41 protein-coding genes and 1 pseudogene (1 of these 42 only partly in view) are annotated in these 48172 nt (G+C 71.6%); 24 read left to right on the forward strand and 18 right to left on the reverse strand.

The genetic code is table 11. From position 1 onward, the window contains the following. The 3 genes in view from ACFYNU_RS20405 to ACFYNU_RS20415 are tightly spaced (at most 10 nt apart) and all read right to left on the reverse strand, a layout consistent with a single transcriptional unit that may run on beyond the window. Window positions 1-86, reverse strand: the 5' end (the start) of a protein-coding gene (locus tag ACFYNU_RS20405; protein ID WP_356592505.1) for a carbohydrate ABC transporter permease. It extends 793 nt beyond the left edge of the window; 86 of the gene's 879 nt are visible here — the first part of the coding sequence; it begins with the start codon at window positions 84-86; the stop codon falls past the left edge of the window. Beyond that, window positions 76-1086 (reverse strand): sugar ABC transporter permease, encoded by a 1011-nt coding sequence (locus ACFYNU_RS20410; RefSeq protein WP_356592502.1) that lies wholly within the window; start codon window positions 1084-1086, stop codon window positions 76-78. The genes ACFYNU_RS20405 and ACFYNU_RS20410 overlap by 11 nt, the downstream gene beginning before the upstream one ends. A 10-nt stretch (window positions 1087-1096) precedes the next feature. Next, window positions 1097-2413 (reverse strand): sugar ABC transporter substrate-binding protein, encoded by a 1317-nt coding sequence (locus tag ACFYNU_RS20415; protein WP_356592500.1) that lies wholly within the window; start codon window positions 2411-2413, stop codon window positions 1097-1099. A gap of 139 nt (window positions 2414-2552) precedes the next feature. Between ACFYNU_RS20415 and ACFYNU_RS20420 the strand changes: the two genes are divergently transcribed. Then, a complete protein-coding gene (locus ACFYNU_RS20420) occupies window positions 2553-3857 on the forward strand; it encodes an ROK family transcriptional regulator (RefSeq protein WP_356592498.1) in 1305 nt (434 codons plus the stop codon). A 96-nt stretch (window positions 3858-3953) separates the two neighbouring features. On the opposite strand, the gene ACFYNU_RS20425 is transcribed toward ACFYNU_RS20420, so the two are convergent. Beyond that, window positions 3954-5090 (reverse strand): LacI family DNA-binding transcriptional regulator, encoded by a 1137-nt coding sequence (locus ACFYNU_RS20425; RefSeq protein WP_356592496.1) that lies wholly within the window; start codon window positions 5088-5090, stop codon window positions 3954-3956. A gap of 8 nt (window positions 5091-5098) precedes the next feature. Continuing rightward, a complete protein-coding gene (locus tag ACFYNU_RS20430) occupies window positions 5099-7654 on the reverse strand; it encodes a glycoside hydrolase family 3 C-terminal domain-containing protein (protein ID WP_356592494.1) in 2556 nt (851 codons plus the stop codon). Between the two features lie 243 nt (window positions 7655-7897). Here ACFYNU_RS20430 and ACFYNU_RS20435 point away from each other — a divergent pair, with 243 nt between their 5' ends. After that, window positions 7898-9169: a peptidoglycan DD-metalloendopeptidase family protein gene (locus tag ACFYNU_RS20435; RefSeq protein ID WP_356592492.1), complete on the forward strand. Its 1272-nt coding sequence runs from the start codon at window positions 7898-7900 to the stop codon at window positions 9167-9169. Here the strand turns inward: ACFYNU_RS20435 and ACFYNU_RS20440 are convergent. After that, on the reverse strand, window positions 9050-10180 hold the full coding sequence (locus ACFYNU_RS20440; protein WP_356592490.1) for a DMT family transporter: 1131 nt from the start codon (window positions 10178-10180) through the stop codon (window positions 9050-9052). The two genes, ACFYNU_RS20435 and ACFYNU_RS20440, sit on opposite strands and share 120 nt — an antisense overlap. A gap of 295 nt (window positions 10181-10475) precedes the next feature. Here ACFYNU_RS20440 and ACFYNU_RS20445 point away from each other — a divergent pair, with 295 nt between their 5' ends. The 3 genes from ACFYNU_RS20445 to glgC all read left to right on the forward strand — a co-directional run bounded on the left by ACFYNU_RS20445 (window position 10476) and on the right by glgC (window position 13775). After that, window positions 10476-11246 carry a (2Fe-2S)-binding protein gene (locus ACFYNU_RS20445; protein ID WP_356592488.1) on the forward strand — a complete coding sequence of 257 codons (771 nt, stop codon included), beginning with the start codon at window positions 10476-10478 and terminating at the stop codon, window positions 11244-11246. A gap of 41 nt (window positions 11247-11287) precedes the next feature. Then, window positions 11288-12469: a glycogen synthase gene (glgA, locus tag ACFYNU_RS20450; RefSeq protein ID WP_356592527.1), complete on the forward strand. Its 1182-nt coding sequence runs from the start codon at window positions 11288-11290 to the stop codon at window positions 12467-12469. 88 nt (window positions 12470-12557) lie between these two features. Further along, window positions 12558-13775, forward strand: coding sequence for a glucose-1-phosphate adenylyltransferase (glgC, locus tag ACFYNU_RS20455; RefSeq protein ID WP_356592486.1), 1218 nt, complete (start codon window positions 12558-12560; stop codon window positions 13773-13775). 133 nt (window positions 13776-13908) lie between these two features. Here glgC and ACFYNU_RS20460 read toward each other — a convergent pair whose 3' ends face one another. The 5 genes from ACFYNU_RS20460 to ACFYNU_RS20480 all read right to left on the reverse strand — a co-directional run bounded on the left by ACFYNU_RS20460 (window position 13909) and on the right by ACFYNU_RS20480 (window position 19871). After that, window positions 13909-14970 (reverse strand): ABC transporter permease, encoded by a 1062-nt coding sequence (locus tag ACFYNU_RS20460; RefSeq protein WP_356592484.1) that lies wholly within the window; start codon window positions 14968-14970, stop codon window positions 13909-13911. Beyond that, a complete protein-coding gene (locus ACFYNU_RS20465) occupies window positions 14967-15929 on the reverse strand; it encodes an ABC transporter permease (RefSeq protein ID WP_135068310.1) in 963 nt (320 codons plus the stop codon). Before ACFYNU_RS20465 ends, ACFYNU_RS20460 begins: the two co-directional genes overlap by 4 nt. Then, window positions 15922-17568 carry a sugar ABC transporter ATP-binding protein gene (locus tag ACFYNU_RS20470; protein WP_356592482.1) on the reverse strand — a complete coding sequence of 549 codons (1647 nt, stop codon included), beginning with the start codon at window positions 17566-17568 and terminating at the stop codon, window positions 15922-15924. Before ACFYNU_RS20470 ends, ACFYNU_RS20465 begins: the two co-directional genes overlap by 8 nt. Before the next feature lies 1 nt (window position 17569). Beyond that, window positions 17570-18658 (reverse strand): ABC transporter substrate-binding protein, encoded by a 1089-nt coding sequence (locus ACFYNU_RS20475; RefSeq protein WP_356592480.1) that lies wholly within the window; start codon window positions 18656-18658, stop codon window positions 17570-17572. Between the two features lie 178 nt (window positions 18659-18836). Further along, a complete protein-coding gene (locus ACFYNU_RS20480) occupies window positions 18837-19871 on the reverse strand; it encodes a LacI family DNA-binding transcriptional regulator (protein WP_356592479.1) in 1035 nt (344 codons plus the stop codon). Window positions 19872-20248: 377 nt separating this feature from the next. On the opposite strand from ACFYNU_RS20480, the gene ACFYNU_RS20485 reads away from it, so the two are divergent. The 3 genes from ACFYNU_RS20485 to ACFYNU_RS20495 all read left to right on the forward strand — a co-directional run bounded on the left by ACFYNU_RS20485 (window position 20249) and on the right by ACFYNU_RS20495 (window position 24723). Then, window positions 20249-22825 carry a PA14 domain-containing protein gene (locus ACFYNU_RS20485; RefSeq protein WP_356592477.1) on the forward strand — a complete coding sequence of 859 codons (2577 nt, stop codon included), beginning with the start codon at window positions 20249-20251 and terminating at the stop codon, window positions 22823-22825. Window positions 22826-23059: 234 nt separating this feature from the next. Further along, on the forward strand, window positions 23060-23980 hold the full coding sequence (locus ACFYNU_RS20490) for an NADP-dependent oxidoreductase (protein WP_356592475.1): 921 nt from the start codon (window positions 23060-23062) through the stop codon (window positions 23978-23980). After that, the gene (locus tag ACFYNU_RS20495; protein WP_356592473.1) at window positions 23977-24723 is read left to right on the forward strand and encodes a GNAT family N-acetyltransferase; all 747 of its coding nucleotides are present in this window, start codon (window positions 23977-23979) and stop codon (window positions 24721-24723) included. Before ACFYNU_RS20490 ends, ACFYNU_RS20495 begins: the two co-directional genes overlap by 4 nt. An 89-nt stretch (window positions 24724-24812) precedes the next feature. Here the strand turns inward: ACFYNU_RS20495 and ACFYNU_RS20500 are convergent, their stop codons facing one another. Next, entirely contained in the window at window positions 24813-25337 is a 525-nt protein-coding gene (locus tag ACFYNU_RS20500) for an SPW repeat protein (RefSeq protein WP_356592471.1), read from the reverse strand. A gap of 242 nt (window positions 25338-25579) precedes the next feature. Here ACFYNU_RS20500 and ACFYNU_RS20505 point away from each other — a divergent pair, with 242 nt between their 5' ends. From ACFYNU_RS20505 to ACFYNU_RS20540, 8 genes and pseudogenes are all read left to right on the forward strand, one after another. Next, a complete protein-coding gene (locus ACFYNU_RS20505; RefSeq protein WP_356592469.1) occupies window positions 25580-27061 on the forward strand; it encodes an SDR family NAD(P)-dependent oxidoreductase in 1482 nt (493 codons plus the stop codon). 313 nt (window positions 27062-27374) lie between these two features. Beyond that, window positions 27375-27548, forward strand: coding sequence for a hypothetical protein (locus ACFYNU_RS20510; RefSeq protein ID WP_356592467.1), 174 nt, complete (start codon window positions 27375-27377; stop codon window positions 27546-27548). Between the two features lie 192 nt (window positions 27549-27740). Then, window positions 27741-28940, forward strand: a complete 1200-nt coding sequence (locus tag ACFYNU_RS20515) for a DUF6777 domain-containing protein (RefSeq protein WP_356592465.1) — start codon at window positions 27741-27743, stop codon at window positions 28938-28940. Window positions 28941-29019: 79 nt separating this feature from the next. Further along, complete coding sequence (locus ACFYNU_RS20520) at window positions 29020-31101, forward strand: SpoIIE family protein phosphatase (protein ID WP_356592463.1); 2082 nt, start codon at window positions 29020-29022, stop codon at window positions 31099-31101. 204 nt (window positions 31102-31305) lie between these two features. Further along, window positions 31306-32685 (forward strand): annotated as a pseudogene (locus ACFYNU_RS20525) (wax ester/triacylglycerol synthase family O-acyltransferase); the annotation flags it as partial. 913 nt (window positions 32686-33598) lie between these two features. Beyond that, window positions 33599-34573, forward strand: coding sequence for an aldo/keto reductase (locus ACFYNU_RS20530; protein WP_356592461.1), 975 nt, complete (start codon window positions 33599-33601; stop codon window positions 34571-34573). Continuing rightward, on the forward strand, window positions 34570-35448 hold the full coding sequence (locus tag ACFYNU_RS20535) for an amidohydrolase family protein (RefSeq protein WP_356592459.1): 879 nt from the start codon (window positions 34570-34572) through the stop codon (window positions 35446-35448). The genes ACFYNU_RS20530 and ACFYNU_RS20535 overlap by 4 nt, the downstream gene beginning before the upstream one ends. Window positions 35449-35502: 54 nt before the next feature. Further along, window positions 35503-36369, forward strand: a complete 867-nt coding sequence (locus ACFYNU_RS20540) for a DNA-formamidopyrimidine glycosylase family protein (RefSeq protein ID WP_356592457.1) — start codon at window positions 35503-35505, stop codon at window positions 36367-36369. Between the two features lie 49 nt (window positions 36370-36418). On the opposite strand, the gene ACFYNU_RS20545 is transcribed toward ACFYNU_RS20540, so the two are convergent. Further along, on the reverse strand, window positions 36419-37075 hold the full coding sequence (locus ACFYNU_RS20545) for a zf-HC2 domain-containing protein (protein ID WP_356592455.1): 657 nt from the start codon (window positions 37073-37075) through the stop codon (window positions 36419-36421). 125 nt (window positions 37076-37200) lie between these two features. Between ACFYNU_RS20545 and ACFYNU_RS20550 the strand changes: the two genes are divergently transcribed. The 4 genes from ACFYNU_RS20550 to ACFYNU_RS20565 all read left to right on the forward strand — a co-directional run bounded on the left by ACFYNU_RS20550 (window position 37201) and on the right by ACFYNU_RS20565 (window position 41141). After that, the gene (locus ACFYNU_RS20550) at window positions 37201-37950 is read left to right on the forward strand and encodes a LytTR family DNA-binding domain-containing protein (protein ID WP_329074422.1); all 750 of its coding nucleotides are present in this window, start codon (window positions 37201-37203) and stop codon (window positions 37948-37950) included. A gap of 140 nt (window positions 37951-38090) precedes the next feature. Beyond that, the gene (locus ACFYNU_RS20555) at window positions 38091-38453 is read left to right on the forward strand and encodes a hypothetical protein (RefSeq protein WP_356592453.1); all 363 of its coding nucleotides are present in this window, start codon (window positions 38091-38093) and stop codon (window positions 38451-38453) included. A 7-nt stretch (window positions 38454-38460) separates the two neighbouring features. After that, the gene (locus tag ACFYNU_RS20560; RefSeq protein WP_356592451.1) at window positions 38461-39948 is read left to right on the forward strand and encodes a cation acetate symporter; all 1488 of its coding nucleotides are present in this window, start codon (window positions 38461-38463) and stop codon (window positions 39946-39948) included. Then, window positions 39945-41141: a histidine kinase gene (locus tag ACFYNU_RS20565; RefSeq protein WP_356592449.1), complete on the forward strand. Its 1197-nt coding sequence runs from the start codon at window positions 39945-39947 to the stop codon at window positions 41139-41141. Before ACFYNU_RS20560 ends, ACFYNU_RS20565 begins: the two co-directional genes overlap by 4 nt. A gap of 34 nt (window positions 41142-41175) precedes the next feature. Here ACFYNU_RS20565 and ACFYNU_RS20570 read toward each other — a convergent pair whose 3' ends face one another. Continuing rightward, complete coding sequence (locus tag ACFYNU_RS20570) at window positions 41176-41721, reverse strand: hypothetical protein (RefSeq protein WP_356592447.1); 546 nt, start codon at window positions 41719-41721, stop codon at window positions 41176-41178. A gap of 70 nt (window positions 41722-41791) precedes the next feature. Here ACFYNU_RS20570 and ACFYNU_RS20575 point away from each other — a divergent pair, with 70 nt between their 5' ends. After that, a complete protein-coding gene (locus tag ACFYNU_RS20575; protein WP_388766931.1) occupies window positions 41792-42025 on the forward strand; it encodes a zf-HC2 domain-containing protein in 234 nt (77 codons plus the stop codon). Here ACFYNU_RS20575 and ACFYNU_RS20580 read toward each other — a convergent pair. Beyond that, on the reverse strand, window positions 41965-42543 hold the full coding sequence (locus tag ACFYNU_RS20580; RefSeq protein WP_356592443.1) for a sigma-70 family RNA polymerase sigma factor: 579 nt from the start codon (window positions 42541-42543) through the stop codon (window positions 41965-41967). The two genes, ACFYNU_RS20575 and ACFYNU_RS20580, sit on opposite strands and share 61 nt — an antisense overlap. A gap of 269 nt (window positions 42544-42812) precedes the next feature. Here ACFYNU_RS20580 and ACFYNU_RS20585 point away from each other — a divergent pair, with 269 nt between their 5' ends. Then, window positions 42813-44015, forward strand: coding sequence for a CapA family protein (locus tag ACFYNU_RS20585; RefSeq protein ID WP_356592441.1), 1203 nt, complete (start codon window positions 42813-42815; stop codon window positions 44013-44015). 24 nt (window positions 44016-44039) lie between these two features. Here ACFYNU_RS20585 and ACFYNU_RS20590 read toward each other — a convergent pair whose 3' ends face one another. Further along, entirely contained in the window at window positions 44040-44501 is a 462-nt protein-coding gene (locus tag ACFYNU_RS20590) for a universal stress protein (RefSeq protein ID WP_023537051.1), read from the reverse strand. 280 nt (window positions 44502-44781) lie between these two features. Here ACFYNU_RS20590 and ACFYNU_RS20595 point away from each other — a divergent pair, with 280 nt between their 5' ends. Continuing rightward, window positions 44782-45639, forward strand: coding sequence for a polysaccharide deacetylase family protein (locus ACFYNU_RS20595; RefSeq protein WP_356592439.1), 858 nt, complete (start codon window positions 44782-44784; stop codon window positions 45637-45639). Between the two features lie 76 nt (window positions 45640-45715). Here the strand turns inward: ACFYNU_RS20595 and ACFYNU_RS20600 are convergent, their stop codons facing one another. Further along, complete coding sequence (locus ACFYNU_RS20600; protein ID WP_356592437.1) at window positions 45716-46375, reverse strand: class F sortase; 660 nt, start codon at window positions 46373-46375, stop codon at window positions 45716-45718. A gap of 320 nt (window positions 46376-46695) precedes the next feature. Here ACFYNU_RS20600 and ACFYNU_RS20605 point away from each other — a divergent pair, with 320 nt between their 5' ends. After that, on the forward strand, window positions 46696-47181 hold the full coding sequence (locus ACFYNU_RS20605) for a hypothetical protein (RefSeq protein WP_356592435.1): 486 nt from the start codon (window positions 46696-46698) through the stop codon (window positions 47179-47181). A gap of 106 nt (window positions 47182-47287) precedes the next feature. Here the strand turns inward: ACFYNU_RS20605 and ACFYNU_RS20610 are convergent, their stop codons facing one another. Beyond that, window positions 47288-47878, reverse strand: coding sequence for a hypothetical protein (locus tag ACFYNU_RS20610; protein ID WP_356592433.1), 591 nt, complete (start codon window positions 47876-47878; stop codon window positions 47288-47290). Window positions 47879-48172: the final 294 nt, after the last annotated feature.

A 48172-nucleotide genomic window follows, 5' to 3' on the forward strand; every position in this document is an offset into this window, starting at 1 on the left:
GCCAGGACGATCCGGCGGGTCCAGCGGAAGGACGCCGGAGGAGCGAGGGGAGATCTGGCCTTGCCGGCCAGGGCCTTAGACGGCACCGGAGCCCTTCCTTCCGCGTGAGGTGGCCACCAGATAGACCGCCGTCACCAGCAGCAGGAAGAGCAGCAGCAGGACGGACATCGCCGAGCCCGTACCGAAGTTCCAGGTGACGAACGACGACTGGTAGATATGGATCGAGATGAGGTCGGCCGCCTCCGGCGCCGAGTCGCCGAACAGGACGAACGGCGTGTTGAAGTCGTTGAACGTCCACAGGAACAGCACAAGCACCAGCACCTGGTTGACGGGGCGCAGCGACGGCAGCGTGATCTTGCGGATCTGCTGCCAGATGCCCGCGCCGTCGATGGACGCCGCCTCGTACAGCTCGCGCGGGATGTTCTGGAGCCCCGCCATCAGCATCAGGAAGGCGAACGGCCAGGACTTCCAGACCGCCACGACGACGAGCGCGATGAAACTGTTGTCACCGATCAGCCAGAAGGACGGCTCGTCGGTGAGACCGAGCTGGTCGTGCAGGACATGGTTGATCATGCCGTTGTCGCGCTGGAACATGAACGCCCAGGTGATGACCGCGGCGTACACGGGCAGTGCGTACGGGGTGAGGAAGATGCCGCGCAGCAGGCCCCGGCCCCGGAAGTTCTCCTGGAGCAGGACGGCGGCGGCCATGCCGAACAGCCAGGACAGGCCGACCGTGATGAGCGTGAAGACACAGGTGACGTAGAACGAGTGGAGGAGCGACTCACCGAGGGGGGCGTCGAAGTCGACGACGAGCTTGTAGTTGTCGAACGCCCGCCACGGCGCCTTGCCCCAGTTGTTGATGTAGAACTGCGTCAGTTCGCGGAAGCTCATGACGATCCCGATCACCATCGGGACGATGTGCACGAGCAGTTCGAGCAGGACGGCCGGGAGCAGCAGCAGATAGGGCAGACCGCCCTGGCGGATCCGGTCGGGGATGCGCGGCAGTCGTCTGCGCCGCGCACCCCCGTCGCCCTGGTCCGCACCGCTGCCCGATTTGCTTACGGGGGGAGTCACGGTGGACGTCATGGGCGGTGCCTCACTGCTGCATCTGCTGCTGGGCCTTGTCCAGCCGCTTCTTGACGGACTCGGTGGTCACGGGCGTGCCTGAGGCGGCGTCCGCCCACAGGTCCTTGACGGCGGTACCGACGGCCGTCTCGAACTGCGACTCCTCGGGCACCTGGGGGAGCGGCGCCGTGCTGTTGGCCAGGGTGTCGCGCAGGACCTTCAGATCGGGCGCGGCGAAGGCCGGGTCGGTCTGGGCGGTGGCGACGGGCGGGATGGAGCCGTAGGTCTTGTTGAGGAGCTTCTGCTCGGCGTCGCTCGTCATGAACTTGACGAACTTCTTGGCGCCGTCGAGGTTCTTGGTGTTCTTGAAGACGGCGATGTTGATACCGGCGACCATCGAGTTGACCTGCTTGCCGGTGCCGGGGGCGCCGGACGGTACGGGTACGGGGGCGGCGCCCCAGTCCTCGGGCTTCATGCCCTGCGAGGCGAACGTCGAGGCGGCGGCCTGCCAGAGCACCATCGCCGTCCTGCCCTTGGCGAAGTCGGTGAGCGACTGGTTCTGCGCGTACTCCGCGTTGCCCGGAGCGATGATCTTGTCCTTGGCCATGAAGTCGACGTACTGCTTGACGGCGGCCACATTGCCGTCGGTGGTGAACGTCGGCTTGCCGGACGCGTCGAAGAAGTTGTCGCCGTGCTGCTGGCCGAGCGCGAAGACCTGGTGGATGTTGTTGGACAGATTGCCGCCCTCGGCACCCAGCGCCCACTTGCCGTCCTTGGACAGCTTCTTGCCGTCGGCGACCAGCTCGTCCCAGGTGGCGGGCGGTCCGTCGATGCCGGCGTCCGCGAACATCTGCTTGTTGTAGTAGAGCGCGTACGCGAGCGAGTACAGCGGCACGGCGGCAGGCGGCTGGCCGTCTGCGCCGGCCGAGGCGACGGCCGAGTCGACGAAGCGGTCCCGGCCGCCGATCGCCTCGAAGTTCTTGTCGTCCCACGGCAGCAGCGCGCCGGTCGCCTGGAGCGAGGCCGACCAGGTGTTGCCGATGTTCAGGACGTCGGGGCCCTGCCCGGAGGTGGTGGCGGCCAGGATCCGGGTCAGCAGGTCGGACCAGGGGACCACTTCGAGCTTGACCTTGATCCCCGTCTCCTTCTCGAACTTCTTCAGCTCGGGAGTGAGGATCTTCTTGTCCGCCTCGATGTTGGGGCCCTGGTTGGACGCCCAGTAGGTGAGGGTCTTCGGCGAGTCGTTGCCGCCGCTCCCGTCGGTGGACGTACCGCCCCCGCAGGCGGTGACGCCGGCGGCGAGCGCGGTGGCGAGGGTGACAACTGCTGCGGCTCTGATTCTGCGCATGGATGGCCCCTTTCCGGGGTGGCTGTGTTCGAGAGTCGAACGCGGCCTCACGGTTTAATTTATGTCGTGATTTAAGAGGTGAGAGAAGGTCGCGTCAAGGTCTGGGACCGGGGTATGTTGCCTGCTGGGAAGGAGCACCATGGCCGAACGGGACAGAAGAACAGTGCGTGACCTGCGCCGGGGCAACCGGGCGAGGGTGTTGCAACGGTTGTATTTCGACGGGCCCTTGAGCCGTCAGGAGCTCGCCCCCGCGACCGGCCTGAGTTCAGGTTCCATCAGCAACGTCGTCACCGAACTCGCCGCCGAACGCCTCCTGGAGGAGGCCGGAGTGGTCGATTCCGACGGCGGCAGGCCGCGCACCCTGCTGCGCGTCGCCCCCGGCGGGGCGCTCCTCATCGGCATCGACATCGGGGAGACCCGGGTCCGCGTCGAACTCTTCGACCTGTCCCTGACCGAACTCGCCCGTACCGAAAGGCTGCTGGCCCAGCACGGCCACGACGTCGAACGCATCGTCGCGCACGTGCGCACCGGAGTCGCCCATGTCCTGCGGGACGCCGGGGCCGACCCCCGCGAACTCCTCGGCATCGGCATCGGCGTTCCCGGCATCATCGAACGCGACGGCCCCGAGGGCGCGGTCGTGCACGGACAGACCCTGGGCTGGGCCGCGGTGCCCTTCGAGAAACTGCTGCGCGCCGCCGTCGACGTACCCGCCGAGGTCCCCCTCTTCATCGACAACGGCGCCAAGACGCTCGGCCAGGCCGAGATGTGGTTCGGCGGCGGCCGGGGCGCCGGCACCGCCGCCATCGCCCTCATCGGCTCCGGAGTCGGCGCCAGCGTGATTCACGGCGGCGAAGGCGGCATGCTCGACGAGGACCGGCGTGGCAGCGCCCTCGAATGGGGCCACACCATCGTGCAGATGCGGGGCCGCCGCTGCCGGTGCGGCTCCATCGGCTGTCTGGAGGCGTACGCGGGCGCCGAGGCGATGCGCGAACGCTGGCAGGAGGCGGGCGGCCCGCTGCCCGCCGACACGGACGACGAGACGGCCCTCGCCGCCCTCCTGACAGCCGTCTTCCCGCCGCCCGGCGGACCCGCGCCCGACCCGGTCGCCGTGTCACTGCTCGACGAGACGGCGGAATGCCTCGGCGCCGCCGTCGCCGACCTGATCAACCTGTTCCTGCCCGAACGGGTACTGCTCGGCGGCTGGGCCGGCCTCCAGATCGGCCCGCACCTGCTGCCCGACATCCGCCGCTACGCCCGCGAGTACGCCCTGAAGCACACGGCGGCACGGGCGACGGTCGAGATGGGCCGCCTGGGCCCCGACGCGGTCACGGTAGGCGCGGCGACGCTGCCGCTCTCGGACTTCCTGGCGCGTGGCGGCACACGTCCCCTGCCGCCGCCGGCCCAGAGCCGGGTCCCACCACGCTGGGCGCCCACCCCGACGTAAGACCTACCGGGACGGCCGGGGGCGGGCGGTGTCCTCAAGCGTCGGACGGGCCGAGTGCCGGGGGCGTGCTCGGTTCGGCGCGCGCCCGCCGACGCGTCACGCCGACTCCCGGGCGACCAGCGTGGGTTCGAAGATCACCGACGTCACCGGTCGGTCCGGGCGGGACAGCCGGTCCAGCAGCAGCCGCGCCATCTCCGCCGCCATGTCCTCCACCGGCTGCCGCACCGTCGTCAGCGGCGGACGGCAGGACGCCGCCGCGCGGCTGTCGTCGAAGCCGATCACCGCGACATCGTCGGGCACCCGTCGCCCGCGCTCGCGCAGCACCCGGCACGCGCCCACGGCCATCAGGTCGTTCGCCGCGAACACCCCGTCCAGATCCGGCTGTTCGGCGAGCAGCGACTCCATCGCCGCCGCGCCGCTCTCCTCGGTGAACTCGCCCCCGGCGACGGGGATGTACGGGTGCCCGTGCCGGGCCATCGTGTCCCGGAAGCCCGTCAGCCGGTCCTGTCCCGCCGGTACGTCCAGCGGCCCCGCGATCGTCGCGATCCGGCGGCAGCCCCGGGCCAGCAGATGCTCGGCGGCCAGCCGGGCGCCGTCCTGGTGGGCGAGGTCGACATAGCTGATCCGCACCGGACGGGCGGGGCGCGCGTACAGCACGGCGGGCAGACCGGCGTCCGTGATCAGCGCCGGCAGCGGGTCCTCGGCGTGCGTCGAGACGACCAGCGCGCCGTCGGCGCTGCCCTGACGGAGATACGACACCACCTCGTTCCGCGCGCGCGAGGTCTCGGCGAACATCAGCACCGGGTGAATCCCGCGCGGGCGCAGGAAGTTGACGACACCGGTCACCACCCGGCCGAAGAACGGGTCGGCGAAGACGTCGGTCATGAAGGAGCCGACACCGCCGTCGAACCCGGCGCTGCGCCCGTCACCGTCGTGGCTCCCGGACGTGGCGGCCCCGGCGGACCCCGCCGTCGCGGCGACCGGCGGCGGATCGTCCCCGGCCCCCGACACCACCAGGGCGATCGAGTCGGCCTTGCGGGTGACCAGTGAACGGGCCGCGCGGTTCGGCGTATAGCCCGTGACGGCCACCGCGTCCCGTACGGCCGCCTGGATCACCGGATCCACGTTGCGTACGCCGTTGATGACGCGGGAGACGGTGGCGCGCGAGACTCCGGCCGCCTTGGCGACGTCCTCCAGCGTGGGCGCCCCGGCCGCTCGTGCATCCTCCGTCATGAGCGCATTTATAGCATCAGCGGAGAGCGCTCTCCATCGACCCACCCGCCCTGAGCGGCCCCGTCGCCGCGCACCGTGAGCGTCGCGCGCAGCGGCAGCTCTCCCACGGAGGAGCCCGTCAGGAGGGTGAACTCACCCGGTTCCGTCTCCCAGCGTCCGTGCGCGGTCGACCAGTGCGACAGCGCCCGCGCCGCGAGCCGTACGGTCACCACCGCCTCCTCGCCGGGACCGGCCTCCACCGCCGCGTAACCCGCGAGCGCCCGCACCGGCCGGTCGACCGCCGTGTCCGGCCGGGCGAGATAGACCTGGACCACCTCACGGCCCCTGCGCGGACCGGTGTTGCGCAGCCGTACGCGTACGTCGACGCCCGCCTCGCACCCGGCCGCCTCGTACCGGCCCGTCACGGTGGCGGGCGCCTCCATCTCCTCGTACGTCCACGTCGTGTAGCCGAGCCCGTGCCCGAACCAGTACGCGGGCTCCGTCCCGGCGCGCAGCCACGCGCGGTGGCCGATGTGGATGCCCTCCTCATAAGGAAGCAGGCCGTCGCGCGGGCGGGTGTCGATGACCGGGACATCCTCCTGGGCCACCGGCCAGGTCGTCGGCAGCCGCCCACCGGGCTCGGCGCGGCCGAACAGCACGTCGGCCAGGCCGTGTCCGGCCTCCTGGCCGGGGAACCAGGCGAGCAGCAGCGCGGACACCTCTTGGTGCCACGGCAGCGCGACGGGGCCGCCCGAGTTCACCAGCACCACCGTGCGCGGATTGGCGCGGGCCACCGCCCGTACGAGCGCGTCCTGCCCGTCGGGCAGCGCCAGCGACTCGCGGTCGCGGCCCTCGGACTCGCTCTCCTCCGTCGTGCCCACCACGACGACGGCGACATCGGCGGCCCGCGCGGCGGCCACGGCGGCGGCGAGGGCCGCCCGCGCGTCCCCCGGCGGCGGGGCGGCGGCCAGCAGTGTCGCGATACCCGTTCCGGGATCCAGCCGCCGCCGTGCGACCACCTCCGACTCCACGCCCTCGGTCAACTCAGCCGCCACGCAGCGGTAGGGCGGCGAGACATGGACGCGGGTCGGATCGTCGCTGTCGAGCGGGAACTCGTCGGACAGCAGCGTCCGGCCGTCCACGGTCAGCGAGATGAGCCCCCAGCCGCCCACCCCCAGCGTCCAACTCCCGCTCTCCGTCGGACGGACGAGAGCACGGATCTCTACGGTGACGGCGCCCGCCACCCGGGCCGGCTCCACGATGCGGCCCGACAGCCGGTGCTCGGCGTGCAGTTCGGTGCCGTCGGCGGCCAGCAGCCGTACGAGCACGCCCGGTCGACCGTCGCGCGGATCGCGGGTCCAGGCCGGGTCGAGCGGGCGCGGCCGGGTGTACGGCGGCAGGCCGGGCGTGTACGTCACCTCGACGCGCGCCTCGGGCCCGTCACCGGCGTCGGCCGCCGCTTCCGCCAGCGCCGCCTCGATCCCCGCCAGCGGCGTCACCACGGACGACGGGAACACCTCGGCGCTGCCGCCTCCCTGGATCCGCACGGCCGTGGCGTGCGGGCCGATGACGGCGACACGGCGCAGTCCGGCCGGATCCAGCGGCAGCGCACCGCCGTCGTTGCGCAGCAGGACCGTGCCCGCGGCGACGGCCCGCCGCAGCAGCGCCGCGCTCCGGGCCGGCGGGGTCAACGGCCGCCGGACCGGGCCCTGTTCGCCGAGCGCGCCGACCCGCCTGGCGAGCCGCAGCAGGCGCCGTACCTTGTCGTCGATCCGCGCCTCGTCGACGAGACCGGCGGCCACGGCGTCGAGCAGCCCGGCGGCCCACGGACCCTCCGGGCCCGGCATCGCCAGGTCCTGGCCCGAGCGCGCCGTGTCGAGCAGCGAGCGGACCGCGCCCCAGTCGGAGACGACCAGCCCGTCGAAGTCCCAGCCCCCGCCGGACTCCTGCTCCTTCAGAGGCCGGTCCAGCAGCGGACTCGCCGACATCGTCACACCGTTGACCTTGTTGTACGCGGACATCACCGCCCAGACACCGGCGTCCACCGCCGCCTCGAACGGGGCCAGATACAGCTCGCGCAGGGTCCGTTCGTCCACGGCGACGTCGACGCGCAGCCGGTCGGTCTCGGCGTCGTTGGCCACGAAGTGCTTGGCCGTGGCCGCCACATGGCCCTCCTGGACGCCCGTCACGAAGGCGACGCCCGTCCGCGCGGTCAGCAGCGGGTCCTCCGAGAAGCACTCGAAGTGCCGCCCGCCGAGCGGCGACCGGTGCAGATTCAGGGTGGGGGCGAGCAGCACCTGGACGCCTTTGCGGCGCGCCTCGTCGGCCAGCAGTCCGCCCAGCTCCCGGACCAACTCCTCGTCCCAGGAGGCCGCGAGCGCCGTCGGGGAGGGCAGGACGGACGAGGTCCGCCGCTCGTCCCACGCCTCGCCGCGCACCCCGGCCGGTCCGTCGGACATCGTGAGAGGACGCAACCCGACGGCCGGTTCGCCGTACGTACGCCAGTTGCTGGCACCCGTCAGCAGACGGACCTTCTGCCCGATGTCGAGCTTCTCCAGCAGTCGCTCGGTCTCGTCCTCGGCCATACTGCCCCTTCAATCCTGTTGGAGAGCGCTCTCCCGATAACTCGACCCAGACTCGCCGGACCGTGCCGGACCTGTCAATGCCGGCCTGTGGGCTGCGACGACGCGAAGGGGAGGCACAACGGGCGCATAAGTGCCGCGCGGGCCCCGGAAGTGAGCCCTTGTCATTGCACATGCGACTGCCCTAAGTTGACCGATTGCGACGTGTCCCAGACGTCCTTACCTGCCAGTGGGGGAGCCGAGATCATGGCCGCAACCGGTCGCCACCGCAGATACCAGCCCAGCCGCATCAACCGCGCCTCGCTCACCGTCACGGCGGGCGGCGCGGGCATCGCGCTGCCACTCATCGGAGCGGGCACCGCGAACGCGGCCCCCGTGAGCACGTGGGAGAAGGTCGCCGCCTGCGAGTCCACGAGCAACTGGCAGATCAACACGGCCAACGGCTACTACGGCGGGCTTCAGTTCAGCCAGTCCACGTGGGAGGCGTTCGGCGGCGGACAGTACGCGGCGCGCGCCGACCTCGCCACCAAGGACCAGCAGATCGCCATCGCCGAGAAGGTCCTCAAGGGCCAGGGCCCCCAGGCGTGGCCGAACTGCTCGGTCAAGGCGGGCCTCACACGCGGCGGGGACGCCCCCGACGTGTCACCGGCACGGCAGGCGAGCGACACCGCGAAGGGCACCAAGACCGAGCGGAGCGCCCCCCGGAGCGATCCGAAGAAGGCCGCCTCGCCCACGTCGGTGCCGACCGAGCGCGAGGGCTACACCGTCGCGGGAGGCGACTCGCTCTCCGGCATCGCCGCCTCCCAGGAGGTTCGGGGCGGCTGGCAGCGGCTGTACGAGGAGAACCGCCAGGTCGTCGGCAGCGACCCCGACCTGATCTTCCCCGGGCAGAAGCTCGTCCTGCACGTGTCGGCCCCGGCGAAGGACAAGCCGGCCGCCGAGGCGCCCGCCCCTCCCAAGAAGGAGACGGCGAAGAAGCCCGCCGCGAAGCAGCAGCCGCCCAAGCAGACGGCGAAGCCCAAGCCGAAGCCGCAGGCGGAGAAGCCGAAGGAAGCGCCCAAGGAGCAGCCCAAGCAGGTCTCGAAGCCGAAGACGGCCGAGAAGCCGAAGCAGTCGTCCGGCTTCAGTGCCCCGGTCAGCGCGGGCACCGGCACCCCGTACCGCAAGGCCGGTTCCTGGGCCAGCGGCTACCACACCGGCGTCGACTTCCCCGTCCCCACGGGCACGTCCGTGAAGGCGGTGGCGGGCGGCACGGTCGTGTCGGCGGGCTGGGAGGGCAGCTACGGCTACCAGGTCGTCATCCGGCACGGGGACGGCAAGTACAGCCAGTACGCGCACCTGTCCGCGCTCAACGTGCGTGACGGTCAGAAGGTGAACGCGGGCCAGCGCATCGCCCGGTCAGGATCGACCGGAAACAGCACGGGACCGCACCTCCACTTCGAGATGCGAACGGGGCCCGGCTACGGCTCCGACATCGACCCCGTCTCCTACCTCAGAGCGGGCGGAGTCCGCATCTGAGCGGACGGTCCGGCGCAGGATGTGGCGCCTGTGCTCCGTCCTGTGCGACGCCCTGCACGCGGTCAGATGCCAGGCCGGCCGAGTCGGCGGTGCCTGTCGGCGGGCGATCGTGGAGCCGGGCGTCCCGGGGGTGGGCGCGGGGGCCGTCGCCTGCGCGGCGGGCCCCCGGACGGCGCCCTTGGTCTGCGCGGCCAGCCGCTCCGTCGTCAGGAGGACCAGACCGCCCGCGGTCACCACACCGAAGCCCAGGGCGAGCAGTCCGCCCGTCAGGCCGTACCGGAATCCCTCACCGAAGAGGGTGAGGCCGACCGCGGCGGCGACCACCGGATTCACGACCGTGACCGTGGCCAGCGGGGCGGCGAGCCCCGCGCCTCGGTAGGAGGCCTGCGACAGCAGCAGACCGGACACGGCCAGGACGGCTATGACCAGCAGGCTCGGCACCTGGCCGCCGAACGTGCCCGCGGTCCAGTCGACGGCGACGGTCTTGGTGAACACCGAGGCGATACCGAAGGCGACACCGGCGGAAGCGGCCAGCAGCACACTGCGCACGGCCGGCCTGCGCACGGCCTGCGCGATCAGGAACAGCAGGCCCACCACACCGGCGGTGGCGCCGGCCACGACCATGCGCTCGCCCGAGCCGAGCGAGTGGGAGCCCGCGGAGCCGGTCAGCGCGAGCAGTCCGGCGAGTCCCAGCGTCGCCAGGAGCGCGCCGCGCCAGGCGGTGGCCCCCGCCTTGCGGCGGACGAAGACGGCCGCCATCGGCAGCGCGAAGACGATCGTCAGCGCGCCGAGAGGCTGCACGAGGCTCAGCGGCCCGTACGCCAGCGCGACGACATGCAGCAGCGCGCCGACCCCGTTCAACGCCACAGCGGCCCACCACACGCCGTGGTGCAGGGGCGCGTAGGGGCGGGCGGGCGTGTCTGCCGCGACGTGCTCCTGAAGGATCGCCCCGGCCGCGTAGGCGACCGCGGAGACCAGTGACAGCAGCACGGACAGCGCGAGTGCACTCATATATCCACGATCTCTCGCCTGGTGCGATTAGTCGTCGTCCTGAAGACGGCATTACGACGTACTGCTGTAGTAGTACATCCGGAGGGCCCGAGTCATTCCCCTGGTGGTAGCCCCCGCCCACGGGTGGAGGTGGCCGGTGGAAGTCGTCCGCCGGTCCGGGCACCTGTCGTGACCACCGCACGTTACGGAAAGTGACGTTGGGTGCCGGTCGGGGAATCCGGAGAGTCGGAGACCCGGGGGGAGTTCGGAAAGCCGGGGAGTTCGGAGAGCCGGGGAGTTCGGAGAGGGAGGGCGGATGGATCTCGCGGAGGTCGGATCCGTGGGCGGTTTCTTCGCCCTGCGGACACAGGCGCCCGACAGGCCTGTGGACCGGGGGGCGCACGGCAGCGCGTACAGCCCGTTCGCGGCGATCTACGCGGGCGACATCGCGCCGCTGTCGGCGCGCGTCGACGCGGTCGCCGAAAAGCTGGGCGCCCCCGAGCGCCGGGTCGCCGCGTCCATCGCGCAACTGGGTCTCGCCGCCCGGCTCTGGTCGGTCGCCCTGGGCTCGGCCGCGCTGCACGGCGAGGTCCCGGACCTGGACCCCGCCCGGCTGTACTGGAATCCGCACCGCACCTCCCCGGACGATCTCCTGCTGCCCGGCCCACGCGCCTTCCCCGTCACCGGCGCCGCCGCGCGCCCAACTGTCACCGCCCTCGCCGAGGCGGTCCGCGAGGTGGTCCAGTTCGGCCACCTCGTACCCCTGGGGGCGGCCCTGCGCGCCGACGGCGCCATCGCGCCACGCCTGCTGTGGGGCAACGCCGGCTCCGCGCTCGCCGGGGCCCTGTCCGAACTCCGCGTCTGGAGCCACCGCGCCGGACGGCCCGAGGCGGGCGAGCGGGCCGCGGCCATCGGTGCCGCGCTCTTCACCCACCCCGACCTGCGCGCCACCGGCCGCCGGGAGGACGGCACCTTCCGGCGCCGCAGCTGCTGCCTCTACTACCGTTGCCCCTCGGGCGGCCTCTGCGGGGACTGCGTATTCGACCGGCCACCGCCACGCTCTTCCGTGGGAGAGGTTTCCGGGTGACCATGACATGGCTGAGATCACCGGGCGACGGGGGGTATGGCGTGAAGGTCGGGCTGCTGACCAGGGAGTATCCGCCACATGTGTACGGAGGTGCGGGCGTCCATGTGGAGTTTCTGGCGCGCGAGTTGCGTGAGCTGACCGATCTGCGCGTGCACTGCTGGGGCGAGGACGGCAGCGGCGCCGACGAGCACGTCCCCGGAGTCGTACGGCACCGGGCCGCCGCCGGACTCGAAGGCGCCAACGACGCGCTGCGCACCTTCTCCGTCGATCTCGCGATGGCCGCCGCCGTGGAAGGCTGCGACCTGGTCCACTCGCACACCTGGTACGCGGCGCTCGCCGGCCATGTCGCCAAGATGCTCCACGGCGTCCCGCACGTGATGACCGCCCACTCGCTGGAGCCGCTGCGGCCCTGGAAGGCCGAGCAGCTCGGCGGGGGGTACGAGCTGTCCGGCTGGGCCGAGCGCTCCGCGATGGAGGCCGCCGACGCCGTCGTCGCCGTCTCGCGCGGCATGCGCGCCGACATCCTCGACTGCTACCCCTCGCTCGACCCGGACCGGGTGCGGGTCATCCACAACGGCATCGACACCCGCCTCTACCGCCCGGACCACGGCACCGACGTGCTGGAGCGGATCGGCATCGACGTGAACCGCCCGTTCGTGCTGTTCGTCGGCCGTATCACCCGGCAGAAGGGCGTTCCGCATCTGCTGCGCGCGGCCCGCGCCCTCGATCCCGAGGCACAGCTCGTGCTCTGCGCGGGCGCGCCCGACACCCCCGAGATCGGCGCCGAGTTCCGTGAGTTGGTGGACGAGCTGAGCGGCAGCCGCGACGGGGTGTTCTGGATCCCGGAGATGCTGCCGCGCCCCGAGGTGGTCCAGCTGCTCAGCCACGCGGCCGTGTTCGCCTGCCCCTCGGTGTACGAGCCGCTGGGCATCGTGAATCTGGAGGCGATGGCCTGCGGCACGGCGGTCGTCGCCTCGGCGGTCGGCGGTATCCCGGAGGTCGTCGACGACGGCGCCACGGGTCTGCTGGTGCCCTACGACGAGCGGCACCCGGAGGACTTCGAGACGGCCCTCACCGAGACGCTCAACCGGGTCCTGGACGATCCGGAGTCGGCGGCGGCGATGGGGGCGGCGGGCCGGGACCGGGCGGTGCGCGAGTTCGGCTGGGACCGGGTGGCGCGGCGTACGTACGAGGTGTACGAGGAGCTGCTCAAGTCACGGTAGCCGGTGGCGGGCAGGTGGATCCGGACGATCCGTACCGGGTAGATGGACCGGGACGGCCGGTACAGAGGTCGCGAACAAAGGAGCGGCGATGCGTGGTGGACCTTCGGTGCTCGGGATCGTGCTGGCGGGCGGGGAAGGCAAGCGGCTGATGCCGCTGACGGCCGACCGCGCCAAGCCGGCGGTGACCTTCGGCGGTACGTACCGCCTGGTCGACTTCGTCCTGTCCAATCTCGTCAACGGCGACATCATGCGCAACTGCGTGCTGACGCAGTACAAGTCGCATTCGCTGGACCGCCATGTGAGCACCACCTGGCGGATGTCCAGCCTCCTCGGGAACTACGTCACGCCGGTGCCCGCCCAGCAGCGGCTCGGACCGCGCTGGTATCTCGGCAGCGCGGACGCGATCCTCCAGTCCCTCAATCTCGTCCACGACGAACAGCCCGACTACATCGCGGTGTTCGGCGCCGACCACGTCTACCGCATGGATCCCAGGCAGATGCTGCGACGGCACATCGAGAACGGCGCCGGGGTCACGGTCGCCGGCATCAGGGTGCCGCGCGCCGAGGCGTCGTCGTTCGGGATCATCACACCGGGCTCGGACGGCACCCGGGTGGACCGCTTCCAGGAGAAGCCGGCCGATGTGCCGGGGCTGCCGGACGACCCGGAGCGGGTCTTCGCGTCGATGGGCAACTATCTCTTCACCACGAAGATCCTGGTGGACGCCCTGCACCGGGACGCCGAGGACGAGTCCTCGGTCCATGACATGGGCGGCTCGATCCTGCCGATGCTCACCGAGCAGGGCCTGGCGCAGGTCTACGACTTCGACGACAACCATGTGCCGGGCGAGACCCCGCGCGAACACGGCTACTGGCGCGACGTGGGCACGCTCGACTCGTACTACGACGCGCACATGGATCTGATCTCGCACCAGCCGGAGTTCAACCTCGACAACAGACGCTGGCCCATCTACACCCACGCCGGCCAGCTGCCGCCCGCGCGGTTCGTGGCGGGCGGTATCGCGAGCGAGTCGATCGTGGGCCCCGGCTGTGTCATCCGGGGCCAGGTGACGCGCAGCGTCCTGTCGCCCGGTGTGGTGGTCGAGGAGGGCGCGGTGGTGCAGGGCTCGGTGCTGCACGACAACGTACGGGTGGGCCGGGGCGCGGTCGTCCGCGGCTCGATCCTCGACAAGAACGTGGACGTCCCGCCCGGCGCGACGATCGGCGTCAACCCGGGGCGGGACGAGGAGCTGTACACGGTCTCGAAGAACGGGGTGATCGCACTCGGGAAGGGCCAGCGCGTCGTCTGAGCCCTGCCCGGGACCGGCCCCGCCCGGCACCGGCCTGCAAGGCACCGACCTTCCCGGCACCGGCATCCCCGAGCGCCGGACGGGCCCCCACGGTCCGTCCGGCGCCCGGGATCACCCGGGGCCGCCCCGCCCCTCACATCATCCGGCGCCGTCTGCCCAGCCAGGTCTGGGCGATCACCACGACCGCCAGGAACGCGCCGCTGACGACCTGTTGGTACGCCGAGTCCAGCGAGCCGATCTGGTTGATGACGTTCTGGATGACCTTCAGCAGCAGCACGCCCACGAGCGAACCGCTGATGAAGCCGAAGCCGCCGGTCAGCAGGGTGCCGCCGATGACGACGGCCGAGATCGCCTCCAGCTCCATGCCGGTGCCCAGGATCGTGACGCCCGAGACCAGCCAGGCCGCGTTCAGTGCCCCGGCCAGCCCGGCGCACAGGCCGGACAGCGTGTAGACGGCGATCTTCGTACGGGCCACGGGCGCGCCCATCAGCGCCGCCGCGTCCTCGTTGCCGCCGACCGCGTACACGTACTGGCCGAACCGGCTGCGCCGCAGCATCACCGCGCCCACGACGAACAGCGCCACGGTGATCCACACCGGCACCCCGATGCCCAGCAGCTTCTCCTGGCCGAGGCTCGCGAAGAAGGTCTTCTCGTCCACCAGATAGGTGTTGGAGCCCTCGTCGGTGATGGCCAGCAGGATGCCGCGGGCGGCGAGCAGCGCCGCGAGGGTGACGATGAACGGCGCGAGTCGCGCCTTCGCGATCAACAGGCCGTTGACCAGCCCGATCAGCCCGCAGACAGCGAGCGGCAGGAGCAGCGCGACGAGTGTGCCGTACTGCGAACCCCACGCGCCGAGCACCCCGCCGAGCGCGAAGAGCGAGCCGACGGACAGGTCGATCCCGCCGGTGATGATCACGAAGGTCATACCGAGGGCGACGATCGCCAGGAACGCGGAGGAGACCGCCATGTTCTCCAGGTTGTCGCCGGTCAGGAACGTGTCGAAGCCGATCGACGCGCCGACGGCGACGAGCAGCAGCGTCACGAGCGCGCCGTGCTGCTGCGCGAGCGCGCTCAGCCGCTCGGCCCGGCTCGCGCCGAGCGGCGTCTCGTCGGTGTCCTTGCCGCCGGCCCCCTTGCCGGGGGAGGGGCCGCTGCCCGTGGCGCGGGCCGGACGCTCCGTGTCGGTGTGGGTCATCGCTTTCCCCGTTCGCGTGCCGCGTAGACCGCCAGGACGATCACCACGGCCTGGGCGATCTGCGTCCAGGAGGGCGGCAGATCGTGCTTGATGAGCGTCGCCGTCAGCAGCTGGATCAGTACGGCACCGGCCACCGTGCCGCCGATGCGGATCCGGCCGCCGCTGAGCGGGGTGCCGCCGACGACCACCGCCGTGATCGCCGACAGCTCCATCAGCGTGCCGAGCGAGGTCGGGTCGCTGGCCTGGAGCCGCGCGGTGGCGAGCACACCCGCGATGGCGGCGAGCACACCGGCGATGACATAGACGAGGATCAGCACGCGCCGTACCGGCAGCCCGGCGAGCTGCGCGGCGGGCCGGCTGTCGCCGATCGCGAGGAGCTGCCGGCCGAACGTGGTCCGCTTGACGGTGAATCCGACGGCCAGCGCCAGGGCGGCGGCGATCAGTACGAGATACGGGATGCCGAACAGGTCGCCCGAGCCGAGCGAGGACATGCCCGGGTCGCGTACGTCCTTGAGCTGCGGCAGCAGGACGAGGGCGATACCGCGTCCCGCGACCATCAACGCCAGTGTGGCGACGATGGGTTGGACGCCGATGAAGGCGATGAGCGAGCCGTTGGCGAGCCCGATGACGGCGCCGCCCAGCATCGCGACGATCAGCGCCACCCAGGGCCCGTAGCCGAGATACAGCGACAGCAGGGACGTCGACAGGGCCATCACGGAGCCGACCGACAGGTCGACGCCCTCGCTGCCGATCGCGAGTGCCATGCCCAGCGCGACGATGAGTACGGGCGCCACCTGCACGGCCTGGGTACGGAAGTTCTCCGTCGACAGGAAGTGCGGGGTGAGCGCGATGTTGACCAGCAGCAGGACGGCGACGCCCGCGTACACCCCGTAGTCCTGGAGCAGGCGCAGCAGCCGCGCGCGGTCGACGGGGGCGCCCTTCAGGGCGAGTTCAGTCATGGTTCCTCTCCCCTCCTGAGGAGGTCGTGTCGACCGGGACGGGGGCGGAGTCCGCTGCGGACCCGGGCGCGGTGACCGGCGTGTCCGGCGCCACGATCGCCGCCGCGTCCGGTGCGACCGTCTTCAGCTCCGCGTCCGACTCCGGCGCCGCCGCGATCGCGTGCATCAGCCGGTCCTCCGTGACGTCGTCCCCGGTCAACTCCGCGATCACGGCGCCGTCCTTGAGGACCACCACCCGATCCGACCCCTCGATCAGCTCCTCCATGTCGGAGGAGATCAGCAGCACCCCGAGCCCCTCCTCGGCGAGTTCGTCGATCAGGCCCTGCACCTCGGCCTTGGCGCCGACATCGATGCCACGGGTCGGCTCGTCGAGCAGCAGCACCTTCGGCTGCATGGCCAGCCAGCGGGCCAGCAGCACCTTCTGCTGATTGCCGCCGGACAGTTCGCCGACCTTCTGGTACGGCCCCGACGCCTTGATCCGCAGCCGCTTCATGAAGGTGTCCACGATTCTGTCGACCTTGGCGTCGTCCACCAGCCCGAATCGCGAGAGACCCGGCAGCGCGGCCAGCGCGATGTTCTCCCGGACCGAGAGACCGGGGACGATGCCCTCGGCCTTGCGGTCCTCGGGCAGCAGGCTGATGCCGGCCCGGATGGCGGCGGGCGTGGAGCCCGTACGTACGGCGGAACCCGCGACCACCACCTTCCCGGAGTCCGGCGGCAGCGCGCCCGCGATGGCCTTCGCCGTCTCGCTGCGCCCCGACCCGAGCAGCCCGCCGAGGCCCACGACCTCACCGGGCCGCACCTCGACCGAGACCTGATGCAATGTGTGACGCACCGTCAAGTCCTGTGCGCTGAGGACCGGTTCACGGCCCGCGTGATGGTCCCCGGTGAACTTGGTGACCCCCTCGCTGCGCACCTCGCCCATCTCACGGCCGAGCATCAGCGACACCAGCCGCAGCCGGTCGAGCTCCGCGATCGGCCCGGTGTGCACGAGCCTGCCGTCGCGCAGCACCGTGACCTTGTCGCAGACCTCGTACAACTCGTCCAGCCGGTGGCTCACGTACACCACCGCGATGTCGCGCTCCTTGAGCATCCGGATCACGCCGAACAGCGTGCGCACCTCGCGCGGCTCCAGCGACGACGTCGGCTCGTCCATGATGACGACCCGCGCGTCGACGGAGACCGCCCTGGCGAGCGCCACCATCTGCTGCGCGCCGACGCCCAGCGTCCGCAGCGGACGCTTGACGTCGACCCGCAGCCCCAGTGAGCGCAGCGCCTCGTCGGCCTCGCCGTGCATCCGGCGGAAGTCGATGAGACCGAGCCTGTTCCGGGGTTCGCGCCCCAGGAACAGATTGCGCGCCACGCTCATCAGCGGGACGAGGTTGACCTCCTGATAGATCGTGGAGATCCCGGCGTGCTGCGCCTCCAGCGGAGTCTGGAAGCGCACCGGACGCCCGTCGTGGACGATCTCGCCCGCGTCGGGCTGGTACACACCGGTGAGCACCTTGATGAGGGTGGACTTCCCGGCGCCGTTCTCGCCGATGAGCGCGTGCACCTCGCCCGGATTCGCGGCGAAGTCCACGCCGTCGAGCGCGCGTGCGCCCGGGAACGTCTTGGTCAGACCGGTGACCGACAGCACGTCAGAAAGCCTTGCCCAGATCGGCCTTGGCGTTCTCCGGGGTGTAGGCGCCGTCCTGGATGACGATGTCCTGCGCGACCTTCTCGCCCTTGGTGAAGGCGTCGAGGGTCTGGAACGCCAGCGGCCCGAAGCGCGGGTTGGACTCCACGACCCCGGAGATCCAGCCGTCGACGATGCCCTGCACGGCGTTACGCGTGCCGTCCACCGTCACGATCTTGACGTCGCCGGCCTTCTTGCCCGCGCTCTTCAGGGCGTTGACGGCGCCGAGGCCCATCTCGTCGTTCTCGGCGTAGATCCCCTTGATGTCGGGCTTCGACTGGATGAGCTGCTCGGTGACCTGCTGGCCCTTCTCCCGGGCGAACTCACCGGTCTGCGAGAACACCACCTTCAGACCGGGTGCCTTGGCCGCGATCTGGTCCTCGAAGCCCTTGGTGCGCTCGGTGGTGACGTTGTTGCCGGCCGCGCCGAGCAGGATCGCGATCTCACCCTTGCCGCCGGTCGCCTCGATCATCTGGTCGGCCGCGCGCTTGCCCTGCTCGATGAAGTCCGAGCCGATGAAGGACACATAGTCCTTGCAGGCGGTGGCGTTGATCTTGCGGTCGATGGTGACGATCGGGATCTTCTTCTGCGCGGCGGTGCGCAGCACCGGGCCCCAGCCGTCGGAGTTGAGGGGCGCGATCACCAGCAGGTCGGCGCCCTTGGCCATCAGGTCCTGCACATCGCTGATCTGCTTGGAGAACTGTGTCTGGGCGTTGGCGGACAGGAGCTTGATCCCGCGCTCCTCCGCCTCGGCCTTGATGGACGCGGTCTCGGCGATCCGGAAGGGGTTGGCCTCCTTCTCGGACTGCGAGAAGCCGACCGTGGCGGTCTTCAGGTCGATCTTCTCGCCGCCGAACTGCGTGATGTCACAGGTCTTGTCGTCCGCGCCGGGCGTGGCGACGACCTGGCCGCTGTCCTTCTCGCCGGCCGAGGAGCTCTTGTCGGAGTTGTCGTCCTCGGACTTGGCGCAGCCGCTGAGCGCGAGGGCGCCGACGAGACTCGCGGCGAGGACGGTAGTGGTGGTGGTACGGCGGACGGCGGAAAGCTTCATGGGGATCCCCATCTCGGCGCGGCCCCGGCGACCGGGACGCTCGCGGGAGGTCGGCTCGTACGGAACGGACTGCTGGAGTGTTGGTGGTGAGTCGTTCGGAACGGTTTTTACATCGTTGTACGGAGGCTGTAAAGCCTTCGCGCGATAACGGCTGTACGGGCGGGGGCCGGTGGCCCTCTCAGCGGCCGTCCCGGCGGCGGCCGAGTGTGCTCTCCCGCTCCACCAGCCGGAAATCGGCGCGGAGTTCACGTGAGCCGTTGCCCACGGGGTCTCCGGTGCCCAACAGGCGGTTGACGACGGAGCGCACGGCGAGCCGGGCGATGGTCTGTTTGTCCGGCGAGATCGTGGTGAGGGTCACAGCTCCGTAGCGGCCCTCGGTGATGTCGTCGAAACCGACGACGGCGACGTCCTCGGGGACCCGCAGCCCCCGCTCGGACAGCACCCGCATCGCGCCGATCGCGATCAGGTCGTTGTACGCGAAGACCGCGTCGGGCGTCACGCCCGAGTCCAGCAACTGGTTCATCGCGTCCGCCCCGTTGGCGTGGTCCCAGCCGCCCGTCGGGGCGATCAGGGAGTCCGGCGCCGGCAGCCCCGCCGCCTTCAGCTCGGCACGCCAGCCGCGCAGTCGCAGATGTGACGGCTCGTTGACCCTGTCGGTCCTGGCGCCCAGGAACGCGATCGTCGACCGGCCCAGATCGAGCAGATGCCGTACCGCCGTCCGGGCGGCGGCCACGTTGTCGATGGCGATGTGGTCGTACGGCAGGTCGTACTCCCGCTCGCCGAGCAGCACCAGCGGCGCGTCCTGGTCGCGGCCGAGCAGATCCTCCGTCTCCAGCTCGATCGGACTCAGGATCAGCCCGTCGATCACCCGCGCCCGGAAGCCCTGGCTGACCAGGACTTCCTGCTCACGGCGGCCACCGGTGTGGTCGAGCAGCACCGTGTACTCGTGCTCGGCCGCCACGTCGATGACCGAGCCGGCCAGCTCGGCGAAGTACGGGTTGCCCAGCTCCGGCACGGCCAGCGCGATGATCCCGGTGCGCCCCTTGCGCAGATGCCGGGCCGTGAGATTCGGCCGGTAGCCGAGCTCGTCGATGGCCAGCTGGACCCTGGCCCGCATCGCCGGGGTGACATGCCGGTAGTTGTTCACCACGTTCGAGACGGTCTTGATGGAGACGCCCGCGCGCTCCGCGACGTCCTTGAGGCTGACGGTCACCGTTTTTCCCCTCCGAGGCCGGCCCGAAGGTCGCCCCTGCCCAATCTGTACAACGTTATATACGTTGCGGGACCGGGCTTTGTCATGGCCCTGGACAGCAAGTGGAGACGCATGTTGTCATGCCAACTGCCGTTCCTTCCAACGTTGTACAGACTGTCGCAACGAGCCGCCACCCTCGGGCCTTGTCGGATGACCTCTGATCGGGCGTCCACGCCCTGGCACGCACGCTTCCCACGTTGCCGAAACGCCGAAGCAGCTCCGCTGCGACGGCATCCCGGCGCCTTGGCATCGCACGCGCCAGAACGCGTCCGCTCTCCGATCGCAGGTCACCCGACAGGGTCCAGCAGCAAGGAGGATTTGTGCGCATCCGAAGTAATTTGGCCCTTTTACTCGCCGCGGCCCTGGGCGTCGCCGGACTCACGGCGGTCCCGGCCGCCTCGGCCGCGGACGACCCGGTCGTGCCCCATGGACTCAAGGGCGAGTACTACTCCTCGTCCGCGCCCGGCGCCTTCGACTTCCACGAGCTGAAGGCCACCGGATTCGACCCGCAGATCGACTTCGGCAACCTCGACTCCCGGCTCGCCACGGCCACCGGCAGCGCCGATCACGCCAGTGTCCGCTGGACCGGGAAGATCGTCCCGGAACAGAGCGGCCCCCACACCTTCTCGATGATCGGCGACAACGGATTCCGCCTCTGGGTCGACGGCGAGATCGCCATCGACCACTGGGTCAACGACTGGGAGAAGGAACAGGTCTCCGAGCCGGTCGAGCTGACCGGCGGCCAGGAGTACGACATCAAGGTCGAGTACTTCGAGGACGTCGGCGGCTCGAACCTGCATCTGCGGTGGACCGAGCCCGGTGGCGCGAAAGAGCCGGTGCCCACGTCGGCGTTCCGGCTGCCCGACGGTTACGCGTACGACGGTGCCATCGCCACCACCGTGCTCGCCGACGGCCGTACCCTGCGGATGGAGTTCGCCCAGCGCCTCGGCGCCGTCCCGGCCGGTCTCGCAAGCCATCTCGACGCGATCATCGGCGGCGCCGAGTGGCCGATGACCTCCGTCAAGAAGGACCCCAAGGACTCCCGCAGCCTGCTCGTCGGACTGAAGGAGCCCGTCGTCGGCAAGGGCGGCTCCGCCGACATCCGCTACGACGGCGAGGGCGGCCTCGCCTCCCAGGACGCCGACCCCGTCGGGGAGTTCTGGAGCAGCGGACCGAACAAGTCCGAGTACCAGCTCTCCACGCCGTGGGCCAAGGACGTCGGCCCCGACAACGCGCTGCCCGAGTACCCGCGTCCGCAGATGACCCGCGACGCGTGGCGCAATCTCAACGGTGAGTGGCAGTTCGCCGCCGCCGAGGAGGGCGAGCGCCCGCCGGTGGGCAAGAAGCTGCGGGAGAAGATCCTCGTCCCGTACCCCGTCGAGTCACAGCTCTCCGGACTCGAACGGCACGAGGACCGGATGTGGTACCGCCGTACCTTCACCGTCCCCAAGAGCTGGGACATCAGTGAGGGCAAGCGCCTCAAGCTGAACTTCGACGCCGTCGACTGGCAGTCCACCGTCTACGTCAACGGCAAGAAGGTCACCGAACACAAGGGCGGCTACGACCGGTTCGGCGTCGACATCACCGACGCCCTCAAGCCCGGCCGTACACAGGAACTGATCGTCGGCGTGTACGACCCGACCGACGCCGCCGACGGCGAGAACCCGCCCATGGGCAAGCAGCGCCTCGACCCGAGCGGCATCTTCTACACCTCCTCGTCCGGCATCTGGCAGACCGTCTGGATGGAGCCGGTCGCCGCCGACCACGCCGACTCGCTGAAGCTCACCCCGGACGTCACGGGTGAGAAGCTGGCGGTCGAGGTGCGCGGCGTACGGGACGGGGTGCCGGTGACGGCCACCGCGTACGAGGGCAAGCGCAAGGTCGGCACGGTCAAGGGCCGTACGGGAGCGCCGCTCAGCGTGCCGGTGCCCGACCCGCGCCTGTGGTCACCGGAGGACCCGTATCTGTACAAGCTCGACGTGCGCGTCGGCGGCGAGCGCTCCGGCGACCGGGTCGGCAGCTACTTCGGTATGCGCTCCATCGCCGTCGAGAAGGTCGACGGAGTTCCGCGCACCGTGCTCAACGGCAAGCCGGTCTTCCTGATGGCCACGCTCGACCAGGGCTTCTGGCCGGACGGGCTGCACACCGCGCCGACCGACGAAGCGCTCGCGTTCGACCTCAAGAAGCACAAGGACCTCGGCTACAACTCCGTGCGCAAGCACATCAAGGTGGAGCCGGACCGGTGGTTCTACTGGGCGGACAGGCTCGGGCTCCTCGTCTGGCAGGACATGCCGTCGATGCCCAAGTCCCCGGCGGCGCCCGCCGCCGCCCAGTTCGAACACGAGATGAAGGAGATGATCGACCAGCACGCCAGCAGCCCCTCGGTGATCATGTGGGTCCCGTTCAACGAGGGCTGGGGCCAGTACGACCAGGCTCGGATCGCGGACCAGGCCAAGGGCTGGGACCCGACCCGGCTGGTCAACAACATGAGCGGCGTCAACTGCTGCGGCGCCGTCGACGGCAAGAACGGCGACATCGCCGACGCCCACGGCTATCCCACCCCGCTGCTGCCCGCGCCGGACGGCAAACGGGCGCTGGTCAGCGGCGAGTACGGCGGCCTCGGACTCGCCGTACCGGGTCACGCCTGGCCGGTCCAGCACACCTATGTGGGCGTCGACCAGGAGAAATACACGGACGAGTATCTGGGGCAGCTCGACAACGTGCGCGACCTCGCCTGCCGGGGGAGCAACGGAGCGGTCTACACCCAGATCACCGATGTGGAAGGCGAACTCAACGGGCTGCTCACCTATGACCGCAAGGTCATGAAGCCCGACGTGCAACGGCTCAAGGCGGCACACGAGGCCCTGATCCGCGACGCGTCCGACCCGGCGTCGATGGAGTGCGGGAACTCCTGAGACCGCCGCGTCCCCGGACGGGACCGTCGCGTCCTTGGGCGGGACTGTCGCGTCCTCGGACGAGTTTGTGGCCGCCTCGGGCGCCGGGCTTCTGCCCGGCGCCCGGGGCGGCACCTGTGAACAGTGCGTGAACGCCGGGAATAAGCAGGTCGGAGACCGTGCTTGAATCTGCTGCCGTCCCAGGACAGGCCCCTGGTCCGGCCAACGACGTCAGCAGTCAGAGCGAGGGATCACATGCCCAAGGCGTACGTCTACACCCGGTTCGGCGGCCCGGAGGGCGAAGCCTTCGTCGACCTGCCCAAGCCGGTCCCCGGCCCCGGGGAACTGCTCATCGCCGTCCGGGCGGCGGGCGTCAACCCCGTCGACTGGAAGCTGCGCACCGGCTACACCCGGCCGGGCTCGACCCCGAAGCCGCTGCCCACCGTGTTCGGCAGCGAGGCGTCCGGAGTGGTCGAGCAGGTCGGCGAGGGCGTGCGTGGATTCGCCGTGGGGGACGCCGTCTTCGGCTCCACCCTCACCGGCGGATACGCCGAGTACACCCTGCTCCCCGCGGCGGTCACCGCCCACAAGCCGGCCGCGGTGTCGTTCACCGACGCGGCGGCCCTGCCGGTCGCCGGAGCGACCGCGTACGACGGCATCCAGCAACTCGCCCTGCCCGCCGGCTCCACGCTGCTGATCACCGGCGCCGGAGGCGGTGTGGGCGTGGCCGCGACACAGATCGCCGCGAGCCTCGGTATCCGTGTGATCGGTACGGCGAGCGCGGGCAAGAAGGACTTCGTGGAATCGCTGGGCGCGGTGCACATCCCGCCGGGCCCCGGAATCCAGGAGCGGGTGCGCGGCGCCGCGCCCGAGGGCGTCGACGCGGTCTTCGACCTGGTCGGCGGCACGGACCTGGAGGCCGTCGCCGGGCTCGTGCCCGACCTGACGAAGCTGATCAGCGCCGGGGACAAGCCGCGCGTGGTGGACCTGGGCGGCGCGGCGGTCGTACGGCTGCGCACGGCCGCCGTCCTCGACCAGGTGGCCGCACTGGTGGTGTCCGGCACGCTGCGGCCGTATGTGACGCGTACCTTCCCGCTGGCCGAGGCGGAGCGGGCGCTGCGCGCCGTCGAGGACGGGCACGCGCTGGGCAAGGTCGTGATCGAGGTCGGCGCGTGAGCGCCGGCACCCCGGCCGCCGGGTCCGCCGTCTCGTCCTACCACCCGCTGGACAATCCGGTGCTGGCCGCGCTGACCGGCCCGCACGCCCGGTTCGCCGAGCGGCGCGGCCGGGTGCTCGGCTACCAGGCCGAGGTGTCGACCTGGCTGGCCCTGCCCGAAGAACCGGACGCCCGCGACTGGACGGACGCCGCCGCGCTGGTCGGCGGCGACGGGACCGCGACGCTCTGCGGGACGGACGCGCTGCCGCCGGACGGCTGGGAGGTCGTCTTCGAGGTCGACGGTGTCCAACTCGTCGACGAGTCCCTGGCCGCCGTCCCCGACGAGGAGGCGGTGGTGCTCGGCGTCGCCGACGTACCCGAGATGCTGGACTTGGTGGAGCGCACCAGGCCGGGGCCCTTCCGGCCGCGCACCGTCGAGTTGGGCACGTATCTCGGCATCCGGCGCGACGGCGAGTTGGTCGCGATGGCGGGGGAGCGGATGCGCCCGCACGGTTGGGCGGAGATCAGCGCGGTCTGTACGGCGCCGGAGTTCCGCGGCCAGGGGATGGGCGCCCGGCTCGTCCTGGCGGTGGCGGCGGGAATCAAGGACCGGGGCGAGAGCGTGTTCATCCAGGCCGCTGCGGACAACATCAACGCCGTCCGGCTCTACGAGGCGCTGGGCTTCCGGCTCCGCCGCCGTATCCCCTTCAGGGGGATCCGCGTCCCCGAGCGGTCGCGCGTACCGGCGACGGCGGGCGGCTGACCGGGATCTGACGGACGCACACAGCGACGGGGCGGGTGGACGGGCCTTCGAAGGCCATCCACCCGCCCCACCCACGTGGGGTGCCACGGCTACGTCCGGACCGGCTCATTCATCTGGCTGGAGCGAACGGCTCGGCCGCGCATCCGGCTCGCCCGCATCGCCGCGCCGGCGCAGACCAGACCGAGCAGAGCGGTCAGAGCCCCTGGGATGACGAGGCTGAGGAACACGCCGCGGTCCGGGCTCGAACCGACGACCCAGGGCGCCGCGCACATCCAGGCACCCATCAGAACAAGGGCCCAGCTGAAGCCGTACGTCCGGGTCGGGGTGGCGGAGAAGGCGAGGGCCAGACCGGCGATCGCGATTCCCATGATCACGCTGTGGATCACGAGACCCGGCTGGCTGGCCGTGTAGTGAAGGATCCAGGGTGAGAGCGCGATGAACAGGCCGGCGAGAAAGATCGGGCCGTCCAGCAGCGCCACATCACGTCCACCGAGCACGCGGGCGTACCTGGCCCGCATCTCTGGTACGTCAGGGTGAGCACCTATGTCTCCCCTGGTGTCGGAAACACCTGGGTGAGCACCTGTGGCTCCCCTGGTGTGTGAAACATCGGCCATGATTCTCGACTCCTTCGGTCTGAGAGGTGCGACCGTGCTGCACCGGATCAAGCGGTACATGACCATTCTGCCCCCTTATTCACCTTTATGTGTAGTTGAGCGTGAATAAATCGCCCGGTACCTCATGGCAAACTGTTCGAGGCCGCTCGGCCGGACGGCCGTATGCGCGCGTGGCTCGGCGGACCCGGGACGGATGAGCGTCCGAACGGGTGAGTGACGAGTGATAGGGAACGGCACCGGCGATGACGTTGACTGATGACGGGACCGCGATCGGCGAGAGCGGACCGGACACCGCGTACGGCCCCGGAATCGACCCCGAGCGCATGGCCGTCTGTCTCTCCGTGCTCGACGAGCTGGACAAGCTGGACGTCGACCACCCCGACGCCGTCGCCGTACGCCGCGCCACCGCCGGTATCTACCGCACCGTCAAGCAGCGCCGCCGCCAGGAGCGCCGCGCGGCGAAGACCGCCAACGACAAGGCGGTCACCGAGGCGACGGCCACCGGATCCGCCGAGCGCATCGACGACGAGACGCAAGGGCTGCTGCCCTCGTCCTCGGTCGCCGGTGAGATCGCCGGAATCCTCCAGCGGCCACGCTCCTGCTACATCTGCAAGACCCGTTACGTCGAGGTCGACGCCTTCTACCACCAGCTCTGCCAGGCGTGCGCGGCCGAGAACCGGGCCCGCCGGGACGCCCGTACCGATCTCACCGGCAAGCGCGCTCTGCTGACCGGCGGACGCGCCAAGATCGGCATGTACATCGCGCTGCGCCTGCTGCGCGACGGCGCGCACACCACCATCACCACCCGCTTCCCCAACGACGCAATCCGCCGTTTCAAGGCGATGGAGGACAGCGCCGACTGGATCCACCGGCTGAAGATCGTCGGGATAGACCTGCGCGACCCCGCCCAGGTCGTCGCCCTCGCCGACTCCGTCGCCGCCGAGGGTCCGCTGGACATCCTCATCAACAACGCCGCGCAGACCGTACGGCGCTCCCCGGGGGCCTACAGCGAGCTGCTGGCCGCCGAGTCCGCGCCGCTGCCCGCCGGTGAGCTCCCGTCCTCGCACGTCATCGGCGCCTTCGGCAGCGGGGCGCAGGCCGTGCTGCCCGCCGGCGGCGGCGAGGCGCTGAGCGCGTCGGACGTCACCGGTCTGGCCCTGGTAGGCGGCTCGGCCACGCTCGCCCGTATCGAGGCGGGCACGGCGATCGACGCGGGCGGGCTCGTGCCCGATCTGCACGACACCAACAGCTGGATCCAGACGGTCTCCGACGTCGATCCGGTGGAGCTTCTCGAAGTCCAACTGTGCAACTCCACCGCGCCGTTCATCCTGATCAGCCGGCTTCGCCCGGCGATGGCGGCGGCGTCGTCGAGGCGTACGTACGTCGTGAACGTCTCCGCGATGGAAGGCGTCTTCAGCCGTGGCTACAAGGGCGCCGGCCATCCGCACACCAACATGGCGAAGGCCGCGCTCAACATGCTGACCCGCACCAGCGCGCAGGAGATGTTCCAGTCCGACGGCATCCTGATGACCGCCGTCGACACCGGCTGGATCACCGACGAGCGCCCGCACCCGGACAAGATGCGACTCGCCGAGGAGGGCTTCCACGCCCCGCTCGACCTGATCGACGGCGCGGCGCGCGTCTACGACCCGATCGTGCGCGGCCAGGGCGGCGAGGATCTGTACGGCTGTTTCCTCAAGGACTACGCGCCGGCCAACTGGTAGAAATCACCCGGACACCGTCAACTGGTAGTGGGCGGACCGCCGTACAGGCGCTGTCCGGAAGTGACCCACTTCACGGGCCCCATCGAGCGGACCCGCGCTCATTTGGTTAATGTATGGCGCACGGACGTCACCCGGAGACCCACGAAGGTTCCTCGGCCGTCCCGGGACAGGTCTGCAACCAGACCATCGCCCCGCCCGAAAACCGGCGCCACCGCGACCGAACCTGCCCTGCCCCTGCCCCAGTTGGCGGTCGGCGCCCGGTACGAGTCCGGAGTCGGTGCGTCCGGGGTTACGCGACACAAAGGAGTGCGCGGTGACACCTGAGAAGGCTCAGCACGAGAACAGCCCGGCGGAACGAGGCGGTGAACGGAGCGGCGGTCCGCGGCAACTCCGGAACATCGAGGTGTGGGCCAGATCCGCGCCGATCAGGCTGGCGGGCTACGAGGACGACCTCGCGGAGCCGCACATCCTTCAGGGAATCGACTAGAGCGTCATCTGATCAGTCATCTGGTCGGTCGTCTGATCGGCGTCGCGCGATCGGCCCGGTTCGGTCTGGTCCGATCGTCTGTGAGCGGCGGGCGGGTGGTTCCACCCGTCCGCCGCCCCCGCTTGCGGCACGGCCCGGTGTCCGGCAGATATGGAGTCAGATTCCGGACAGGACGAACAGCTGGGAGACCCTGTGCGACGCCTACCCATTCGCCGTCGGCACGCCGTGCTCGCCATGCTGTCGGCCGGCATCCTGATCACGGCCGGCTGCGGCGAGGACAGCGTCGGCAGGGATCCGCGGGCGGCGAAAGCGGCCCAGGCGGCCTCCACGAAGGTCACCCTCCAGCCCCTCGCCACCCCCGGCCCCCACCCCTTCACCACGTCGACCGCGGCCCCCGTGCCGGACGCGGCCCCCTCGCGGCCACCGTCCCCGAGCGGCCCCGCCACCCGTCCGCAGACCCTGCGCTCCGTCTCCGGCGCCATCGCCGGGCTGTACGGCGGTACGAGATCGACCCCCGCCTGCGACGTCGACGCACAGGTCCGGCTGCTGACCGCCGACCGCGCCAAGACCGCCGCCTTCGCCCGCGCCGCCGGCGTCCGCGCCCCGTCCGTCCCCACCTTCCTGCGCGGGCTCACCCCCGTCGTCCTGCGCGCCGACGTACGCGTCACGAACCACGGCTACCGGGACGGCGCGCCCGCCGCCTTCCAGGCCGTACTCCAGAGCGGCACCGCCGTCCTCGTCGACGACCGCGGACTGCCCAGGGTCCGCTGCGCCGGCGGAAACCCGCTGCGGCCCGCCGCGGCGCTGCGCGCCGACGCCGTCCACCAGGGCACCCCGTGGAGCGGCTACCGCCCCGACCGGGTCGTCGTGGTCAAGCGCAGCACCCAGGCCGTGAGCGCCCTGGTGATCGTCGACGCCGTCGACAACACCTGGCTGGAGCGCGCGACCGGCACCGACGGCGACAAGGACAAGAAGCCCGCCGTCCCGCCGCCGTACCCCCCGGACACCGACATCATCGACCCGTCGCTGGAGCCGCCCACGCCGGACGACGGCGGCTCGGACAGCCCGGACCCCGGCCGCTCCGACCCCGCCGTCCCGGATCCCGACGCCTCCGAGCGCGACCCGGCCCCCTCGCCCGACTGCCGCACCCCGGACGCCCCGTCGCCCGACGAGCAGTGGTCCGAGCCCATGGCGGACCCGCGTGACTGCGGCGAGCCGTCGGACGCTCCCGACGGCGGTGTCGATCCGGACTACCCGGTGATGCCGATGTCCCCGGAGCGGCCGGGCCCCGAGGGGCGGCTCGACGGCGACCCCGGCGCGCCGTCCGGCGACGACTCCGTCCTCACCGTCCCCGACGCCGGTCCGGCCGGGCCCGCCACCTTCCAAGGCTGACCGGCCGCCATGCGGCGGGGCGTCCACCGTGTCCGCCGGACCGGTCGAGATATCCGACAAATGATGACAGAGTGACTCCATGGTTGATCGGGAAGCGGGGCCCCCGTCGCTCCCCGACGACTGGCCCGCGAAGCCGGAACTGAGCCTGGCCCTCAACGGCATGGGCTGCTTCGACTGGGACCTCGGCAGCGGCCTGCTCCACCTGGACCAGGTGGCGCTGGGGATCCTCGATCTGCGCGACGACGAGTACGACGGCACGCGCGACAAGGTCATGGAGCGCCTGCCGCCCGGCGAGGGAGAACGGCTCGACGCGCTCGTGGGCGAGGCGATGGCCCGCAGCAGCCAGGGTTACGGTGCCTACTTCCGCGTCCGGCGTCGTGACGGCACCCTGCGCTGGACCCACTCGCAGGGCCACGTCCGGCGCGACGCCGACGGCCGCCCGCGGCGCATCATCGGCATCATCCGTGACGCCACCCAGGAACTCGCCGACTCGATGGCCCGGCTCGACCTCGACGAGGAGCGCCGGCGCCGCACCACCGTCGTCGAGGGCGCGACGGCCGCCCTCTCGCACGCCAGAACGGTCCAGGACGTCATCGACGTGCTGAAGGAGTCCGACGGCCTCGAACACCTCGGCGCCGCCAGCATGGTCATGGGCCTCCTCGACTCGGGGCGTATCCATCTGGTCGCCGAGGGGCCGGCGGGCTCCTTCGTGCCGGGGACCCGCGTCACACGGGTGGACGAGGAGTACCCGATGAGCGAGGTGATCCGTACGCTCGCCCCGCGGTTCATCGAGTCCGAGGAGGACTTCGCCACCTCCTACTCGGGCCTGTGGCCGCACATCAGCCACCTCGGCATCACCTCGGCGGCCTATCTGCCGCTGATCGCGCAGGGCCGCCCCATCGGGGCCGTCGGCCTGCTCTACGGCGACAAGATCGGCTTCACCACCGAGGACCGCAATCTGCTCGTCGCCCTCGGCAGCAGCATCGCGCAGAGCCTCCAGCGCGCCGTCCTCTTCGAGCAGGAGCACGACCTCGCCGAAGGGCTCCAGCAGGCGATGCTGCCGCGCCGGATCCCGGCCGTGCCCGGCGCGGAGATCGCCGTCCGCTACCGCTCGGCGCGGCTCGGCAGGGACGTCGGCGGTGACTGGTACGACGTCATCCCGCTGCCCGGCGGCCGGGTCGGCGCCGTCATCGGCGACGTACAGGGCCATGACACCGACGCCGCGGCCGTGATGGGACAGCTGCGGATCGTGCTGCGGGCGTACGCGGCCGAGGGCCACACCCCGGCCACGGTGATGGCACGGGCCTCGGTCTTCCTGCACGAACTCGACACCGACCGCTTCGCGACCTGCGTCTACGCGGAGGTCGACCTCGCCACGGGCGTCGTCCGGATGGTCCGGGCCGGCCATGTCGATCCGATGATCCGCGACACCGACGGCAGCTGCCGCCGGCTGCCCGCGGAGGGTGGACTGCCGCTGGGGCTCTCGGCGGAGTTCGGCCGGCTCGAATACCCGGTGAACACCGTCGAACTCGACCCGGGCCAGACGCTGGTCCTCTACACCGACGGGCTCGTGGAGATGCCCGGCGCCGATCTGGACGAGGGCATGCAGCGCCTGGCCGGCGTGATCGCGAGCGGCCCCCGCGACCTCCAGAAGCTGGCCGACCAGCTGTGCGCGGTGGTGGACGAACGCGGCGGTGAGGACGACGTCGCCGTACTGCTGCTGCGCAGGCGGGGCGCGTACGCCGGCCGGACCGGCGGCAGACTCCAGCAGCACGTCGGGCAGAACGAACCGGAGGCGCTGTCGTCGGCGCGGCACATGGTCCGGGCGGCGGTACGGGCGTGGGGCGCGCAGGAGCGGTCGGACGACATCGAGCTGGTGGCCGACGAGCTGATGACCAACGCGCTGACCCACACCGACGGCGCGGCGGTCGTGACCGTACGGGTGCTGCCGGGGATCGAGCGGCGGCTGCGGCTGGAGGTCGAGGACCGGTCGAGCGCGCTGCCCCGGATCCGGGACGCGGGGGAGACGGGGGTCTCGGGCCGGGGGCTGGTCCTGGTGGACGTGCTGTCCGACGAGTGGGGTGTGGAGTCGCGCGGCAACGGCAAGTGCGTGTGGAGCGAGTTCGTCGTCTCGGCGCGTTCCGGGGAGGGAGGCGGCTGAGGGGCGGGGATGGGCGGGACGGGTGCCCTGGGGCCGGGGCCCGTCCGTGGATCGGGCGGAGGCGGAAAGGGGGCGTTACAGTGACGCTAACTGAGCGTAACGCGTTCGTACTTGACCGTAACCGACCGCAGGCGATTGACTTGCGGTCTCTCGCTGCCGTCAACACAGCCCCGAAGATCCGCGACCCCAAGACATGAGGCTCCCTTGACCACCGAGCTGCTGGCACCTCTCGACCTGGCCTTCTGGCATCTCGAATCCCCCGACCATCCGATGCATCTCGGCGCGCTCGCCGTCTTCGACGCGGCGCCGGGAGCGGGACCGGCCGACGACGAGGCGCTGGTGGAACTGCTGGCCACCCGCGCGGCGGCCGTGCCCCGGCTCCGGATGCGGGTACAGGACGTGCTGCTGCCGGTGGGCGGCGCGGCGTGGAGCGTGGACAAGGACTTCGACGTACGCAGCCACGTCAGACACCTGGAACTGCCCCCGGGGGACTTCGCCGAGGAGACCACGCGGCTCGCCGGTGAACTGATGGAACGGCCGCTGGAGCGCGGCATCCCGCCGTGGGAGATGTACGTCCTGACGGGCGGAACCGCACCGGCCGGGCGCCCCTTCGCCGTCCTCGTCAAGCTGCACCACGCGCTCGCGGACGGCATGCGCGCCGTGGCCATCGGCGCCGGGATCTTCGACCAGATCGCCGACGCGCGCGCCGCCGGCACCCGCCGCGCCCGCCCCGCGCCGCCGCGCTCCTGGCTGCCCGGCCCCTGGCAGGTGGCCGACCGGGCGAGGGACCGGATCGGCGACCTGGGCAAGGCGCTCGGGATCGGCGCCTCCGTCGTCCGCGCCAGCCGGCTCGACCTGCGCACCCCGACCGCCCTTGTGGCGGGCTCCAGCGGCACCCGGCGGCTCGCCACCGCGGTGCTCGCGCTGGAGGACGTACGACGGGTACGCAAGGAGCACGGCGGCACGGTCAACGACGTTCTGCTCGCCACCGTCGCGGGCGCGCTGCGGCGCTGGATGCTGGAGCGCGGCGAACGACTGCCGGACTCCGACCGGCGCACCGATCCGCGCGCCCTGGTGCCGGTCTCGGGGCGGCGGCCGAGCCGGGCCCGGTACGGCGCGGGCGCGGGCGGCAGCTCCGGTTCGGGCAACATGTTCTCCGCGTACCTCCTCGGCCTGCCGGTCTCCGAGCCCGACCCGCTGCGCCGGCTCACCGCGGTACGCGAGGCCATGGACCGCAACAAGAAGGACGGCCCCTCGCGGGGCGCCGGAGCGGTGGCCGTACTCGCCGGACAGCTCCACCCACTCGCCCACCGCCTGGGCGCGCCGCTCGCGGGCAACGCCGCCCGGATCCTCTTCGACGTCCTGGTGACGAGCGTGCCCCTGCCCCGCGCGACGCTCTCGTTCGGCGGCTGCCCGCTGCGCGCGATCTACCCCATGGCCCCCCTGGCACGCGGCCAGTCCCTGTCGGTGGGCCTGACGACCTACGGCGGCCAGGTCCACGTGGGCCTCGTCGCCGACGGCAAGGCGGTGCCGGACCTCGACGGCCTGGCCCAGAACATGACGGAGGAACTGACCACCCTGCTCCACACGCTCCCGCCGGAACCGGCACCCTCCCCGCGACCGCCGGTCGCCCACCAAGCGGCGCAGCCCGAGCCGACTCGCGCGGCCGGTCCGACGCCGACGCCCGAGCCTGCGGCCCCTGGCGGGCGCCCCGCCGAGCCCGTGGCCCCCACGGCGCCGGCGCCGACGTCCGAGCCTGCGGCCCCGACCGTGCCTGCGGTTCCTGCCGAGTCAGTGACCCCTCCCGAGGGGGCCGCCGAGGCGGAGTCGGCTTCCAGATCGGCAGGCCCTACGGCGCCTCCGGCTGCGGCCGAGCGCACGGCCGTGCCGGCATCGGCTATCGGCCGGGCGGCTCCCGCCGAGCGGGTTCGTGCCGTCGATTCCGCGGCCCCTGCCGGGCCGACGCCGGCTTCTGGACCTGCGGTCCCTACCGCGCCCGTGACCGCCGGCCGGGCGGCGCGGGCCGAGTCGGCTCGTGCCGCCGATCCCGTGGCCCCCACGGCGCCGGCGCCGACGTCCGAGCCTGCGGCCCCTACCGCGCCTGCGGCCTCGGCCGAGCGCACGTCCGAGCCGGCATCGGCTGCCGGCCAGGCGGTGGCTCCCGCCGAGCCCGCGGCCCCCGCCGCACGCGCGTCCGCCCCCGGCCAGGCGGCTTCCGTCGCGCCCGAGACGCCCGCCGCGTCCGCGACCCCGGCGCCCGTGCAGCTTGCTCTGATTGCCGAGCCCGTCGGCCGCGCCGCCGAGTCCGCTGTGGTTGAGCTGGTCCGATAGGTCGGACAATTCCGCCCACCGAGTCCCGGTCCGGTGGGTCCTCGGGCGTCGGGTCGGGCGAACTCAAGCAGGGCTGTCCGCTGGGGACTTCGGTGCTCCGAAAGTGTTGACGCCGCCCAGTCATCCGATGAATATTCTGGGTGTCAACTTCGGGAGGCACAGCGCAATGCGGCAGAACACCCTCGGACGCGGCGAGGTCGGCGTGTCCGAGCTCTCCTTCGGATCGGCCGGGATCGGCAATCTCTACACCCCCGTCGAACCCGAGCGGGCCGCCGCGGCGGTCGAGGCCGCCTGGGACGCGGGCATTCGCTACTTCGACACCGCGCCGCACTACGGCATCGGCCTCGCCGAGCGCCGGCTCGGTGAGGCCCTGCGCTCCCGGCCCCGCGCCGAGTACACCCTGTCGACCAAGGTGGGCCGGCTGCTGGAGCCCCTGCCGTTCGCGGACGGCGACGACCTGGCCAACGGCTTCGCCGTACGCGCCACGCACCGACGCGTCTGGGACTTCAGCGCCGACGGCGTACGGCGCAGCATCGACGACAGCCTGGAGCGCCTCGGTACCGACCGTATCGACACGGTCTATCTGCACGACCCGGACGAGCATGTCGCCGAGGCCTTCGGCCAGGCGTACCCCGCGCTGGAGCGGCTGCGCGCCGAGGGGGTCGTCGGTGCGATCGGCGCCGGGATGAACCAGACCGCCGTGCTCACCCGCTTCCTCCGGGACACGGACGTCGACGTCGTCCTGTGCGCCGGGCGGTACACGCTTCTCGACCAGTCCGCCCTCGTGGACCTGCTGCCCGAGGCCGCCGCGCGCGGCCGGAGCGTGGTCGTCGGCGGTGTGTTCAACTCCGGGCTGCTCGCCGACCCGCGCCCCGGCGCGACGTACGACTACCGTGCCGCGCCGCCCGCGCTGCTGGAGCGCGCCCTGCGTATCAAGGCCGTCGCCGAGCGGCACGGCGTCCCGCTGCGCGCCGCCGCCATCGCCTATCCGCTGCGGCATCCGGCCGTCGCGAGTGTCCTCGTCGGGACACGGTCCGCGGACGAGGTCCAGGACGCCGCGGACATGTACGCCCGAACCGTCCCGGACGCGCTCTGGGACGACCTGCGCGCCGAGGGGCTGCTGGAGGGCGACGCCCGATGAGCGGAGCGCCGCCCCGGCAGCCGACCCGTTCGGCGCCCGTCGTGGACGCCCACCACCATGTGTGGGACCTGTCCGTACGCGACCAGGACTGGATCACCGGCCCCGCCATGGCACCCATCCGGCGCAACTTCGGTATCGCCGATCTCGCCCCGGAGGCCCACGCGGCCGGTGTCGGGGCGACCGTCCTCGTCCAGACCGTCACGGTCGCGGAGGAGACCCCCGAGTTCCTCGCCCTCGCCGACCGGAACGAGCTGATCGCCGGCGTCGTCGGCTGGACCGACCTGACCGCCCCCGATGTCGCCGACACCCTCGCCGCGCTGCGCGAACTGCCCGGCGGCGACAAGCTCGTGGGCATCCGGCACCAGGTCCAGGGCGAGCCCGACCCGCAGTGGCTGCTGCGTCCCGAGGTCCAGTACGGGCTCGCCGCCGTGGCCGCCGCCGGGCTCGCGTACGACCTGATCGTGCTGCCCCACCAGCTCCCGGCCGCGACCGCCGTCGCCGCGCTGCTGCCGCAGCTGACCTTCGTGCTCGACCATCTCGGCAAGCCGCCCGTCGCCTCCGGTGGTCTCGACCCCTGGGCCGGTCACATCCGGGCGCTGGCGGCCAGGCCGAACGTCGTCTGCAAGCTCTCCGGCATGGTCACCGAGGCCGAGTGGGACTCCTGGACGGCGGCCACGCTGCGCCCGTACACGGAGACCGTGCTCGACGCGTTCGGCTCGGCCCGTCTGATGTTCGGCTCGGACTGGCCGGTGTGCCGGCTGGCCGCCTCGTACGCCGAGGTCGTCGACGTCACCCGTACGCTCACCGCCGACCTGAGCGACAACGAGCGGCGCGCGGTCTTCGGCGCGACGGCCACGGCGGTGTACGGGCTGTGAACCGCCCCCGGCGCCCGTCGGGCGTTCGGTCCGGCGCTGCGGCACCCTTGAGGCATGCCGGAAGTCCCCGAGGTCGAAGCACTGCGTGAGTTCCTGGACGGCCAACTGGTCGGCAAGGAGATCGTCCGGGTGCTGCCCCTGACGATCAATGTCCTCAAGACGTACGACCCGCCGCTCACCGCCCTGGAGGGCGCCACCGTCAGCGCGATCGAGCGCCATGGCAAGTGGCTCGACATCGTGGCGGGCGACTCCGGGCTGCATCTCGCCATCCATCTGGCCCGCGCGGGCTGGCTGCGCTGGAAGGACGAGTTCCCGGCCGTGCCGCCACGCCCCGGCAAGGGGCCGCTGGCGCTGCGCACCGTCCTGGCCGAGGGCGACGGCTTCGACCTGACGGAGGCGGGCACCACCAAGCGGCTCGCCGTGCATCTCGTACGCGACCCCTTCGAGGTGCCCGCCATCGCGAGTCTCGGCCCCGACCCGCTCGGTGACGGCTTCGACCGGGACGCGCTCGCGGCGCTGCTCGCGGGGGAGCGGCGGCAGCTCAAGGGCGCCCTGCGGGACCAGCGGCTGATCGCGGGCATCGGCAACGCGTACAGCGACGAGATCCTGCACGCCGCGAAGATGTCGCCCTTCAAGCCGGTCCACAATCTCTCCGACGACGAGATCACCGTCTTGTACGACGCGATGCGTACGACGCTGACCTCGGCGATCGAGCGTTCGCGCGGCGTCGCGGCGGGGCGGCTGAAGGCCGAGAAGAAGAGCGGGCTGCGGGTGCACGGACGGGCCGGCGAGACATGCCCGGTGTGCGGCGACACGATCAGGTCGGTCTCTTTCGCGGACTCCTCGCTCCAGTACTGCCCGACGTGTCAGACGGGCGGCAAACCGCTCGCCGACCGCAGGACGTCCCGCTTCCTCAAGTAGGCGGCAACGGGACGACGCCGCCGCCTGAATCGCCCCGCACCCTCACCCCTCACCCGCCCCGTACCGTCATCAGCCGCCGCCCGTCCGCCGTCCGTACCTCGAACCGGTCGATCTCCCGCGGGCGCAGCGCCGCGCCGCCCCATGTGACCGTCGGCCCGCCGCCGGACCAGGTCATGACGGTCTCCTCCGACCCGTCCCGCCCCACGGCGACCAGCACGCACACTCCGGCCGCCGCCGACTTCGACAGTTCCAGCGCGACATCCGTGCCCCAGCCCTTCTCGGCCGCCGTCACGACGGCCGCCGTCCCGGTCCTGCGGTCCGTCGCCGTCCACCGCTCCGCGGTCGGCACCGTCGGGGAGCCGCCGCCCCGCTGGGCGTCGACGATCGCGAAGGGGCCGCCGACCGCGATCACCACCGCCGCCGCGACCAGGGCGAGACGCCGTCTGCGGCTCACTCTTCGCCGGGCGGCGGTCCCTTCGAGCATCCGGTGCAGCAGCTCCGGCCCGGCCGACACGAAGGGCGCCACCCGCGTGGGGGTCCGCCGGGTGTACTCGTCGAGCTGACCGCGCACCCCGTCGAAATCGCTCAACAGCAGTGCGCAGTGCGGGCAGTCCATGAGATGGTCCTCGAAGCGGAACGCCTCGGCCGTGTCGAGCACGCCGAGTGCGTAGGCGCCGACGTCACGATGGATCTCCGGTGTCCGCATGCCTCCTGATACGGAGCGCGACGGCGAATCACTCAACCCGCTTCCTTCTCCCGCTCCGGTACGCGCGGCTTTCTCCTCGTCCGAGCCGGACCCAGCACGCTCCCGAGCCCTTAAACTTCCGGGTCATGCTGCGTGTACTGGCCGTGGACGACGAAGCGCCCGCCCTCGAAGAGCTGCTGTACCTCCTGCGTGCCGACCCGCGGATCCGTAGCGCCGAGGGCGCCACGAGCGCGACCGAGGCGCTGCGCCGGATCGGGGCGGCCCTCGACGCCGGTCCCGACGACCCGGCCGCCGTCGACGTCGTCTTCCTCGACATCCATATGGCGGGGCTGACGGGGCTCGACGTCGCCAAGCTGCTGGCCGGTTTCGCCGAACCGCCGCTGATCGTCTTCGTCACCGCCCACGAGGGCTTCGCCGTGCAGGCGTTCGACCTCAAGGCCGTCGACTACGTGCTCAAGCCCGTCCGCAGGGAGCGGCTGGCCGAGGCCGTGCGCCGCGTCGCCGAACTGGTGGGGGAGCGCGGCCCCGTCGTGGACACCTCCACCGACCAGATCCCCGTCGAACTCGGCGGCGTGACCCGCTTCGTCCCCGTCGCCGACATCGTCTACGCCGAGGCCCAGGGCGACTACGCCAGACTGCACACCGACACCGGCAGCCATCTGGTGCGTATTCCGCTCACCACCCTGGAGGAGCGCTGGCGCTCCCGGGGTTTCGTACGGATCCACCGCCGCCATCTCGTCGCCGTCGCCCGGATCGACGAACTACGTCTCGACGCGGGCGCCATGAGCGTGCGCGTCGGCGACGCCGAACTGGCCGTCAGCAGACGGCACGCCAGGGCCGTACGCGATCTGCTGATGCGGCTGCCCGGCCGCTGACCAGGCTGTTCACCGGAGCGGGGGCGGTGTGCGGGGGCTTCCCACCGCCTTGACGGTCTGCCTACACTCCGGCCCTGGCACCGCGACCACGCACGACGCACCACGCACCACGCATGAGGCATGAAGGGGGAGGAGAGGCCATGACCGCCGACGCCACCCCCAAGCGCGAGGTCGTCACCGGCGAACCCCGCCGCGTACGCCCCCTGCCCCGCTATCGCGCCCAGTCCGAGATCGATGAGCAGACCGCGCTCGGCGACGCCTACGTCCGCTCGCTCATGCGCGGCCAACTCCGCGCCGGACTCACCGCGTTCGCCCTCCTCGCCGCCGTCGTCGGCACCCTGCCGCTCGCCTTCGCCGCGCTGCGCGACACCACCGTCGTCTGGGTGGTGCTCGGCGTCGGCGCCTATCCGCTGCTGACCCTGCTGGCCTGGTGGTACGTACGGCGCGCGGAGCGCAACGAGCGGGACTTCGCCCGGCTCGTGAAGGGCCGGCCGCTGCCGTGACGCCGCAGTGAGCCAGAGTTACACGGTGACGGCGGTCGCCGTCGTCGTGATCGCCACGATCCTCGTCGGCGGCTTCGGCCTGCGGATATCCCGCACCACCTCCGACTTCTACGTGGCCTCCCGCACCGTGCGGCCCGGCCTCAACGCCGCCGCGATCAGCGGCGAGTACCTCTCCGCCGCCTCCTTCCTCGGCATCGCCGGACTGCTCCTGCTGCACGGCCCCGACATGCTCTGGTACCCGGTCGGCTACACCGCCGGCTATCTGGTGCTGCTGATCTTCGTCGCCGCCCCGCTGCGCCGCTCCGGCGCGTACACCCTCCCCGACTTCGCGGAGGGCCGTCTGGAGTCGCGCCCCGCGCGGCGCGTGGTCAGCGCGCTGGTCGTCGGCGCCGGCTGGCTCTATCTGGTGCCTCAACTCCAGGGCGCGGGACTGACGTTGGAGATCCTGACCGGGGCGCCGAACTGGTTCGGTGCCGTCCTCGTCGCCGTCGTCGTCGTGGTCGCCGTGGCGGCGGGCGGCATGCGCAGCATCACCTTCGTGCAGGCCTTCCAGTACTGGCTCAAACTCACCGCCCTGCTCGTCCCCGCGATCTTCCTGCTGCTCGCCTGGCAGGGCGACGGACGGCCCGCGATCGACTTCGACCCCACCGAGATGTCGAGCCGCGCCGACCATCCGCTGTACGCGACGTACGGACTGATCGTCGCCACCTTCCTCGGCACCATGGGCCTGCCGCACGTCGTGGTCCGCTTCTACACCAGCCCCAACGGCCGGGCGGCCCGCCGGACCACCCTGGGCGTGCTCGTCCTGATCGGCGGCTTCTATCTGCTGCCACCGGTCTACGGCGCCCTCGGGCGGGTGTACGCGCCCGCCCAGGCCCTCGGTACGGACGCCGACGCCGCCGTGCTGCTGCTGCCCGATCTGGTGATCGGGGGCACGGCGGGTGATCTGCTCGGCGCGCTCGTCGCGGGCGGCGCCTTCGCCGCGTTCCTGTCCACCGCGTCCGGACTGACCATGGCCGTCGCCGGGGTGCTCACCCAGGACGTGCTCCCCTCGCGCGGCGTACGGCACTTCCGGCTGGCCACGCTGCTCGCGATCCTCGTACCGCTCGGCGGTTCCCTGCTGGTCAGCGGCATGCCGGTGGCCGACGCCGTCGCGATGGCCTTCGCCGTCTCCGCCTCGTCGTTCTGCCCGCTGCTGGTGCTCGGCATCTGGTGGCGGCGGCTCACCCCGCCCGGCGCCATCGCCGGACTGCTGCTCGGCGGCGGCTCGGCGCTGGTGGCCATCGGGATCACCGTCAGCGGCGCCGTGCGGTCCGGCTGGCCGCACGCGCTGCTCGCCTGGCCCGCCGTCTGGTCGGTGCCCGTCGGATTCCTCGCCATGATCCTGGTGTCGCTGGCCACCCGCTCGCGGATACCGCCCGGGACCAAGGCGGCCATGACCCGTTTCCATCTCCCGGAGGCGCTGACGCCCCGTGCCAGAGGAGGTCCCCGATGAGCGGCGCGGCCCTCGCGGTCCTGCTCGTGCTCGGCGCGCTGCTGTTCGCCGGGGGTTTTCTGCTGGGCCGCCGCGGCGGACACGGACGCCCCGACCGGACCAGCGACGTCGGTACGCCCGTCGAGCACGCCACCTTCGAGACCCTGCACACCGCGTCGCTCGCCGCGCCGCCGCTGCGCGCCGGACTCACCGAGGAGAGCGCGGGCAAGGCCGCCCGCCGGCTCCGCTCGCTGCTCGGCACGGACGCGCTCTGCCTCACCGACCGGGACCGGGTGCTCGCCTGGGACGGCCTCGGCGAGCACCACGGCAAGCATGTGATGGACCATGTGCGGGCCATGCTCGCCAGTGGCCGCGACACGGCGTTCGCGAGCGGGTGCGGCGATCTGGACTGCCCGCTGCGCTGGGGCGTGGCCGTGCCGCTGACCGTCGACCACCGGGTGCTCGGCACGCTCGTCGCGTACGCCCCCCGGGAGTCCGCCGTCCTCGCGCGCGCCGCCGGCGAGGTCGCGCGGTGGGTCTCCGTACAGCTCGAACTCGCCGAACTCGACCGCTCCCGCACCCAGTTGATCGAGGCGGAGATCAGGGCGCTGCGCGCGCAGATCTCGCCGCACTTCATCTTCAACTCACTGGCCGCCATCGCCTCGTTCGTGCGTACGGATCCCGAGCGGGCCCGCGAACTGCTGCTGGAATTCGCCGACTTCACCCGCTACTCGTTCCGCAGGCACGGCGACTTCACCACCCTCGCCGACGAACTGCACTCCATCGACCAGTACTTGGCGCTGGTGCGGGCCCGGTTCGGCGACCGGCTGTCGGTCACCCTCCAGGTCGCGCCCGAGGTACTGCCGGTCGCGATGCCGTTCCTCTGTCTCCAGCCGCTCGTCGAGAACGCCGTCAAGCACGGTCTTGAGGGCAAGATCACGATGAGTCACATCACCATCAGCGCGCTCGACGCCGGTTCGGAGGCGGAGGTGGTGATCGAGGACGACGGGGTGGGGATGGACCCGGAGCGGCTGCGTCAGATCCTGCGCGGGGAGGGCGGGCTGTCCACGGGCATCGGACTGCTCAACGTGGACGAGCGGCTGCGCCAGGTGTACGGGGACGACTACGGGCTCGTCATCGAGACGGGGGTGGGGGCGGGGATGCGGATCACCGTACGGATTCCGAAGTACCGCGCGGGCGTGCACGGCACCTGAGCCCGCACCGGCTCGGAACTCGGATCAGAAGCTGTCAGAACAGGGCGATCGCGAGATGCCCCAGCGGCAGCCCGAGCTGCCACGCCGGGGTCCACACCTGCGGCCCCTCCTCCTCGTTCACCTCGCACCCCTCGGCGTCGCCCGTCGGGGGCTCGCCGCCCGGCGCGCCCACCGCGTCGAGATCCGGGGCCAGCAGTTCGGTCTCCTCCAGCCACCGCCAGGCGTCCAGGGCCAGTTCCAGATCCGGGTCGGGCCGCGCCGTGCCGGACCGTTCCGCCTGGCAGGCGCGGGTCTCCAGCAGGTCGAGCTGGTGACAGACCCATTCACGCCAACCGGTGCCGTACGCGGTCAGCGTCCGCCACTCGGCCATCCGCGCCACACCGCCGGAGCCGCCGACCGGCCCGTCGGACAGGAAGATGGTCAGGGCGAGGGCGTCGCGACCCGCCCGGTACTCAAGTGTGGTGGGCGGCATGAGGTCGCCGGTGCGCAGGAGTTCGTCGGCGACGTACTCCGCGTACATCCATGCCATGGGGACGAGCAGGCCGCCACCACCGCCTTCGTCATGACGTTCCGGACACATTGTTTTCCGCCTTCCTTTCTCTCCGGGGACGCTGCTTCACCGAGCATTGAACCGGCGGCCGGTGCCCAGCGTGGCCAGAAGAGCAGGATCCGACAGCGGACCGGAGGCGATTGTGACGGGTGAGGCGGGCGGTGACCGACATGTGCGGTCGCAGCTCGGTGCGTACGCTCTGGGAGCTCTCACGCCCGAGGAGGACCGGCTGATCGCCGGGCACCTGGAGGGCTGCGCGAACTGCGCCGCCGCCTATGCGGAGGTGGCCGATGGCGCGGCGCTCCTCGCGCTCGTCGACGAGGAGGACCTGTGATAGCCGGGCAGGGAGCGGCCGAGGGCCCGCAGCGCGTAATAGGAGCGGGACTTGACGGTGCCGGCCGGGATACCGAGCACCTGCGCGGCCTCGACCACGCTCAGCCCCTTGAAGTAGATCTGCGCGAGTACGGCGCGGTGTTCGGGGCTCAGCGACTTCACCGCCGCGCGCACGTCGAGCGCGGCGACGGAGCGTTCCGTCGGGTCGCCGGGCTCCGGGGTCGCTTCGAGTACGCCGTCGCTGACCTCGCTGGGGCGGGCGAGACGTGAGCGGCGGGCGTCGATCGCCAGCCGGCGGCCCACCGTGAAGAGCCAGGGGCGCATGGACTCGTAGGGGCCTTCGAACGCCTCGGGGTGCTGCCAGGCACGCACGAGCGTCTCCTGGACCAGGTCCTCGGCGCGCTGCCGGTCGCCGTAGGTGAGACCGAGCAGGAAGTGCAGGAGTGCCGGGCCGTGGTCGCGCTGCAACTCCGTCAGCGCCCGCTCGTCGGTCGTCGCCGTGGCCGTGGCGGTGGTCATCGTGAACGTCCCTTCTCGCGGAGGTCGCCGGCGTCGGCGCCGCTGCCGTTGGCGTATCGGAACGCATCCGGTGCGTCCGGGGACAGACGGCTCACAAGGGTCTGCGACGAGCGGTCGCTCCGCGCGGCGAGTGGTGCGGTGAACGGTCGGCCGGTCCCTTTCGTCCATTTCAGGTACTTGGCCGCGTTCGGAGCATTAGTCACACTAATATGAAGAATGTATGCGTTGACCGTTTGGTCGCCTTCCTCGTCCCTGAAGGAGCCTGACCGATGACGACGCGCATGCGACACGGAGCGGTGGCCGCGGCGGCCCTGCTGCTCGGCACGGCGGCGGGGTGCGCCGGACCGGGCACGGCCGCCCCGTCCCTCGACCGGCCCGCCGGCAGCGCCGCCGGAACCGGCCCTTCGGCCGCCGGCGGCGCCACGCCGCAGCGCGGGTTCACCCTCGTCGCCTCCGGAGACGTCCTGCCGCACGACTCCGTCATCAGCCGCGCCAACGTCGACGCCGGCGGCGCGGGCCACGACTTCGTACCGATGCTCTCCGGGGTGAAGCCCGTCGTCTCGGCCGCCGATGTGGCGATCTGTCACATGGAGACGGTGTACGGCCCCGACGGCGGGCCCTTCACCGGCTACCCGTCGTTCTCGTCACCGCCCCAGATCGCCGGCGCCCTCAAGGCGACCGGCTACGACTCCTGCTCCACCGCGTCGAACCACACCCTCGACGCCGGGGCCGACGGCATCAGCCGCACGCTCGGCGCCCTCGACAGGGCGGGCGTCAAGCACGCCGGCTCGGCGCGCTCGGCCGAGGAGGACACCCGCCCCGCGCTGCTCGACGCCGGCGGCGCGAAGGTGGCCCAACTGGCGTACACCTACGACACCAACGGCAAACCGCTGCCCGACGGACAGCCCTGGGCCGTCGACCTCATCGACGAGGAGAAGATCCTCGCCGACTCACGGGCCGCCCGTGCGGCGGGCGCCGATGTCGTCGTCGTGAGCATGCACTGGGGTACGGAGTGGGAGACGGCGCCCGACGAAGCGCAACTGCGCCTCGGCGAACGGCTCACCGCGTCCACCACCGACGGCCGCCCCGACATCGACCTGATCATCGGCACCCACGTCCACGCCCCGCAGGCGTACGAGAAGGTCAACGGCACCTGGATCATCTACGGCATGGGCGACCAGATCGCCGGAGAGATGATCAACAACGCCGGACAGGCCGACCCGCGCGGCACCCAGGGCACGATCGGCCGGTTCACCTTCGCGCCGCCCGCCGCCGAGGGCGGGCGCTGGCCCGTCACGAAGGCGGAGTTCATCCCGCAGACCATGGACAACAGTGTCGGACGAGTGATCAATCTGTCGCAGGCGCTGGAGGACGACCCGTCGAGGGACGACTACCGGGCCACCCGGTCCGCGATCGAGGCCGCGGTCCTCGGCCGCGGCGCCGCCAAGGACGGCCTCACGATGGGCCGTTGAGCCCCCTGGCCGGTGACGGGAGTGCTACGGGACGACCGTCACCGGCCAGCGGCCCGCCTTGACCAGCCGTACCGCCACGGAACCGATGAACCGGTGCCCCGCCGACTCCGACGCGCCCACCACCACGGCGTCCGCCTTGAGGTCGTCGGCGGCCGTGACCAGCCCGTTGTACGGATCGCCGCGCAGGGTGTGGAACTCCCAGCGGATGTCCCAGATGCCGCGGACCTGCTCCGCGCTGGTACGGATCTGCTCCGCGAGATCCTCGGCGATCTCCCCGGTCGTGTCGGCGACCGGGGCGCCGAGCGCGGCCCCCGACGACATCAGTGGCTGGACATAGACGATGGCGAGCAGGGCGTTCTGCCGCCGGGCGAGACCACCGGCGTACGCCGCCGCGCGGAGGGACGACTCGGAGCCGTCCACACCGGCGACGATCACCTTGGGGCCGTCGGTTCCGCGTTCGAAGGGGGAGGGCTGCTGATCCGTCACGGCAGCGAGGCTATCGGCTTCCGGGAGGCTCCCTTCCAGGGGTCCGCCCGACAGCGGTTTCGAACGGTTCCGGCCAGGCGCGAATTGTCGGACTGAGCCCGGGGCGCGACGTATGGGCGTCGGTGTGGAGGGCGACCTCACCGGGCCGGGGGACGCCGGCCGGGGCCGGGCGGACGGGTCGCTGCCACGGAAGCTCATCGGCTCATCCCATCGGGTGCTTTCCCCGCCGTCGGCGGTGTCGGTGAGGGACAGGACGCACCGGCCGTGCGAGCCATTGGCCATGGAAGCCTTCAAAAAGGACCAGATGATTCCGGGGCGCCGGGCCGTGCTGCGTATCGCCGCGGTCCTCGGAGCCGTCGGGCTGACCCGGCTGCTGACCGCGGGCGACGCCCAGACCCCGGGCCGCCCGGCGGGCGGGCGTCCGCAGGCGGGTGCCCCGGCGGGTGGTGCCCCTGCGGCCTTGCCGCACCGGCCGTCGGCCTACAGGCTGAGCCCCATGACGGAGTTTCAGCCGCCGGACCGACGGCCCGCCAGGCTTCCCGTACGTGAGGAGCCCTTCCTGGAGATGCCCGACCTGGGCCACTCGATGGTGCTCACCTTCGACGACGGGCCCGACCCGCACTACACCCCCGGCATCCTGGAGACGCTGCGCGCCCACGACGTACGGGCGATGTTCTTCGTCTGCGGCGAGATGGCCACGGGCCGGCGGGACCTGCTGCGCGAGATGGCCGACGACGGGCACATCGTGGGCAACCACACCTGGTCGCACCCGGAGTTGCCGAAGCTGGGGCCGGCCCGGATCCGTGAGGAGATGGAACGCACCAGCGAGGTGATCGAGCGGACGCTGGGGCGTCCGCCGATCTGGTTCCGCGCCCCGTACGGCTCCTGGAACCGGCACACCTTCGAGATCGGCGCCGACCTCGGTATGGAGCCGCTCGCCTGGACCGTCGACACCCTCGACTGGAAGTCACCGGGCACCGGGCGGATCGTCCGCACGGTGCTCGACGGGGCGGCCCCGGGGGTCGTGGTGCTGTCGCACGACGCGGGCGGCGACCGGTCCCAGAGCGTCGCCGCGCTCCGGGACTATCTGCCCCGGCTGCTGGAGGAGGGGTACGGCATCACCGTACCGAGACCCTGACGGCGGCCGTGGGTGGGACGCGACGAGCGCCGTCCCACCCCGCCCCGCGGGGCTCCGTACGGGGATCGGCGCCCGCTCAGCGGGTCTCGACCAGCCGGGCGAAGACCACGACGTTGCCGTCGTAGCCGCCCGCCTTCGAGTAGCCGCCGCCACAGGTGATCACACGCAGTTCGGAGTGGCCGGTGTCGCCGTACACCCGCGCGCCGGGGAAGTCGTTCTTGGAGAAGACCTCGACGCCGTAGATCTCGAACACCGCCACCCGCTCGTCGAAACGGGTCACCTCGATGTGCTCGCCCTTGCTCAGCGAGCCGAGGCCGTAGAAGACCGCGGGGCCCGCCTGGTTGTCGACATGGCCCACGACGACGGCGGTGCCGCGCTGGCCGGGGGCGACGCCGTTCTGGTACCAGCCCGCCATGTTGGCGTCCTGGGGAGGCGGAGCGGCGATCCAGCCCTCCGGGTCGAGCCCCACGTCCATCACCGGCGCGTCGACCTTGATCGCCGGGATCGTCACACGGGACATGGGGGCGTACGGCAGCGGCTTCACGATGGGGACGTTCTCCGGCTCGGTCACCGCTTCCTGCCGGGTGTCCAGCGCCGCCGCCGAGGCCGGCTGGGGTGGTCCGAGGGAGACGTCGGCCCCGTTCCGCATCAGTGCGAGACCAGAGAGCATGACAAGAGCCAGAACGCCCCAGGGCGAGCGTCTCCTCGACTCCGAGCCGCCGTGGTCCAGGCCCATGGTTCTCCCTTCGTGGGCGCCTGGTACGCACGCTAAGCGCGGTCGTCCGGGTCGGCGAGAACTGGAGGGCGAATGGGTGGTGCGGCCGTCCGCGCCACGCCAACTGCCCCATTCGAGTAGTCGTCATATAAAACCTCTGACAGTCCGTGACCTGCGGGTCCGTCAGATCCGGGCGCGTTCTGTCGGCGTGTCGCCTCACCGGGGTGGACCAGTGCCGAAATGCGTCGAATGCACTGGCCGGTGATGGTTCGTCATGGAGGGCGTACTCGTCGAATTTCCCGGAGCACCGCTTTGGGGCGTCTTCCGCTGGAGGCTCAACGATGCGTGCTTCACGCGCTCTCATGGTGACTGCCGCGGCCTGCGCCGCCGTGGCGCTCTCCGCCCCGCTGGCCGGGGCCACCAACGGTCCGACCAACATCACCGTCAACCCGTTCGCCGTGCACCAGGGCGGCACGCTGCACATCAAGGTCGAGGGCTGTGGCCACGGCGGTCACGTCACGTCCAACGCCTTCCCCAAGGCGCAGCTGTCGGTGAACTCCTCGGGTCACTCGGAGGCCAGGGCCCGTATCCACAACCACGCCACGCCGGGCGACTACAACCTGTCCGTCAAGTGCAACGACAACAGCCGCATCGCGACCCACCGCTTCCGCGTGCTGGCCGGCCAGGGCGCGGAGGGTGGCCTCGGTGGCTCCATCGGCCCCAGCTCGACCGAGATGGCGGTCGGCGGCGGTCTGGTCGCCACGGCCGCGGTCGGCGGCACGTTCTTCATCGCCCGCCGCCGTCGGATGAGCGACTCGCTCGTCTGACCCGCGGGACCTCCTCCTTACGGAGAACGCCCGTCGCCCCAAGTCCCGAACAGGACTTGGGGCGACGGGCGTTGAGACGTACGGCGCGGCGGGCGGTGATCGCCGGTCAGTGCTGGCGGTTCGCCGAGCGACGGCGTACGACCAGTACGGTGCCGAGGGCCGCCGCGGCCACCAGGCCGGTGCCGACCGCGAGCTCCGTGCTGTTCATGCCGATGAAGCTGCCGCCGAGGCCGCCCTTGACACCGCCGGGAGGCGCGATGGCCGTGGAGCTGGAGGTCGGTGTACGCGTGGCGGACGGGCTCGCCGTGCGGGTCGGGGTGGGGGTCGACGTCCGCGTGGGCGTCGGGGCGGGGGTGCCGCCGGCGATGGTGAGGTCGGTGGTGCCCTCCTGGCCGTTGCAGGTGAAGGTCACCTCGTACATCGCGCCGGGCTTGGCGTCCCAGAAGATGGAGGCACGCGCCGATCCCCCGGAGGGGATGACGGTGTCGTCGAACACCCCGGACTCGGCGGTGGCGGTGCTGCTGCAACCGGTGACCGTGAGGGTCACCTGGCCGCCGGCCGCGATCACCGAGGGGGTGACGGCGAAACCGAACGGTGTGACAGGGGCCGCCGCCGTGGCCATGGCCACGGCAGGCGTAGTCAGTGCGAGTGCGACCGCTCCCAGCAGAGCGGCGGACGCGGCACGTATCGCGCGCATGGACAATCCTCCGGGTCTCCGAGGGGCAGTGCGGAACTGATTTCCGCAGATGGCGGGAAATGCACCTCGATACCCGGCACGCTAGGAGCGCCTTACCACAGCCGCGATCCCAGTCGGGCGAACGGGTTGTCATGTCACCCGACTGGCCCGCCCGTGTTCCCGGTCGCCGGGCGGGGCGGGGGGGGGGGGGGGGCGGGGGGCCGGGGGGGGGGTGAAAACCAAAACGGGGGGGTTTCGGGTTTGGTGGGGCCGGATTGGAAAGGGGGGGGCCGGGGCCGGCGGAGCCCGCCCGAG

Origin of the sequence: Streptomyces sp. NPDC006643, from assembly GCF_042870175.1 — a bacterium.
Lineage (GTDB): Bacteria > Actinomycetota > Actinomycetes > Streptomycetales > Streptomycetaceae > Streptomyces.

Excerpts from the sequence above, each read along its gene's own strand:
- ACFYNU_RS20410 (WP_356592502.1), bottom strand. The coding sequence starts at position 1,086 with ATGACGTCCACCGTGACTCCCCCCGTAAGCAAATCGGGCAGCGGTGCG.
- ACFYNU_RS20550 (WP_329074422.1), top strand. The coding sequence starts at position 37,201 with ATGCTGCGTGTACTGGCCGTGGACGACGAAGCGCCCGCCCTCGAAGAG.
- ACFYNU_RS20475 (WP_356592480.1), bottom strand. The coding sequence starts at position 18,658 with ATGAAGCTTTCCGCCGTCCGCCGTACCACCACCACTACCGTCCTCGCC.
- ACFYNU_RS20460 (WP_356592484.1), bottom strand. The coding sequence starts at position 14,970 with ATGACCCACACCGACACGGAGCGTCCGGCCCGCGCCACGGGCAGCGGC.
- ACFYNU_RS20465 (WP_135068310.1), bottom strand. The coding sequence starts at position 15,929 with ATGACTGAACTCGCCCTGAAGGGCGCCCCCGTCGACCGCGCGCGGCTG.
- ACFYNU_RS20600 (WP_356592437.1), bottom strand. The coding sequence starts at position 46,375 with ATGGGCCTGGACCACGGCGGCTCGGAGTCGAGGAGACGCTCGCCCTGG.
- ACFYNU_RS20545 (WP_356592455.1), bottom strand. The coding sequence starts at position 37,075 with ATGCGGACACCGGAGATCCATCGTGACGTCGGCGCCTACGCACTCGGC.
- ACFYNU_RS20425 (WP_356592496.1), bottom strand. The coding sequence starts at position 5,090 with ATGACGGAGGATGCACGAGCGGCCGGGGCGCCCACGCTGGAGGACGTC.
- ACFYNU_RS20520 (WP_356592463.1), top strand. The coding sequence starts at position 29,020 with ATGGTTGATCGGGAAGCGGGGCCCCCGTCGCTCCCCGACGACTGGCCC.
- ACFYNU_RS20440 (WP_356592490.1), bottom strand. The coding sequence starts at position 10,180 with ATGAGTGCACTCGCGCTGTCCGTGCTGCTGTCACTGGTCTCCGCGGTC.
- ACFYNU_RS20605 (WP_356592435.1), top strand. The coding sequence starts at position 46,696 with ATGCGTGCTTCACGCGCTCTCATGGTGACTGCCGCGGCCTGCGCCGCC.
- ACFYNU_RS20430 (WP_356592494.1), bottom strand. The coding sequence starts at position 7,654 with ATGGCCGAGGACGAGACCGAGCGACTGCTGGAGAAGCTCGACATCGGG.
- ACFYNU_RS20420 (WP_356592498.1), top strand. The coding sequence starts at position 2,553 with ATGGCCGAACGGGACAGAAGAACAGTGCGTGACCTGCGCCGGGGCAAC.
- ACFYNU_RS20415 (WP_356592500.1), bottom strand. The coding sequence starts at position 2,413 with ATGCGCAGAATCAGAGCCGCAGCAGTTGTCACCCTCGCCACCGCGCTC.
- ACFYNU_RS20535 (WP_356592459.1), top strand. The coding sequence starts at position 34,570 with ATGAGCGGAGCGCCGCCCCGGCAGCCGACCCGTTCGGCGCCCGTCGTG.
- ACFYNU_RS20580 (WP_356592443.1), bottom strand. The coding sequence starts at position 42,543 with ATGACCACCGCCACGGCCACGGCGACGACCGACGAGCGGGCGCTGACG.
- glgC (WP_356592486.1), top strand. The coding sequence starts at position 12,558 with ATGCGTGGTGGACCTTCGGTGCTCGGGATCGTGCTGGCGGGCGGGGAA.
- ACFYNU_RS20555 (WP_356592453.1), top strand. The coding sequence starts at position 38,091 with ATGACCGCCGACGCCACCCCCAAGCGCGAGGTCGTCACCGGCGAACCC.
- ACFYNU_RS20490 (WP_356592475.1), top strand. The coding sequence starts at position 23,060 with ATGCCCAAGGCGTACGTCTACACCCGGTTCGGCGGCCCGGAGGGCGAA.
- ACFYNU_RS20530 (WP_356592461.1), top strand. The coding sequence starts at position 33,599 with ATGCGGCAGAACACCCTCGGACGCGGCGAGGTCGGCGTGTCCGAGCTC.
- ACFYNU_RS20565 (WP_356592449.1), top strand. The coding sequence starts at position 39,945 with ATGAGCGGCGCGGCCCTCGCGGTCCTGCTCGTGCTCGGCGCGCTGCTG.
- ACFYNU_RS20500 (WP_356592471.1), bottom strand. The coding sequence starts at position 25,337 with ATGGCCGATGTTTCACACACCAGGGGAGCCACAGGTGCTCACCCAGGT.
- ACFYNU_RS20505 (WP_356592469.1), top strand. The coding sequence starts at position 25,580 with ATGACGTTGACTGATGACGGGACCGCGATCGGCGAGAGCGGACCGGAC.
- ACFYNU_RS20595 (WP_356592439.1), top strand. The coding sequence starts at position 44,782 with ATGGAAGCCTTCAAAAAGGACCAGATGATTCCGGGGCGCCGGGCCGTG.
- ACFYNU_RS20570 (WP_356592447.1), bottom strand. The coding sequence starts at position 41,721 with ATGTGTCCGGAACGTCATGACGAAGGCGGTGGTGGCGGCCTGCTCGTC.
- ACFYNU_RS20585 (WP_356592441.1), top strand. The coding sequence starts at position 42,813 with ATGACGACGCGCATGCGACACGGAGCGGTGGCCGCGGCGGCCCTGCTG.
- ACFYNU_RS20435 (WP_356592492.1), top strand. The coding sequence starts at position 7,898 with ATGGCCGCAACCGGTCGCCACCGCAGATACCAGCCCAGCCGCATCAAC.
- ACFYNU_RS20610 (WP_356592433.1), bottom strand. The coding sequence starts at position 47,878 with ATGCGCGCGATACGTGCCGCGTCCGCCGCTCTGCTGGGAGCGGTCGCA.
- ACFYNU_RS20445 (WP_356592488.1), top strand. The coding sequence starts at position 10,476 with ATGGATCTCGCGGAGGTCGGATCCGTGGGCGGTTTCTTCGCCCTGCGG.
- ACFYNU_RS20540 (WP_356592457.1), top strand. The coding sequence starts at position 35,503 with ATGCCGGAAGTCCCCGAGGTCGAAGCACTGCGTGAGTTCCTGGACGGC.